60 protein-coding genes and 1 tRNA gene (1 of these 61 cut by a window edge) are annotated in these 54,592 nt (G+C 62.5%); 25 read left to right on the top strand and 36 right to left on the bottom strand.

Features of this window, described 5'->3' with window-relative positions; translation table 11 throughout:
• Positions 1-1,167, top strand: partial view of a PQQ-binding-like beta-propeller repeat protein gene (locus OPC11_RS00305; protein ID WP_264780665.1) — the 3' portion only. The gene continues 183 nt to the left of window position 1, outside the view; 1,167 of the gene's 1,350 nt are visible here — the last part of the coding sequence; its start codon lies off the left edge, out of view; the stop codon is at positions 1,165-1,167.
• 149 nt (positions 1,168-1,316) lie between these two features.
• On the top strand, positions 1,317-2,591 hold the full coding sequence (gene gdhB / locus OPC11_RS00300; RefSeq protein WP_007982726.1) for a glutamate dehydrogenase GdhB: 1,275 nt from the start codon (positions 1,317-1,319) through the stop codon (positions 2,589-2,591).
• Between the two features lie 124 nt (positions 2,592-2,715).
• On the opposite strand, the gene OPC11_RS00295 is transcribed toward gdhB, so the two are convergent.
• Entirely contained in the window at positions 2,716-2,901 is a 186-nt protein-coding gene (locus OPC11_RS00295) for a hypothetical protein (protein WP_264780664.1), read from the bottom strand.
• 101 nt (positions 2,902-3,002) lie between these two features.
• Between OPC11_RS00295 and OPC11_RS00290 the strand changes: the two genes are divergently transcribed.
• The 5 genes from OPC11_RS00290 to OPC11_RS00270 all read left to right on the top strand — a co-directional run bounded on the left by OPC11_RS00290 (position 3,003) and on the right by OPC11_RS00270 (position 7,477).
• Positions 3,003-3,848: a CoA ester lyase gene (locus tag OPC11_RS00290; RefSeq protein ID WP_264780663.1), complete on the top strand. Its 846-nt coding sequence runs from the start codon at positions 3,003-3,005 to the stop codon at positions 3,846-3,848.
• Between the two features lie 84 nt (positions 3,849-3,932).
• Positions 3,933-5,189: a Glu/Leu/Phe/Val dehydrogenase gene (locus OPC11_RS00285; RefSeq protein ID WP_007982732.1), complete on the top strand. Its 1,257-nt coding sequence runs from the start codon at positions 3,933-3,935 to the stop codon at positions 5,187-5,189.
• A gap of 205 nt (positions 5,190-5,394) precedes the next feature.
• Positions 5,395-6,066 (top strand): metal-dependent transcriptional regulator, encoded by a 672-nt coding sequence (locus OPC11_RS00280; RefSeq protein WP_007982735.1) that lies wholly within the window; start codon positions 5,395-5,397, stop codon positions 6,064-6,066.
• Between the two features lies 1 nt (position 6,067).
• Positions 6,068-6,781, top strand: coding sequence for a TMEM165/GDT1 family protein (locus tag OPC11_RS00275; protein ID WP_264780662.1), 714 nt, complete (start codon positions 6,068-6,070; stop codon positions 6,779-6,781).
• A 39-nt stretch (positions 6,782-6,820) separates the two neighbouring features.
• Positions 6,821-7,477: a LysE family translocator gene (locus OPC11_RS00270; protein ID WP_007982739.1), complete on the top strand. Its 657-nt coding sequence runs from the start codon at positions 6,821-6,823 to the stop codon at positions 7,475-7,477.
• Positions 7,478-7,507: 30 nt separating this feature from the next.
• Here the strand turns inward: OPC11_RS00270 and OPC11_RS00265 are convergent, their stop codons facing one another.
• Entirely contained in the window at positions 7,508-8,215 is a 708-nt protein-coding gene (locus OPC11_RS00265; RefSeq protein ID WP_018128702.1) for an HD domain-containing protein, read from the bottom strand.
• A gap of 92 nt (positions 8,216-8,307) precedes the next feature.
• Here OPC11_RS00265 and OPC11_RS00260 point away from each other — a divergent pair, with 92 nt between their 5' ends.
• Positions 8,308-9,030, top strand: a complete 723-nt coding sequence (locus tag OPC11_RS00260) for an alanyl-tRNA editing protein (RefSeq protein ID WP_264780661.1) — start codon at positions 8,308-8,310, stop codon at positions 9,028-9,030.
• A gap of 21 nt (positions 9,031-9,051) precedes the next feature.
• Here the strand turns inward: OPC11_RS00260 and OPC11_RS00255 are convergent, their stop codons facing one another.
• The gene (locus OPC11_RS00255) at positions 9,052-10,077 is read right to left on the bottom strand and encodes a metallophosphoesterase (RefSeq protein WP_264780660.1); all 1,026 of its coding nucleotides are present in this window, start codon (positions 10,075-10,077) and stop codon (positions 9,052-9,054) included.
• A 255-nt stretch (positions 10,078-10,332) separates the two neighbouring features.
• On the opposite strand from OPC11_RS00255, the gene OPC11_RS00250 reads away from it, so the two are divergent.
• Positions 10,333-10,674: a hypothetical protein gene (locus OPC11_RS00250; RefSeq protein WP_007982747.1), complete on the top strand. Its 342-nt coding sequence runs from the start codon at positions 10,333-10,335 to the stop codon at positions 10,672-10,674.
• A 32-nt stretch (positions 10,675-10,706) separates the two neighbouring features.
• Here OPC11_RS00250 and OPC11_RS00245 read toward each other — a convergent pair whose 3' ends face one another.
• Positions 10,707-10,922, bottom strand: coding sequence for a hypothetical protein (locus tag OPC11_RS00245; RefSeq protein ID WP_007982748.1), 216 nt, complete (start codon positions 10,920-10,922; stop codon positions 10,707-10,709).
• A gap of 209 nt (positions 10,923-11,131) precedes the next feature.
• Here OPC11_RS00245 and OPC11_RS00240 point away from each other — a divergent pair, with 209 nt between their 5' ends.
• Positions 11,132-11,392: a DUF202 domain-containing protein gene (locus OPC11_RS00240; RefSeq protein WP_264780659.1), complete on the top strand. Its 261-nt coding sequence runs from the start codon at positions 11,132-11,134 to the stop codon at positions 11,390-11,392.
• A gap of 142 nt (positions 11,393-11,534) precedes the next feature.
• On the top strand, positions 11,535-12,173 hold the full coding sequence (locus OPC11_RS00235) for a PEGA domain-containing protein (RefSeq protein WP_264780658.1): 639 nt from the start codon (positions 11,535-11,537) through the stop codon (positions 12,171-12,173).
• Positions 12,174-12,677: 504 nt separating this feature from the next.
• Here OPC11_RS00235 and OPC11_RS00230 read toward each other — a convergent pair.
• The 8 genes from OPC11_RS00230 to OPC11_RS00195 all read right to left on the bottom strand — a co-directional run bounded on the left by OPC11_RS00230 (position 12,678) and on the right by OPC11_RS00195 (position 22,219).
• A complete protein-coding gene (locus OPC11_RS00230) occupies positions 12,678-14,105 on the bottom strand; it encodes an FAD-binding oxidoreductase (RefSeq protein ID WP_264780657.1) in 1,428 nt (475 codons plus the stop codon).
• A gap of 343 nt (positions 14,106-14,448) precedes the next feature.
• A tRNA-Gln gene (locus OPC11_RS00225) sits at positions 14,449-14,550 on the bottom strand.
• 277 nt (positions 14,551-14,827) lie between these two features.
• The gene (locus OPC11_RS00220; RefSeq protein ID WP_007982756.1) at positions 14,828-15,256 is read right to left on the bottom strand and encodes a metal-dependent transcriptional regulator; all 429 of its coding nucleotides are present in this window, start codon (positions 15,254-15,256) and stop codon (positions 14,828-14,830) included.
• Positions 15,253-15,753 (bottom strand): ferritin-like domain-containing protein, encoded by a 501-nt coding sequence (locus OPC11_RS00215; protein WP_264780656.1) that lies wholly within the window; start codon positions 15,751-15,753, stop codon positions 15,253-15,255. Before OPC11_RS00215 ends, OPC11_RS00220 begins: the two co-directional genes overlap by 4 nt.
• A 72-nt stretch (positions 15,754-15,825) precedes the next feature.
• Positions 15,826-17,034, bottom strand: a complete 1,209-nt coding sequence (gene sufD, locus OPC11_RS00210; protein ID WP_264780655.1) for a Fe-S cluster assembly protein SufD — start codon at positions 17,032-17,034, stop codon at positions 15,826-15,828.
• Positions 17,031-18,461 carry a Fe-S cluster assembly protein SufB gene (gene sufB, locus OPC11_RS00205; RefSeq protein WP_007982761.1) on the bottom strand — a complete coding sequence of 477 codons (1,431 nt, stop codon included), beginning with the start codon at positions 18,459-18,461 and terminating at the stop codon, positions 17,031-17,033. Before sufB ends, sufD begins: the two co-directional genes overlap by 4 nt.
• 9 nt (positions 18,462-18,470) lie before the next feature.
• Complete coding sequence (locus tag OPC11_RS00200) at positions 18,471-19,376, bottom strand: ABC transporter ATP-binding protein (protein WP_069452600.1); 906 nt, start codon at positions 19,374-19,376, stop codon at positions 18,471-18,473.
• A 161-nt stretch (positions 19,377-19,537) separates the two neighbouring features.
• Positions 19,538-22,219, bottom strand: a complete 2,682-nt coding sequence (locus OPC11_RS00195; RefSeq protein WP_264780654.1) for a DNA-directed DNA polymerase — start codon at positions 22,217-22,219, stop codon at positions 19,538-19,540.
• Positions 22,220-22,327: 108 nt separating this feature from the next.
• Here OPC11_RS00195 and OPC11_RS00190 point away from each other — a divergent pair, with 108 nt between their 5' ends.
• The 3 genes from OPC11_RS00190 (at position 22,328) to OPC11_RS00180 (ending at position 23,405) form a co-directional block, all read left to right on the top strand.
• Positions 22,328-22,513, top strand: coding sequence for a hypothetical protein (locus OPC11_RS00190; RefSeq protein WP_007982767.1), 186 nt, complete (start codon positions 22,328-22,330; stop codon positions 22,511-22,513).
• 96 nt (positions 22,514-22,609) lie between these two features.
• Entirely contained in the window at positions 22,610-22,945 is a 336-nt protein-coding gene (locus tag OPC11_RS00185; protein WP_264780653.1) for a hypothetical protein, read from the top strand.
• A 25-nt stretch (positions 22,946-22,970) separates the two neighbouring features.
• Positions 22,971-23,405, top strand: coding sequence for a hypothetical protein (locus OPC11_RS00180; protein WP_007982771.1), 435 nt, complete (start codon positions 22,971-22,973; stop codon positions 23,403-23,405).
• Here the strand turns inward: OPC11_RS00180 and rad50 are convergent.
• Both rad50 and mre11 read right to left on the bottom strand, forming a co-directional pair.
• Positions 23,382-26,048, bottom strand: a complete 2,667-nt coding sequence (gene rad50 / locus OPC11_RS00175) for a DNA double-strand break repair ATPase Rad50 (protein WP_264780652.1) — start codon at positions 26,046-26,048, stop codon at positions 23,382-23,384. The two genes, OPC11_RS00180 and rad50, sit on opposite strands and share 24 nt — an antisense overlap.
• Positions 26,045-27,466, bottom strand: a complete 1,422-nt coding sequence (mre11, locus tag OPC11_RS00170; RefSeq protein ID WP_264780651.1) for a DNA double-strand break repair protein Mre11 — start codon at positions 27,464-27,466, stop codon at positions 26,045-26,047. Before mre11 ends, rad50 begins: the two co-directional genes overlap by 4 nt.
• Positions 27,467-27,527: 61 nt before the next feature.
• Between mre11 and OPC11_RS00165 the strand changes: the two genes are divergently transcribed.
• The gene (locus tag OPC11_RS00165; protein ID WP_264780650.1) at positions 27,528-29,090 is read left to right on the top strand and encodes a succinic semialdehyde dehydrogenase; all 1,563 of its coding nucleotides are present in this window, start codon (positions 27,528-27,530) and stop codon (positions 29,088-29,090) included.
• The gene (locus OPC11_RS00160; RefSeq protein WP_264780649.1) at positions 29,091-30,167 is read left to right on the top strand and encodes an SDR family oxidoreductase; all 1,077 of its coding nucleotides are present in this window, start codon (positions 29,091-29,093) and stop codon (positions 30,165-30,167) included. It abuts the gene before it with no gap.
• A 155-nt stretch (positions 30,168-30,322) separates the two neighbouring features.
• Here the strand turns inward: OPC11_RS00160 and OPC11_RS00155 are convergent, their stop codons facing one another.
• Positions 30,323-30,547, bottom strand: coding sequence for a helix-turn-helix domain-containing protein (locus OPC11_RS00155; protein WP_007982782.1), 225 nt, complete (start codon positions 30,545-30,547; stop codon positions 30,323-30,325).
• A gap of 191 nt (positions 30,548-30,738) precedes the next feature.
• On the opposite strand from OPC11_RS00155, the gene OPC11_RS00150 reads away from it, so the two are divergent.
• Positions 30,739-31,956, top strand: a complete 1,218-nt coding sequence (locus OPC11_RS00150; protein ID WP_069452146.1) for a proteasome-activating nucleotidase — start codon at positions 30,739-30,741, stop codon at positions 31,954-31,956.
• A gap of 128 nt (positions 31,957-32,084) precedes the next feature.
• Here the strand turns inward: OPC11_RS00150 and OPC11_RS00145 are convergent, their stop codons facing one another.
• From OPC11_RS00145 to OPC11_RS00120, 6 genes are all read right to left on the bottom strand, one after another.
• On the bottom strand, positions 32,085-32,222 hold the full coding sequence (locus tag OPC11_RS00145) for a hypothetical protein (RefSeq protein ID WP_007982786.1): 138 nt from the start codon (positions 32,220-32,222) through the stop codon (positions 32,085-32,087).
• Between the two features lie 42 nt (positions 32,223-32,264).
• A complete protein-coding gene (locus OPC11_RS00140; RefSeq protein ID WP_007982788.1) occupies positions 32,265-32,462 on the bottom strand; it encodes a DUF5800 family protein in 198 nt (65 codons plus the stop codon).
• 119 nt (positions 32,463-32,581) lie between these two features.
• Entirely contained in the window at positions 32,582-33,097 is a 516-nt protein-coding gene (locus OPC11_RS00135; RefSeq protein WP_007982790.1) for an acyltransferase, read from the bottom strand.
• Positions 33,098-33,178: 81 nt separating this feature from the next.
• A complete protein-coding gene (locus OPC11_RS00130) occupies positions 33,179-33,475 on the bottom strand; it encodes a helix-turn-helix transcriptional regulator (RefSeq protein WP_007982792.1) in 297 nt (98 codons plus the stop codon).
• Between the two features lie 69 nt (positions 33,476-33,544).
• Complete coding sequence (gene purD / locus OPC11_RS00125; RefSeq protein ID WP_264780648.1) at positions 33,545-34,834, bottom strand: phosphoribosylamine--glycine ligase; 1,290 nt, start codon at positions 34,832-34,834, stop codon at positions 33,545-33,547.
• A gap of 69 nt (positions 34,835-34,903) precedes the next feature.
• Positions 34,904-35,332 (bottom strand): hypothetical protein, encoded by a 429-nt coding sequence (locus tag OPC11_RS00120; protein ID WP_264780647.1) that lies wholly within the window; start codon positions 35,330-35,332, stop codon positions 34,904-34,906.
• 366 nt (positions 35,333-35,698) lie between these two features.
• Here OPC11_RS00120 and OPC11_RS00115 point away from each other — a divergent pair, with 366 nt between their 5' ends.
• Positions 35,699-37,840, top strand: a complete 2,142-nt coding sequence (locus OPC11_RS00115) for a thioredoxin domain-containing protein (RefSeq protein WP_264780646.1) — start codon at positions 35,699-35,701, stop codon at positions 37,838-37,840.
• Positions 37,841-37,883: 43 nt separating this feature from the next.
• Here the strand turns inward: OPC11_RS00115 and OPC11_RS00110 are convergent, their stop codons facing one another.
• Complete coding sequence (locus tag OPC11_RS00110) at positions 37,884-38,255, bottom strand: thioredoxin family protein (protein WP_007982802.1); 372 nt, start codon at positions 38,253-38,255, stop codon at positions 37,884-37,886.
• Positions 38,256-38,353: 98 nt separating this feature from the next.
• Here OPC11_RS00110 and OPC11_RS00105 point away from each other — a divergent pair, with 98 nt between their 5' ends.
• The gene (locus OPC11_RS00105) at positions 38,354-39,355 is read left to right on the top strand and encodes a PLP-dependent cysteine synthase family protein (protein WP_264780645.1); all 1,002 of its coding nucleotides are present in this window, start codon (positions 38,354-38,356) and stop codon (positions 39,353-39,355) included.
• 165 nt (positions 39,356-39,520) lie between these two features.
• On the opposite strand, the gene OPC11_RS00100 is transcribed toward OPC11_RS00105, so the two are convergent.
• The 3 genes from OPC11_RS00100 to OPC11_RS00090 all read right to left on the bottom strand — a co-directional run bounded on the left by OPC11_RS00100 (position 39,521) and on the right by OPC11_RS00090 (position 41,054).
• Positions 39,521-39,994, bottom strand: coding sequence for a hypothetical protein (locus tag OPC11_RS00100; RefSeq protein WP_264780644.1), 474 nt, complete (start codon positions 39,992-39,994; stop codon positions 39,521-39,523).
• A gap of 108 nt (positions 39,995-40,102) precedes the next feature.
• Positions 40,103-40,567 (bottom strand): DUF5804 family protein, encoded by a 465-nt coding sequence (locus tag OPC11_RS00095; RefSeq protein ID WP_007982807.1) that lies wholly within the window; start codon positions 40,565-40,567, stop codon positions 40,103-40,105.
• A gap of 112 nt (positions 40,568-40,679) precedes the next feature.
• Complete coding sequence (locus OPC11_RS00090) at positions 40,680-41,054, bottom strand: CBS domain-containing protein (protein WP_264780643.1); 375 nt, start codon at positions 41,052-41,054, stop codon at positions 40,680-40,682.
• A 156-nt stretch (positions 41,055-41,210) separates the two neighbouring features.
• On the opposite strand from OPC11_RS00090, the gene OPC11_RS00085 reads away from it, so the two are divergent.
• The gene (locus tag OPC11_RS00085; protein ID WP_264780642.1) at positions 41,211-41,699 is read left to right on the top strand and encodes a dual specificity protein phosphatase; all 489 of its coding nucleotides are present in this window, start codon (positions 41,211-41,213) and stop codon (positions 41,697-41,699) included.
• Positions 41,700-41,725: 26 nt separating this feature from the next.
• Here OPC11_RS00085 and OPC11_RS00080 read toward each other — a convergent pair whose 3' ends face one another.
• Positions 41,726-42,607: an alpha/beta fold hydrolase gene (locus OPC11_RS00080; protein WP_264780641.1), complete on the bottom strand. Its 882-nt coding sequence runs from the start codon at positions 42,605-42,607 to the stop codon at positions 41,726-41,728.
• 48 nt (positions 42,608-42,655) lie between these two features.
• On the opposite strand from OPC11_RS00080, the gene OPC11_RS00075 reads away from it, so the two are divergent.
• Positions 42,656-43,048, top strand: coding sequence for a hypothetical protein (locus OPC11_RS00075; protein ID WP_264780640.1), 393 nt, complete (start codon positions 42,656-42,658; stop codon positions 43,046-43,048).
• Here the strand turns inward: OPC11_RS00075 and OPC11_RS00070 are convergent.
• The 6 genes from OPC11_RS00070 to OPC11_RS00045 all read right to left on the bottom strand — a co-directional run bounded on the left by OPC11_RS00070 (position 43,045) and on the right by OPC11_RS00045 (position 47,580).
• Complete coding sequence (locus OPC11_RS00070; protein ID WP_264780639.1) at positions 43,045-43,476, bottom strand: NUDIX domain-containing protein; 432 nt, start codon at positions 43,474-43,476, stop codon at positions 43,045-43,047. The two genes, OPC11_RS00075 and OPC11_RS00070, sit on opposite strands and share 4 nt — an antisense overlap.
• 243 nt (positions 43,477-43,719) lie before the next feature.
• Positions 43,720-44,106, bottom strand: coding sequence for a nuclear transport factor 2 family protein (locus OPC11_RS00065; protein WP_264780638.1), 387 nt, complete (start codon positions 44,104-44,106; stop codon positions 43,720-43,722).
• Between the two features lie 160 nt (positions 44,107-44,266).
• Entirely contained in the window at positions 44,267-45,118 is an 852-nt protein-coding gene (locus OPC11_RS00060; protein ID WP_264780637.1) for a UbiA family prenyltransferase, read from the bottom strand.
• A 59-nt stretch (positions 45,119-45,177) separates the two neighbouring features.
• Positions 45,178-46,299: a pyridoxal phosphate-dependent aminotransferase gene (locus OPC11_RS00055; protein WP_264780636.1), complete on the bottom strand. Its 1,122-nt coding sequence runs from the start codon at positions 46,297-46,299 to the stop codon at positions 45,178-45,180.
• A gap of 44 nt (positions 46,300-46,343) precedes the next feature.
• Positions 46,344-46,493: a hypothetical protein gene (locus tag OPC11_RS00050; protein WP_175424152.1), complete on the bottom strand. Its 150-nt coding sequence runs from the start codon at positions 46,491-46,493 to the stop codon at positions 46,344-46,346.
• Positions 46,494-46,833: 340 nt separating this feature from the next.
• A complete protein-coding gene (locus tag OPC11_RS00045; RefSeq protein ID WP_007982830.1) occupies positions 46,834-47,580 on the bottom strand; it encodes a proteasome assembly chaperone family protein in 747 nt (248 codons plus the stop codon).
• A 94-nt stretch (positions 47,581-47,674) separates the two neighbouring features.
• On the opposite strand from OPC11_RS00045, the gene OPC11_RS00040 reads away from it, so the two are divergent.
• Both OPC11_RS00040 and OPC11_RS00035 read left to right on the top strand, forming a co-directional pair.
• Positions 47,675-48,580 carry an RsmB/NOP family class I SAM-dependent RNA methyltransferase gene (locus OPC11_RS00040; RefSeq protein WP_007982832.1) on the top strand — a complete coding sequence of 302 codons (906 nt, stop codon included), beginning with the start codon at positions 47,675-47,677 and terminating at the stop codon, positions 48,578-48,580.
• Positions 48,577-49,110 carry a hypothetical protein gene (locus OPC11_RS00035; RefSeq protein ID WP_264780635.1) on the top strand — a complete coding sequence of 178 codons (534 nt, stop codon included), beginning with the start codon at positions 48,577-48,579 and terminating at the stop codon, positions 49,108-49,110. The genes OPC11_RS00040 and OPC11_RS00035 overlap by 4 nt, the downstream gene beginning before the upstream one ends.
• Before the next feature lie 30 nt (positions 49,111-49,140).
• Here OPC11_RS00035 and OPC11_RS00030 read toward each other — a convergent pair whose 3' ends face one another.
• The gene (locus OPC11_RS00030) at positions 49,141-50,673 is read right to left on the bottom strand and encodes a DUF790 family protein (RefSeq protein WP_264780634.1); all 1,533 of its coding nucleotides are present in this window, start codon (positions 50,671-50,673) and stop codon (positions 49,141-49,143) included.
• A 78-nt stretch (positions 50,674-50,751) separates the two neighbouring features.
• Between OPC11_RS00030 and OPC11_RS00025 the strand changes: the two genes are divergently transcribed.
• Positions 50,752-51,138, top strand: coding sequence for a hypothetical protein (locus OPC11_RS00025; protein WP_264780633.1), 387 nt, complete (start codon positions 50,752-50,754; stop codon positions 51,136-51,138).
• Here the strand turns inward: OPC11_RS00025 and OPC11_RS00020 are convergent, their stop codons facing one another.
• From OPC11_RS00020 to OPC11_RS00010, 3 genes are all read right to left on the bottom strand, one after another.
• The gene (locus tag OPC11_RS00020; protein WP_264780632.1) at positions 51,139-51,660 is read right to left on the bottom strand and encodes a hypothetical protein; all 522 of its coding nucleotides are present in this window, start codon (positions 51,658-51,660) and stop codon (positions 51,139-51,141) included.
• A gap of 255 nt (positions 51,661-51,915) precedes the next feature.
• Positions 51,916-53,253 (bottom strand): DEAD/DEAH box helicase family protein, encoded by a 1,338-nt coding sequence (locus tag OPC11_RS00015; RefSeq protein WP_007982842.1) that lies wholly within the window; start codon positions 53,251-53,253, stop codon positions 51,916-51,918.
• A 23-nt stretch (positions 53,254-53,276) separates the two neighbouring features.
• Positions 53,277-54,035 (bottom strand): DUF2797 domain-containing protein, encoded by a 759-nt coding sequence (locus OPC11_RS00010; RefSeq protein ID WP_018128698.1) that lies wholly within the window; start codon positions 54,033-54,035, stop codon positions 53,277-53,279.
• 162 nt (positions 54,036-54,197) lie between these two features.
• On the opposite strand from OPC11_RS00010, the gene OPC11_RS00005 reads away from it, so the two are divergent.
• On the top strand, positions 54,198-54,425 hold the full coding sequence (locus OPC11_RS00005; RefSeq protein WP_254663150.1) for a hypothetical protein: 228 nt from the start codon (positions 54,198-54,200) through the stop codon (positions 54,423-54,425).
• The last annotated feature ends 167 nt before the right edge of the window (positions 54,426-54,592 follow it).

The raw sequence follows: 54,592 nt of genomic DNA, 5'->3' as shown, positions 1-54,592 counted from the left end.
TCGTCCGAACGGTCTACGACGACCGACGAAGCGTCCTCGGAGGGGCGAACCACGTTCATATCCGACGGCGGTGTCGATGCTCCGGATTCGTCACAAGCGTCCGCCGACGCCGGTATCGACGCCGAGCCGGAGACCCAAAGCGGGACGTCCTCCTCCGACGTCGAGACGGAGCGGACGGCACCGATAGCTCCGACGGACGACAGCAGGCGCGCCCACGCGCGCTGGTACTCCCAAGTCGGCGGTCCGGTCGAAACCTCGCCCGTCGTCAGGGACGGGTCCGTGTACGTCGGAACCGAGAACGGGTTCGTCTGTCGTATCGACCGACGGGACGGCGTGAGCGACTGGCTGTTTCAGGCGGCCAACGCGGTGGGGTCGCCGGTGCCGGGCCCGGAGTTGACCTACGTCGGCGACCGAAACGGGAACCTGTTCGCCCTCGACGGAGCGAGCGGGGCGCGGGAATGGACCTTCGAGGCCGACGCGGGCGTGGAGGTGTCGCCGATACTGCTCGGCGATACGCTCTACGTCGCGGCGCGGGACGGGCAGGTGTCCGCGCTCGACGCCGCGACCGGCGAGCAAACCGCGTCGTTCCGGAGTCCGGCGCGGGCGCTCACGTCGATGCGAATCGCGGGCGGAAGCCTCTACGCGACCGGACTCGACGGCGGCCTGTTCGCCCACGACCTGGACGGCGGGGACGAACGCTTTCGCTTCGCGCCGTCTCTCGCCATCGCTGGCGCACCCGCGGTCATCGGCGACACGGCGTACGTCGGGACCGTTGACGGTGACCGCATCTACGCGCTCGACGCCGAGACGGGCGAGACGGAGTGGCGGTACGAAGCCGACGACGGCATCTGGTCGTCGCCCGCCGTCGGGGACGGCATCGTCTACGTCGGCTGTGCGGACGGGAGCGTCTTGGCGCTCGACGCGCGGGACGGGGGCGTTCGGTGGCGCGTCCAAACCGGCGCACGCGTGTGGGGGTCGCCCGTCGTCACGGACGAACTGGTGTACGTCTGCAACGACGACGGACTACTGCTCGCCCTCGACCGGGCCGACGGTCGTCTCCGGTGGCATTTCCGGGCCCACGATTCGTTGGTCGGCGCGCCAGCGGTGGGGAGCGATGCCATCTACGTCGGGGACGTCGCCGGGACGGTCTACGCCCTTCCCCCGTAACCCGTCTCACCTCGCGCGTGTCCCCTCTCCTTCATGTTCTTTCCCGAACATCGTGCCGTGGTATTGCATAGCGACGCGGTGTCGGATGGTAAGGTCTTTCTCCGGTCGCTTCCGACTAAACGGGCAAGCCTGTCGGAGGCGTCCACACTATGGCATCTACTGGGAAGCAGACCACGGACGAACCGGAAACGGCGGTTGAAACGGCCCGACGACAACTCGAACGCGCTGCGGCGCACCTCGACGTCGACCCCGGCGTCATCGCGCGCCTGAAGCACCCGGACCAAGTGCACCGCGTCTCGGTTCCGCTGAAGCGGGACGACGGCGACACGGAAATCTTCACCGGCTATCGCGCACAGCACGACAGCGTGCGGGGACCGTTCAAGGGCGGCATGCGCTACCACCCCGGCGTGACCGAGGAGGAGTGTATCGGCCTCTCGATGTGGATGACGTGGAAGTGCGCCGTCATGGACCTCCCGTTCGGGGGTGCCAAAGGCGGCATCGTCGTCAATCCGAAGGAGCTCAGCAACGAGGAGAAAGAGCGACTCACGCGCCGGTTCGCCGAGGAACTGCGGGACTTCATCGGCCCGATGCGCGACATCCCGGCCCCCGACATGGGAACCGACGCGCAGGCGATGGCGTGGTTCATGGACGCCTACTCGATGCAGGAAGGCGAAACCCAACCCGGCGTCGTCACCGGCAAGCCGCCGGTTATCGGCGGGTCCTACGGCCGCGAGGAGTCGCCCGGCCGCTCGGTCGCCATCATCGCCCGCGAGGCGTGTGAGTACTACGACTACCCGCTCGAAGACACGACGGTCGCAATCCAAGGGTTCGGGAGCGTCGGCGCGAACGCGGCGCTCTCGCTTCACGAATGGGGCGCGAACGTCGTCGCCGTCTCCGACGTGAACGGCGCGATTTACGACGAGGACGGCCTCGACATCGACCGGATTCCGACCCACGAGGAGGAACCGGAAGCCGTCACGACGTTCGACGGCCACGAGCCGATTCCCAACGAGGAACTCCTCGAACTCGACGTGGACGTGCTCATCCCGGCGGCAATCGGCAACGTCCTGACCGAAGCGAACGCCCGCGACGTGCAGGCGGACATCATCGTCGAGGGTGCGAACGGCCCGACGACGACCACCGCGGACGAAATCTTCGAGAAGCGCGACATCCACGTCATCCCCGACATTCTCGCCAACGCGGGCGGCGTCACCGTCTCGTACTTCGAATGGTTGCAGGACATCAACCGCCGTCAGTGGTCGCTCGAACGCGTCAACGAGGAACTCGAATCCGAGATGCTGAACGCGTGGGACAGCGTGCGCGCCGAAGTCGAAGAGCGCGGCGTGACGTGGCGTGACGCCGCGTACATCGTCGGCCTCTCGCGTATCGCGGACGCCCACAAGGCCCGCGGACTCTGGCCCTAACGCGGTTTCAGTTCGGGCATCGAATCGAGTCGAATACGAACGGAGAAGACGGTCACTTTTTATCGTCGGGAGTACGGTTCCACGGACGCGCCGACGGACACGGCGAGCGCGCTCCACCTAGCGACTACTGGTTGGACAGTCCGGCCCCGATTGCGACGCCGATCGCAATTCCGATTCCGACGCCGAGCGCGATGTTGTCCAGTGCGACGCCGAGTCCAGCACCGAGAGCGACGCCGAGTGCGATACCCATTCCCATGTTGCCGTCCGAATCCGCCTCCGAATGTTCATCCGATTCGTCCGTTCGTGACATACCGGTTCACCGCTGGGAGGAGGAATAAAGATATCTGGGAGAACGAGCGGTCCGCCCGCACCTTCGGTGGCTTAAAATCGACGCCACGCGTCGCCTCGTGTATGCCACGACGAAGCGTCATGTTCACGCCGGGCGACCGGCCCGAGATGATGCGGAAAGCGCCCGGAGCGGGGGCCGACGTGATAGTGTTCGACTTGGAAGATGCCGTCGCCCCCGAACGGAAGGCGGAGGCTCGAACCGGGGTTCGTGACGTGCTCACCGACCCGGAATTCGACCCGGACTGTGAGGTGTGCGTCCGCGTCAACCCGACGGGAATTGCGGCGGACGACGACCTCCGCGGAATCGCGGACGGCGCGGAAACGGTCGATTCCGTCATGCTCCCGAAAACGGGGTCGGCGGACGACGCCGAGACGCTGGCCCGACTGCTCGACGAACACGACTATCGGGTCCCCATCCTCGCGCTGGTCGAAACCGCCAGCGGAGTCCTCAACGCGGCGGAAATCGCGGCCGTGGACGAGACGGACGCGCTCGTCTTCGGCGCTGAAGACCTCTCCGCGGACATCGGAGCGACCCGAACCGAGGAGGGGACCGAAGTGCTCTACGCTCGGGAACACGTGGTCCTCGCGGCGAGCGCGGAAGACGTGGACGCAATCGACACGGTCTACACGGATATCGACGACACCGACGGATTGGGCGAGGAGACGGAGTTCGCAATCCGACTCGGCTACGACGGGAAGATGGCGATTCATCCCGCGCAGGTGACGCCCATCAACGAGGCGTTCACCCCCGACCCGGAACGGGTCGAGTGGGCCGAGGCGGTCCTGGAAGCGAAAGCGACGGCCGACGAGGAGGGACGGGGAGTGTTCAGAGTTGACGGAGAGATGATAGACGCGCCGCTCATCGCGCAAGCCGAGCGGATTATGGAGTACGCGCAGGCTGACAGCTGACCCGTGCCCTTATATCTCATTTAGGGGTAATAGCCCATTCTTATTTCGTCATGCTTAACAGTGGGTGGGTGGGATTGGCAAACGATGTCCGAACAAGCCAATCCGTTCGAGAGCTTGCAGGAACAGATCGACGACGCGGCGGAGTACCTCGACGCGTCACCCGACGTTCTCGAACGGCTCAAGCACCCCCAGCGGATACTCGAAACGAACCTCTCCGTCGAAATGGACGACGGTTCCATCGAGACCTTCAAAGCGTTCCGTTCGCAGTTCAACGGCGACCGCGGCCCGTACAAGGGTGGCATTCGCTACCACCCCAACGTCAGTCGCGACGAAGTGAAAGCCCTCTCCGGGTGGATGGTGTACAAGACGGCCGTCGTCGACATCCCCTACGGCGGCGGGAAGGGCGGCATCATCATCGACCCCGACGAGTACAGCGAGGCGGAGTTGGAGCGCGTCACGCGCTCGTTCGCCAAGGAACTCCGACCCTTCATCGGCGTGGACCAAGACATCCCCGCACCCGACGTGAACACGGGCCAGCGCGAGATGAACTGGATAAAGGACACGTACGAGAAGCTCGAAAACACCACGGAACCGGGCGTCATCACGGGCAAGGCGCTCGAAAGCGGTGGCAGCGAGGGTCGCGTCGAGGCGACGGGGCGCTCGACCATGCTCACCGCCCGCGAGGCGTTCGACTACCTCGGCAAGGAGATGGACGGCGCGACCGTCGCCGTGCAGGGCTACGGGAACGCGGGATGGATTTCCGCGAAGCTTCTCGAAGACCTCGGCGCGAACATCGTCGCCGTCTCGGACTCCAGCGGTGCTATCCACAACCCCGACGGACTCCACGCCCGCGACGTGAAAGACCACAAGAACGAGACGGGAAGCGTCGTCGGCTACGCGGGTGCCGAAACGGAACTCAGCAACGAGGAACTCCTCACCCTCGACGTGGACCTGCTCGTCCCCGCCGCGCTCGAAAACGCCATCGACGGCGACCTCGCACGGGACGTACAGGCCGACGTCATCGTCGAGGCCGCGAACGGGCCGCTTACGCCGGACGCGGACGACGTGCTCACTGAGCGCGACGTGTACGTCTTCCCCGACATCCTCGCCAACGCGGGCGGCGTCACGGTGTCCTACTTCGAGTGGGTACAGAACCGTCAGCGCTTCTACTGGTCCGAAGAGCGCGTCAACGAGGAACTCGAAGACATCATCGTCTCCGCGTTCGACGACCTGACGAGCGCCTACGAGGAGAACGACCTGCCGAACTTCCGCACCGCGGCTTACGTCGTCTCCCTCCAGCGCGTCATCGACGCGTACAGCGAGAGCGGCAACTGGCCCTAAACGCGAGCACCCACTCTCACGAATTGGCTTTCCGACCGGCACGAATTTTCCAGGAGTTCGATTCCGGCGAGCGCTCCGTTCACGCAGCGTCGTCGCCGAACGATTGAAACGAGAACGCGACGCATCCAGAGAGACACATTCCGCGAGGACGACCGCCGAACACACGACAAATTGAAGGTTTAGAACTGTCTAATTCGGACCAGTGATGCTAAGCGACGTGATGGAAGACTACTTGAAAGCCATCTATACGCTTCAGAAGGAGGATGGGGGGCCGGTCGCCACCTCCGAGATAGCGGAGTATCTCGGCGTGACACCGCCCACGGTCACCAGCATGATAGAGAAACTGACCGACCGCGGACTTCTCGACCGCGAGAAGTACAAGGGAGTGGAACTCACCCCCGAAGGCGAGACGGTCGCCCTCGAAGTGCTCCGCCACCACCGCCTGCTCGAATCCTATCTGACCGAACATCTGGACTACTCGTGGAGCGAAGTCCACGAGGAGGCCGACCGCTTGGAACACCACATCAGCGAGGAGTTCGAACGACGGGTGGCCGACGCGCTCGGGAACCCGACGGTTGACCCCCACGGCGACCCCATCCCGGACGCGAACCTCTCGCCCATCGACGAAGACGACACCACGCGCCTCACCGAGCACGAGGAAGGTTCCCACGTCGTCGTTGCGCGCGTGAGCGACCGCGACGACGAGGAGTTGCGGTATCTGGCCGACGCCGGTATCACGCCGGATACCGAACTCGAAATCGTGGACATCGCCCCCTTCGGAATGGTGACGGTCGCCGTCGACGGTGGTGAGCAAAGCCTTCCGGAAACCATCGCCCGGTCGATTCGCGTCCGGGCCGTCGTCGAAGAACTCGCGTGAGATGGTGGGAACAGCGACGCCGTTAGCGACCGGTCTCCAGCAGGTCATTCAGCGCTACGACGGCTACGGTCCGCTGGCGGCCGCGTTCCTCGCCAACTTGCTCGCCACGTTCGGGGACAAGGGACAACTCGTCGTCGTCACGCTCGCCTCGCGTTACGACGCGAAAAAGGTGTTCGTGGGCGCGATGGCGGCCTTCACCCTCTGGAGCACCATCGAAATCGTCTTCGGTCACGTCATCGTCACGGTTCTTCCGGGGGCCGCCATCACCGTCCTGACCGGCGGCTTATTCGTCCTCTTCGGCCTCTGGACGCTCAGGAGCGCGATTGTGACGTTCGGGAAGGAATCCGACGACCGTCCGTTGCTCACCGGCGGCGGAATGGACGTGGGTATGAGCGGCACCCTCCTTCCAGACGGCCTGTTGACTCGAATGGGTGCGTACGGCGGGGTTCTGACGACGTTCGTCTTCATCCTGTTCGCGGAGTTCGGCGACAAGACCCAACTGCTGACCATCAATCTCTCGACGACGTTTCCGAACTCGCCGCTCTCGGTATTCGTCGGCGTCGTCGCGGCGCTCGGCCTCAGAACTGGTCTCGACGCGTTTATCGGCGAACGGTTCGAGAGAGTCCTCCCGACGAAGTGGCTCGAACTCCTCGCCGCGGTCGTCTTCCTCGCCTTCGGCGCGCTCGTGTTCGCCGAATGGACGGGTTACCTCTAACCGCGCGCTTTTACTCGTCCCACGCAAAGTGGTGGACAGATGATAGAGATGCTCGTCTCGGGGCTTGCGGGCGTCGTTTTGGGCCTCTCGCTCGCCGCACCCCCCGGCCCGATGAACGCGGTCATCGCCGAGGAGAGCGTGCTCCGCGGATGGCGGTCGGGATTCCTCGCCGGACTCGGCGCGATGACCGCCGACGCCTGTTTTTTCGTCCTCGCGCTCGCGGGCGTCATCGCGGTCGTCAGGGAAGCGCCGATCGTTCGCGGACTCATGGTCGGCGTCGGCGGGCTGTTGATGCTGTACTTCGCCTACGGCGCGGCACAGGACGCGACCTCGACGTTCACCACCGACGAGGTGGACGAGGACGCGAAGGGATTCAGAAAAGCGTTCGCGCTGGCCATCACGAACCCGTATCAGATAATCTGGTGGCTGACGGCGGGGGTCGGACTGCTCGACCCCGGTCGGTTCGACGTGCTCTCCGGACTGCCGGGGAGCCTCACGGTTTCGACCGGCGGGCCGATAATCATCGTCGGTTTCTTCGCGGGAATCGCCTGCTGGATTACGGGATTTCCGGCGGCGTTATCGGCGGCCGGAAAGCGGGTCGATTCGTTCGCACCCGCCGTCGCGTACGTGAGCGCCGGTATCCTCGCGCTCGCTGGCGTGTCCTTCGTCTACGACTCCGTAACGACGCTCGTATGACCGAAAACTGCTGGTTGCGTTTCCGCCGCCTCAGTGTCGTCCACCGCGCGGCGACCCGGACGGTTCGGCGTCCATTTCTGGAACCTCCTCTTCGAGCCACTCGCGGAACCACTTCACGCGCTTGAGCCGACGGTGGGCGATGTCCTGTGCCGTCTCGCTCTGGACGCGGGAGGAGGCGTCCTTGCCGCGTTCGAGCACGCGGTCCACCATCTCGGCGGCCGCCATGTGCGTCCGCGCCTCGTATCCCATCCGCAACAGCATCAGCGCGGTTCCGTTCGCCCCGACCTTATCCAGCATGTCCGCCTCGATGAGGCTCTGTGCCTCCTTCGAGAGGCGCGAGAGGTCGCCCTGATAGGAGTGGTCTTCGACCGCCTTGCACACCTGGTCGACGAACGATTCGGGGAATTCGCCGTGCGATTCCAGATACTCGCGGGCGACGCGCGCGCCCTCCTCCGCGTGGACTTCTTGGTCGGCGTCGAGTTTGGCGATGTCGTGAAACAGCGCGGCGACGCGGGCGACGTCGATGTCGGCCCCTTCCCGTTCCGCGATGGTCTCGGCGAGGTTCACGACGTTGAGGATGTGGTTGTACCGGTAGTCGGCGGAGTGCCACGGATACCACCGCATACGACCCCCGCTCTCCTCGTTTTTCACGCTTGCAGCGAGATACTCGTAAACAAACGTCTTCATGTCCTCGAATTCCGATTGGGAGACGGGAGAACCTTTAATTTCGACACCCACAAAACTCCCTCCATTGTTCAGCGTTCGTACTCATTACTGATACAAACGCACGATTCGCTCTTTAGCGTTACGACGAGGTGATTAAGTGACGGGTGTTCTATTCGACGTGTATGACCGAAGCGTTGTATCTCGACGCGACGAGCGAGCGGGAATTCGAGGCCACGGTCGAACGCGTTACGGGTAACCGCGTCGTGCTCGACCGAACCCTGTTCTACCCCGAAGGCGGCGGCCAACCCTTCGATACCGGCGTGCTCGAATCCGAGGACGAGACGTGGGCGGTCACCGACGTACAGAAGAAAGACACCATCTACCACACGCTCGACGGGACGCCACCCGAGGAAGGGACGATCGTCACCGGACGGATCGACTGGGAGCGACGCTACGCCCACATGCGGTATCACACCGCCCAGCACCTGCTCTCCGCGGTGTTGCTGGAGGAGTACGACGCGCAAACGACGGGTAATCAGTTGTACGAAGACCGTGCCCGCATCGACTGTGGTTACGAGCGATTCACCGACGAGGAGTTCGCCCGCATCGAATCGGTGATGAACGACCGCATCGACGCGGGATTGGCCGTCAACTGGTACGAGATGGACCGCGACGAGGCCGAGGCGTCCCTCAACCCGGAACGGACGCGAATTCACCTCCTTCCAGAAAGCATCCGACGAATTCGCATCGTGGAAATCGAAGGCACCGACCGAACCGCCTGTGCGGGGACGCACGTCGAACGAACCGACGAACTCGGCGCGTTCCGGATTACGGGTCGAGAGACGAAGGGAAGCGACGAGGAACGACTGAAATTCGTCCTCGAATAGGGTCGTCCGAAAAGCCGCCACCTAAGCGGACCGATTCGTAACCAACAACGGCTCGTCTTCGAGCGGAAGGGACGCGAGTCGGTCGAGCGTCATCTCCGCGAGCGCGTCGCTTCGAGCGGAGTCCTTTTTGGCGTGCATGTAGGCCTCCCTCGTTCCCGCCGGGTCGGCGGTCGGGACGAAGCGAACCGCCGTTCCGAGCGGGCCGATTTCGAACAGGAGGTACGCCTGGGGGAACGAACACAACGACGGCGCGACGAGTTCCCGTACGCCCCTCGTCTCGGCGATTGCGGGGACGTGTAAGTGTCCGGAGACGTGCAGGGGAACGTCGTGTTCGGAGAGGACGTCGGCCACGTCCGTCGCGTTTCGAATCGGGAACGACGAGCGCCACGAGTGCGCGTCCGTCTCGCCACACAGTCCCGGAAGGTTGTGGTGGGAGACGACGATGGGCGCGTCCGTCTTCGGAAGCGTGTCGTCCAGCCACGCGAGTTGGTCGGCGGAGATACGGCCGTCGTGGCAGTCAGAAAGCGTCCCGTCGGGCGTCGAAGCGCTGTTCAGCCCGATGACGTCCACGCCGCCGACCCGTTCGTGGAAGGGGAACCCGTCGGGCGTGAACGCCGATTCGAACGACGAGAGCGGCGGCGTCTCGTGGCTGTCGAAGGACTTCGGAACGTCGTGGTTGCCCGGCACGGCGACGTGAGGTGCGTCGAGGTCGGACAGGAGCGACCTGACGGTTTCGAAGTCGGCGACGGACCCGTCCTCGGTGAGGTCTCCCGCGAACACGACCGCATCCACCTCGCGGGCGTTCGCGTCCGCGATGACGGTTTCGAAACGGTCTCGAGTACGGTGGAACACTTTCCACGTGCCGCGCTTTTCGGTCGAAACGTGGGCGTCGGAGACGACGGCGACCGTCGTCCGGGTCGCGCTCCGTGGATGGGAAAATCGGGCGAAAAGGGGACCCGCATCCGCGTTCTCGGAAGGTGATTCGCTGACGGCCTCGGTCGAATGGGACTCGTTCCGAAGTCCCGCCGCTGTCCCGTCTTCGATCATCAAGCGTACGGTCTTCTGGAGGAGATATAAATCTAGCGCACACAATATATATCTGGGCCCATAAAATATATAGACATCGGAGGGAATGGTACGCGTTCGGTCACATCACGTTCGACACACGTGTCTGACTGACTTTCATTACGTCGCACGTCGAAAGGATGAGCGAGGATGAGTACGAGAAGCCTCCAAGGAATCGGAACATCAACGACGACGACGAGTTCGTCGTCCTCCTATCTCAATAGGGGTTTGCAACTAGTGGGACTGTTTTTCTTCATCAACGGCATCTACGTGGCGTTCTTTTCGGCGAACATACTGACCACGTTCGGCTACTATTTCGTAGTCATCGCCGCCATCTGTGCGGTGCTCTCGCGGCTCATTTCACCGGAAGAACCGCTCATTTCGCCTGAAATCCAACGGAAGGCCAAACGACTCGCGAACCGCTCGGATTCGTCCCGAACGACCCGTTCTCGGGGGCGAGAAGCGGACCAACGGACCGGGTTCGACATTCGTCGGTATCTCCGACCTGTCGCGCGAGTAATTCGGCAGATGGACATTCGTCGGTTCACCTCGGGCGGTAACGGTCGAGACCGACTCTGAATTTCAGGCTTCATTTTTCGCGTCCTCGACTCTCACCGCTGTGAGCGACCGTACAACGTCAGCGTCCCGTCCTCCGTGAACTCACCCTCGTCGTACACGCTGAGTTTGACGTATCCCGTCGTGAGCAGTCTATCGACCGGCGGCCGTACGTGTGGTCCGAACTGCAGCGAGAGGCACAACGATCCGTCCTCCTCGAAGCTCGCGTCCGTGACCGACATTTCGTATCGCCCCTTTTGTTCGTACTGCATAATATTATTCATTTGATGGTAGATATTGCAGAAGTAGCGCGAGGATATATGTCTTGTTTCTATTTGTCGCCGACTGAGAACGTACAGCGGACGCTTCTCGATAATCGGCGACGCCTCAGAACGTCCCACCAGCCAATCGACGTATTATCGTTCGACTCCAAGGAAAGCGATATGACAGCAGACGACTCGAAGCTCCAATCGCGGCGGTGATGCGGCTCGCGCGAGAACAGACACATCTCGCCCGCGAACGGACGATACTGGCACATATCAGAACGGGCATCTCCATGTTCACCTTCGGAACCGTCATCGTCGGCTTTTGCAGCGACAAGGATTTTGCGACCGAACTCGGTACCATCGCCATCGTCGTCGGTATGCTCTTCTTTCTCGGAGGTTGGATTTCGTACGCGCGGAGTAATCGGCGCATTCGTACCGTCCTCGCGGAAATCGAAGAACCGCTAGAGCGCGATTGAACACGTCCGTGCTGCCCTTACCCCTCTCGGAAGTATTCCCACGTTACCCTCAATGGGGGACGGCTTGATACGAGGAAATAGGGTCTTGAAACCGGTAAAAGGATTTTTGGGCTCTCACGAAAATAGTCACACACACACAACTATGAATCGTCATCGATCTACAGCGGTTGTCCTCGTGCTCGCCGTCCTCCTCGCCGGTTGCGCCGGACTCGGCGGGTCCGATACGACGACCACCACCACCACGACGGACGCACCGACTTCGACGAGTGCGTCCACGGCGACGACAGCGAGCGGCGCGACGACGACGGACGCGACGACGACGGACGCGACGACCACCACAACCACGACCACCACCACGGTGGAGTCGTGGTCACCGCCCAAAGAACCGCACACCCCGCTCGACGACAAGCGGGACACCAATCAGGAGAATCGCATGAAGAGCGTCACGCTCGTCGACAAGGTGAAAGCCAAGAGCGGCAACGGCTACTCCAACTTCAACGTCGAAGTCACCGCGAACACCAGCCTCCCCAACGTCGACCCCGAACCGCTCGTGGACGGCGACCCGTACTTCCTCGTCCAAATCAACGGTAAAAACGTCGGCCGGACCAACGTCCGCTTCCAGCACGACCCGGGAACCTACACCGTCGAAATCGAACAGGGTGCCTTCGACCAGTTCGACGACGGCACGCTTAACATCACGGTCTACCTCCTCGACGCGGACAAGCAGTCCGACGACATCTACGGCAAGTGGACCGGAACGATACAGTACAGTTCAAAGTAAGGGCGGTTGCGGATTGTTGCGGTTTTTGTGAATTGGTTACATGAGTCCTCGCTGGCGGTCGAGGGAATCTCCGATTCTTGGACGGTTACCAGATTCGTTCACGACACCTCGAACATCTCGAAATAGACACGCTTGTCGGTGGGTCGTCCACCGTGGACCATCGTGTCTCAACCACCACACCAGAATAGTCTCGGAGGATTTCGAACCCAGAAGCGGTTTGCAATACTGGGTCTACGAGGAAGCCCAAAGGGAGACTCATCGGAGGACGTCAGCCACGTCGTCAAACGAAACGTGACGACAACACAGCGGGGCGTCAAAGGCCATTTGTCCCGCGAACGTCCTCTATTGGACCCGTCAGATAGGGCGGAGTTACTCGATGCTCTCTCGTACGACGCTCCTCGTCGTACCAATTCTCCTCGCCCAATCCAGAGATAGGGGGAACTGTTTCGGTCCTCCTGCCTCGCGTAGCGGCCAGTAGATCATCCCCTGATTACCGGACGTTGGTCACGTTCGGATGATATTTCGATTCGACCGGAACAGGTTGTCCGGATCGTACGTGTCTTTGACCTCGACAAGTCGGTCGTAGTTGTCGCCGTAGGTCGTCCGGATACGCTCGTCGCCCTCCTCGGCGGTCTGGAAATTGATGTAGGTGCCGCCGGTCGAGAAGGCCCGAATCCTCGTCCAGGCGTCGCGGACCCACTGGCGGAACCGCTCGGCGTTAGGGTCGTCCGGTTCCCACATCCCTGCTACACCGTACACGAAGCGGACATCGCGATTACCGACGGCCCCATCGTCGCTATCGCGCTCGTTGAGGGCTCCGCCAAGATGGATGACGACCAGTTGTCCCCCCGGAATGGGACAATCCGCGGCCAGGTCGCGCACGGTCAACAGGAGGTCGTCGGTCAGTTCGGAGGCGAACTCCGTCTTCCAGTAGTAGTGCATTCCCTTCGGCTCGGTAGCGTCGAGAGAGGACTGTAGTTGCGTGTAAGGTCGTTCCTGTAGTAGGTCAACGATGGGGTCACCCAGCGACCGGATGGGCGCGAGGACCTCGTCGACATCGGCCGGGTCGCCGCTGTAGCAGACGGTCATGGCGATGACACGTCTGCCCTGCTCCTCCTCGGGCACGAACGGTGCTGGCGGAGCTCGCATGAGGATCATGAACGCTGTCAACTCTCGCGGTGCCGTCGTCGTCAGTTGCCGATAGGTCTCGAGAATTTCGTCGCTCCGCTCCGCAGGCCAAGCGATGAGTCCGCCGTAAACCGTCGGTCCGACCTTGTGGAGCTGATAGGTAAAAGACGTGACGACGCCGAAGTTATGTCCTGCGCCGCGAACCGCCCAAAAGAGTTCTTCATGCTCCTCATGACTGGCACGGCGAACCTGCCCGTCAGCAGTGACTATCTCGACTTCGAGTAGGTTGTCGACCGCCCACCCGAACCGGCGGGTCAGGTAGCCGAAGCCGCCCCCGAGTGTCAGACCGGCTAGTCCGGTCTCTGAGATGAATCCTAATGGCGTCGCAAGTCCGTGAAGCTGGGTCTCACGGTCGACGTCACCGAGCAGACAGCCAGCCTGGGCGGTCACGGTCCGCGCCTCTGGATCGACGAGTACGCCACGAAGACGTGACATATCGATAGTCAACCCGCCGTCAGCCAACGCGGTACCACCGATGTTGTGGCCGCCGCCCTTCACCGATAGCAGGAGGTCGTGGTCGCGGGCGAAGTTCACCGCAGCCGCGACGTCGGCCGTGCCCGTCGGCTGGACGACGAGTGCCGGTTGTTTCTCGATAATACCGTTCCACAGGCGTGTCGCCTCCTCGAATCCTGCATCCGCCGGCGAGAGTACCGGTCCACGAAGGTGTCGCCGGAACGCTTCGACGGTCTCCTCGGGGAGCTCGGTCGTTGCCCCTTCTCGAGTCGCGATGGTGGTTCGAGTCATAGTACCCCCATTATAGCAGAGCTTTTCCAATTGGCCATGCTTCCCCCTCAACTGTACTCGTACGATCTGTAACTCAATAAACTAGTATTGGGTACGCACTGCTAATACGCCCCTCCCGATAAGTAGAATATTCTATCAATTTTGGGATGGTGTTAGCTCACTATTCATCCGAAGTCGAGGATACGCTATGGTCACTCTCGAAGGTGTAGCCGCTGCGTCCAACGATCTGTCGTTCGCGACTAGAAACCAAGTAATCACAGTCGTCTGCGGGAAGAGAACGTGCCAGTATCGAGTGACGGACCGATAAGAACCACGCAGAAGAGAGAATTCGTATGGTTTTATATAGTCCCGGGCGGATTCGAACCGCCGTCAATGGCTGTCTTCCGTAACTGGAACACCAGTCACGTCCAAAGGCCATTATGATTGGCCGCTACACCACGGGACTGCTCGTTTCGCTCGTCGTCCCGCGTACCTCGCAAATCCGATGGATTTGCTCACCACCACGGGACTGCTCATCCCGTGTGATTCGCAGTTTCGAAGAAACTGCTCACCACCGGAAGCCGACATGTCGGCTTCCGAGCCTCGTCTCACTTCGTTCGACGAGACACCACGGGACGTCGGAGCACAATCGCCCTCTGATACGAAGGCTACGTCGTCACGTAATTCGGGTGGCTACTTGAACGTAACGCATGCGCTTCGTCGTGAAATTCGATAGCCTGCGCTCAGTCCGCGAATCCGTCTTCGACCAGATGCTCACACATGTCCTCGTCGGCGTAGAAGCAGTCCGGACACTGTGGCTCGCGGTCGATGATGGTGTCGAGTCGGTCCGCGACCGTCTCGTCGATGACGCTTTCGAGCTGTTTCGCCTCGGTTCGGAAGTCGTCCACTTCGAGGACGTTGGCGAGGAAGCGTTCCAGGATACAGTAAGTCTGAAGGGCGTCGCTGGCGCGCGTTTCACCTTCCTCGGTGAGGGTCGCGCCGCGATATTTCTCGTGTTCGACCAGCCCGCGCTCTTGGAGCTTGCCGACCATCTCGTTGACGCTAGCGGGACTCACGCCGAGCCGGTCCGCGAGGGCACCGGTCGCCGCCGGGCCGTCATTGATTCGCTGGACGAGGTAGATCGCTTTCAGGTATTGATCTGCTGTGTTCATTTGCTGGCCTCCATCAGGTCCGCGACTTCTTCGACGCCCGCCGCTTCCTCCGCTCGAATCGCGGATAGCGTTTCGAGCAACCGCTCGCGTTCGACGCCGAACTCGGTGTCGCTCGCCTCGATGGCGACGATGAGGTCGTCGTAAAACTTGTACGCCGTCTCCTCGCCGTGCAGTTGGTCGTAGAGCACGCCGTCGAAGTCGTCCGGGGCCGTTTGGGCGTACTGCTCGCCCACCAGTAGCTCGATTTCTTCGAACGGAATCGTCTCGGCATCGAGTTCGTCGATGAGCGATTCGAGACGTTCCCGGTGTTCGGCGGACTCCTCGCGTGCCTCGTCGAGCAAGTCACGAACGTCCTCGTGGAGTTCGTTTTGCTCTTCGGAGGGGAGGGTTTCGAAATGGCGCGCGGCCCGTGCCTCGACGACTTCCTCCAATACGACGCCGATTTGGAGCAAGCGCGCGAGTTGGCGGTCCGACGAGACGCGCTGACTCACACTCATGGCTGTGGAAAAGGGGTGGGGAAACTTAACACTCCCTGATGTGGCCGCGCGAAAAAGAACGGACTGGAGAGGTCAGTAATCGAGGCGCTCGACGATCTTCGCGTCGAGGTCCTCGCGGAGTTCCTCGACTTCCACTTCGTCCAAGACGGGGACGAAGAACCCTTCCACGAGCATGTTCTTGGCCAGTTCGTCCGGCACGCCGCGCGAAGTCATGTAGAACAGGTCTTCCTCGTCGACCTGTCCGACCGTCGCGGAGTGGCTGGCTTCGGTGTCGTGGTTGTTGATGATGAGCTTCGGCGACGCGTCGGCCTCGCTCCGGTCGGAGAGCATCAGCGTGTTCTCACGCTGGTAGGAACTCGTGTCCCACGCTTCCTTGCCGACGTCCTGGACGCCCTCGTAGACCGAGCGCGCTTCGTCGTCGAGCACGCCGCGGGTCACGAGGTCCGCCGTCGTGTGCTCGTTCTTGTGCCAGACGCGAGCGGCGACGTCGAAGTGCTGGTCGTCGTGGCCGAAGAACGCGCCGACGGTCTTCGTCTCCGAGCCCTCGCCGTCGAGCATCGTCTCGACGGAGGACTTGGTGAGCCGCGAGCCGATGTTGCCCTCGACCCAGTTGACGGTGGCGTGGTCGGCGGCGGTGCCGCGCTTCAGCGTGTAGGTGTAGGTCTCCTCGTCGACGTCCTGCAGGGAGCCGTATTGGACGTGGCTGTTCTCGCCGGCCGCGATTTCGACGAGTCCGCTGTAGTAGCGTTCGCCGTCCAGTTCCTCGCTCTCCTGGCGCTCCAGAATCGTCACCGAACTCGATTTCTCGGTGACGACGAGCGTGTAGTTGAAGAGCGACTGGCTCTGCATCGTCGTCCGAATCGTCACGTCCTCCGCGTTGACGCCCTCGGGGACGTAGACGAGAGTGCCGGACGTGAACAGCGCCGCCGACAGCGCCGTCAGGTAGTTCTCCTGCGGGTCGATGACCGAGCCGAAGTACTCCTCGACGATTTCCTCGTGTTCGTCCAACGCGTCGGACAGCGAGAGGACGGAGACGCCCTCGGGTTCGACGCGCTCTTTCTCCTCGGCCGCCGACAGCGGGTCGACGAAGCTCTCGTAATCGAGTGCGTCGAGGTTCGTCCAATCGCGTCCCGGCGTCCGGATGACGTCGGGCATATCGAGTTCGGAAAGCGCGTCGAGCGCTTCGAGACGCGTTTCCAGCAGCCAGTCGGGTTCGTCGAGGTCGCCCGAAATCTCGCGGACGGTCTCCTCCGAGAGGGTGCTGTGAACCTGCGTGCTCATCCGAGGCTGCCCTCCATTTCGAGTTCGATGAGGCGATTGAGTTCGACCGCGTACTCGATGGGAAGTTCTTCCGTGATGGGTTCGATGAACCCGCTCACGATCATCTGTTTCGCGTCGTCGTCGTCGAGACCGCGGCTCTGGAGGTAGAAGACGTCCTCGTCGCCGATCTTCCCGACGGTCGCCTCGTGGGCGACGTTGACGCGGTTCTCGTTGATCTCCATGTACGGCATGGTGTCCGACGTGGACTCGTTGTCGAACATCAGCGCGTCACACTCGACCGACGTGGACGAGTCCACCGCGCCTTCGCTGATGTGGACGAGGCCGCGGTAGTTCGTGCGGCCGCCGTCCTTGCTGATGGACTTCGACTCGATGGTCGAGTTGGTGTTCGGCGCGTTGTGGTAGACCTTCGCGCCGGTGTCGATATCCTGCCCCTCGCCCGCGAAGGCGATGGAAATCTGGTTCGCGGACGCGCCGCGACCCTTGAGGATAGAACACGGGTAGAGCATGGTGGATTTCGATCCCATGCTTCCCGAGACCCACTCCATGCGCCCACCGGCTTCGACGATGGCGCGCTTGGTGTTGAGGTTGTACGTGTTCTTCGACCAGTTCTGCACGGTCGAGTACTGGACGTGAGCGTCCTCGCCGACGAACACCTCGACGCCGCCGGAGTGGAGGTTGAACGCGGAGTACTTGGGAGCGGAACAGCCCTCGATGTAGTGGACTTCGCTACCCTCTTCCGCGATGATGAGCGTGTGCTCGAACTGCCCCATCCCCTCGGAGTTCATGCGGAAGTACGCCTGCACCGGCATCTGGACGGTCACGCCCTCGGGGACGTAGACGAACGACCCGCCGGACCAGACCGCGCCGTGGAGCGCCGCGAACTTGTTGTCGCTCGGGGGCACGCACTTCGTCATGAAGTACTCTCGAACGAGGTCCTCGTGCTCCTGGACCGCCTCGTCCATGTTGCAGAAGATGACGCCCTTTTCCTCCCACTGCTCCTGCATGTTCTGGTAGACGACCTCGGACTCGTACTGGGCACCGACGCCGGAGAGCGCGTTGCGCTCCGCTTCCGGGATGCCGAGTTTGTCGAAGGTGTCCTTGATGTCGTCCGGGAGGTCGTCCCAGTCGTCCGCGCCGCCGCGCTTGTCGACGTCGGGGCGGATGTAGGGAACGATCTCCTCGACATCGAGTCCCGAAAGGTCGGGCTGGCCGGGCCAGTCCGTCGGCATGGGCATGTTCTGGTAGTGTTCCAGTGCGCGGAGACGCCGCTGGAGCATCCATTCGGGTTCGTCCTTGTCCTCGCTGATGAGGCGGACGACCTCTTCGGTCAGCCCCTTGTCGGACTTGACCGCGGCCCGCTGTTCTTTCTTGAACTCGAACCGTTCTTCCGTATCTGTCTCTTTCAAGTGATCCTGATCTGAACTCATACTAACACCTTATGCGGTCTCGTAGACCTGGTCGCGAACCCAGTCGTACCCCTTGTCTTCGAGTTCCTCGGCGAGTTCCGGGCCGCCTTCCTTGACGATTTCGCCGTCGAGCATGATGTGGACCGTGTCGGGTTCCACGTAGTCGAGGATACGCTGGTAGTGGGTGATCTGGAGGATGCCAGTTCCCTGTTCGTCGCGGAGTGCGTTGATTCCTTTCGATACGTCCTGCAGTCGGTCGATGTCCAGCCCCGAGTCGATTTCGTCCAGCACCGCGATGGACGGTTCGAGGATGGCGGCCTGCAGCACTTCGTTCTGCTTTTTCTCACCGCCGGAGAATCCGGCGTTGAGGTAGCGCATTGCGAACTTCTCGTCCATGTCGAGGAGTTCCATCTTCTCCTTGAGGAGTTCCTGAAACTCGGCGACGCCGACTTCGCCGTCGTCCGCCGGGCCTTCCATCGGGCTGGTGTCGTAGCCGGACTCTTCCTCTTCTTCCTCAGCTTCGTCCTCCTCGCTGAAGAGGTCTTCGCGCTCTTCGAGCTTCGCGTTGAGCGCGGTACGGAGGAAGTTGGACATCGTGACGCCTTCGATTTCCGCGGGGTACTGGAACGCGAGGAAGATACCGAGCGCCGCGCGCTCGTTCGGTTCCATTTCGAGAAGATTCCACGTCCGCTTGTCTTCCGGAATCTCGATGTCGCCGAAATCACCCTCTTCGAGGTGAAGCAGTACCTCTCCCTCGGTGACTTCGTACGCGGGATGTCCCGCGATGACTTTCGATGTCGTCGATTTTCCGCTGCCGTTCGGTCCCATCAGGGCGTGAATCTCGCCGGATTCGACTTCGAGATCGACGCCGTTGAGGATCTTTTCGCCTTCTTCCACGACCTCCGCGTGGAGATTTTTCAGTTCGAGCGTTGCCATTGTTAGGTTCACCTAAGTCGTTTGGAGCAAGGGTAGGTCGTCCCATAACCGTTTCGCATTCCTGTGCAATCGGTTTTCGGAAAGAAAAAAATTGTTTTCCACATAGAAAGGTAGGTGATTCGCTTCACAGCCGCGTGATGAGTGGAAAACGAACCGCGTGATTACATGAAGCTACTGAGGCCGGTCTGTTGCTGGCCCGTCTTCACTTCCTCCCACGAGATGTCGAGCGCCTCCAGAACCCGCTCGATGGGTCCTTTGAGCGTCTTATCGAGCATCTTGTCCCAATCGACTTCGAACTCTTCGGGAATCTGGTCGGCGTACTCGAAGCAGATGACGTCCTGTTCGTGTTTGAACTCGCCGTACAGCGTGTCCGGCCGCGCGTCCAACTCCTTTTCGCGCTCGATTGTCTCGAAGTACGCCGGGTGAACCTTCTTCAGGTAGAGGCGCTTCGGCTTGCTCCCGCGCTGGAAGTTGGTTCCGAGGAGGAGGTTCGCGTACTTCGCGCCGCGCACCTGTGCCGTGTCGGTGTCGTAGTTATCGAGCCGTTTCCCGATGCCGCCCGGGATGGCGACTTCGTTCAGATCGACGTTCCCGGCCTGAAAGTCCTCGATGATGTCGTGGACGTACTCTTTTACGTCGTCCAAGTCCTCCCCCGTAACGATCATCTCGATGACTTCCCGCTGGACCTCCTTCGTGATGGGCGCGATGTCCGAGCGCTTGTACTCGAAGCCCGTGATGTCGATGTCGTCTACGTCCTTGCCCTCCTTCCAGACGATGTAGCCCGCGTAGCGCTTTTTCTTGCCCGCCTGGAAGAACCGCCGGTACAGTTTCTCGAACTCGATCTGGAAGCGGTGTTCGTTCGCGTTCAGTTCCTCGCGCGCGAACTCGTCGTAGCGGGCGTTGATGTGGTCCTCGATTTCGAAGGACTGATCGATGGCGTCGTCCCTCTCGATGTTGCCGCCGAGTTCGAGCATGACGGAGTCAGTGTCCCCGTACGCCACTTCGTAGTCGATTTCGTTCGCCGCGGTTTCGGTGAACTCGATGACTTCCCGGCCGGTCGCGGTGATGGCCGCGCCCATCTCCTTGTCGTAGAGGCGGAACCGCTCCCATCCCAGCACGCCGTAGAGCGAATTCATGATGACCTTCACTGCTGCCTGCTGTTGGTCGTAGATTTCGTACTCGGCGCTGTTCGGGTCGTGTTCGTTCCGGAGCGCCTTCTTTTCCTCGCGCTCGCTCAACGTCTCGTTGATGATTTCCCGAACGATTCCGTCCGGTTCCTTCCGGAAGTGGCTCCCGTTCGGCGCGACGTACGTGTCACCGTCGTACTCGTCTGGATTCACCGACGTTTCGGGCGACAGATTGAGCGTCACCATACACATCGGGTACAGCGACTTCAGGTCGAGCACCGTGACGTTCTCCTTGACGCCGGTAATCGGTTCGAACACCGCGCCGCCCTCGTAATCCTCCGCCTCGAACTGTCCCTTCGACGGAAGCGCGAACTGCCCGTGTGCCTTGTGCAGGACGTACACGTCCACCGCGTCGCCCGGTGTCGTCGCGTCTTCGAGTTTACACCCGACGAACGACGCGACTTCCCGCCAGAAGGAGACGATATCCTGCTTCCTATCGAGTTCGACGCAGAGTTCCACGTCGCGGACGTTGTATTCGAGCAGGCGCGTCGGATTCTGCTCCCACAAATCGCCGATATCGCCCGCGTAGCGCTCCTTCCCGACGCCGAGTTCGGTCTCGCCGACCGCGTCCAGTCGATAGGAGTCGAGCTCGCTGAACTGAGTCCGCTTGTACGCGTACAACAGGTCGAAGACGACGCGACCTTTGACCGTCGGGCCGCCCCAGTCGCTCCGCCAGACTTCGTTCACGCGCGAGAGTCGGTTGTAGTCGAGGTCGTAGTCGTGGTGCGGCCCCGCCAACCGTTCGAGTCGGTCGAGGAAGTACGGCGCGTCGAAGTCCTCGAAGTTCCACCCTGTCAGTACGTCGGGGTCGGTGTCGTCGATGTAGTCGAGGAACTCCGCCAGCATCTCCTCTTCCGTCTCGAACGTTCGAACGTCGATGTCCGAGCCGTCCCGAAGCGGTTCGTAGTCCGGGAGTGCGGCAGGGAGGTCCGCATCCCCATTCGGCGCGTCGAACAGCCACGCGATGTACTCGTCGCGGTAGGAGTCGTGGCTCGTGAGACAGATGATCGGCTCCTCGCCGTCCTCTGGAAAGCCGGAGCGGTCGTCGACTTCGATGTCGAAGGTGTGAACGCGAAGGTTCGCTTGTACCTCTGCCGCCTCGACTTCGTTCTCCTGCACGACGATAGTTCCGTCCTCTCGGCGGCGCTCGGGGAGCCGAATCCCGCTTTTGATGTCCTTGTCGATGAGAAAGCGGTTAGGAAAGAGGATGTCGGCCTCGAAGTGTTCGAACTCGTCGCGGATGTTACCGACGTCCCGCGGCGTCCGTCCGAATATCTTGGTCAACTGCTCGCCGCGGATGCTCTCGTAGCCTTCCTCGGACCCCGTAATCCGCCCGTCGTTCAGTTTACCATCGTTCAACGTCTCCGTCGGTGCGTAGAAGTACGGCCGAAAGCCGACGACTTGGACGTGCTCCTGTTCGTCATCCGGCGTCCGTCCGAAGACGTGGATGATGGGTTCCTCCTCGTCACCACTGCCGTCGATAGTGTAATCGACTTGCGTCACCGCCAGCTCGATGGTTCCTTGCGATTCGGGGAGCCAGTCGGTATCGGCGTCCACGACGTTCGCCGTCGTCGATTCGTTCCCCGCAACGGCGTGGGCTTCTGCCGCGGGACGCGCTTCCCCGCCCGCGAAGTCACCAAGCCCAGATTGAGTCATGTCGATTGTTTTTGGCGCTTCCGGGTAAAAACCCTCCCGTTTGTGCCAGTCGGGAAAGGGGAAAGAGATTTAATGTGTTAACTCATAGCACAGGGTGAGGTCAAGCCAATGTCTGACCGTGCAACAGAGGACGGAACGCTGGACCGCGCAGAAACCGAACTCCCGGTTCCCGACGAACCGATGAGTTCGATCGAAGCCTATGAGACGGAGGATGGTGTCGTATTCTACGACGCCAACAATCCCCTTGGTTGGCTTAAGGCGTCCAGCACGGTCACGCTAGAGAAACATATCTGAATCGAGCGTCTCAATCATATTTGGATCGTGCGTCTCAATCGAACGCCTGCATCGACTCCGAACGCTTTTGCCGTTTACACACGAACTACGACCACGGTGTTCGACAAATTCGGTCACGACGATGAGGGTTCCGAGAACCGGGGAGACGCTCCGGAAGCCGACATGGTTCCGACCGTAGACGACCCGTCGGAGCGTCTCCGCGTCGATACCCCGTCGGTACGTGACTACAGCACAGTGGACGCCAACCCGGAGATACAAAAGGAGTTCTGGTCGCAAGTCCTTCTCTTCAACATCGCCCTATTCTGTCTCAGCCTCGGTCTCATGCTCGTCGCGTTCCAAAGCCGATGGACGTTCGGCGGCGGACTCGTTGTCATCGGTCTCTTCGCGTTCAGCCGCGGCTATCGTCGCTACCGTAACGTCCAGAAGGACTAACCGTTCGCCGCCGCTATCCCGAGCCATGCGAACCGTCCGCGACGAATCGGGACGACGATATCTGCTGGTCAAGCGGTCGAGCGATTCGAGCCTCGTCCGCGACCCGCGAACGGGAGAGGAGCGCTACGTCGAAAACGACCGTCTCGATGCCGCGGACGGCGAGTCACCGCTCGAAACGTCAGCACGACGAATCTCGTCGCCAGTCAGACGGATTCTCACCGCCGTGCCGAACGAGCGCGCGCTCGGCCTGTTGGTCGAATTCTACGACCGTGGTCCCCTTCCCGCCCGCTCGCTCGTCTCGGCGTACGACCTCTGTGAAAGCGACCTGCACGGATTGCTCGCGGAGTTTCGCGCGGCGGGTCTCATCGAGGAGCGAACCGTCGCGGGCGAACGCGGCTACGGCTTGACCGGCACCGCCCAAGACGGACTGGCGTCGTTAGTCGGCGACGCCGAGCAGTGATTCTCGCTGTTCGACGTGCGACCGGTTCGTCGTCGAATCCTTCTCCACGCGAACGAGGTTGTCCGCGCCGCCGACCAGTTCGTCGTCGTGGCTGACGACGATTATCTGTTCGACGCCCAACTCCCGCATCGACTCGACGAGTTCGACCAACTGCGAGACGTGGCCCGAATCGAGGAACACCGTCGGTTCGTCCAGAATGAGCGGTGGCATCGGCGCGCTCCCCTCGATTCCCTCCGCTAGCAGGCGATAAATCGCACACCGCAAACTCAAGTTGAACAGCGCCCGTTCCCCGCCCGACAGCTGTTCGGGGTCGAGGGGTTCGCCGTCCTTCTGGTAAATCGTGAGTCGGTACTCCCCGTCGAGCGCGATACGGGCGTACGAGTCGTTCTGGTAGATGAGGTCGAACACCTCGTTCAACATCCGCTCCAGACTCACGACGTTTCGCTGACGGAGTTCCGCCCTGAGGTCGCCGTACATCGACTGGAGGTCAGCGGCCTCGTCGTACAGCGATTCCAGCGCGGACACCCGTTCCTCGATGTCGTCGCGGCGGTCACGGAGTTCCTCCAGTTCCTCTATTTCCCCGCGAACCGCGCCGATCCGGTCGATGAGGTCGTCCCGCTGTTCGCGTAGCGACGATAGTTTGTCCGCAACCTGTTCGAGGTAGTTCTCCGCCCGCTGTTTATTGTCACGGGCTCGCTCGACCGCCGACTCGTCGTATGCGTCACGGAGTTCCGACTGACGCGCGCGTTTATCCGAGAGATTCTCGCGGCGCTGGTCGTTCAACTCGTCGAGGTGACTCCGTTTTTCGGCGAGGCGGTCGAGTTCCGACTCCGCGTCCGCCTTCTTCTCCTGTACCGTCTGTATCCGTTCGATTCGGGTTCGACGGTCGGCCACCGCCTCCCGCTCCCGTTCCAGCCGTTCTATCTCCTCCCGCTGCGTTTCGGCTTTTTCCTCCAGTTCCTCCGCCGACTCCTTGCGCTCCGCCGCGTCCGATTGGAGCGTCTCCGCTTCTTCCCGAAGCGTTTCGGCCTCCTCGCGTTTCTCCCGAATCGCACTCTCCCGGTCCTCGACCAGTTGCTCGACGTTCGTCCGGTTGTTCCGGCGCTCTCGAACGCGGTTTTCCGCGGTGAGGAGGTCCTCAGCGTCATCGATTCGCGCTTCGAGGCGCGTCCGTTTCTCACGAAGCGTTTCGACGTTCTCCCGCAGTTCGGACACTCGCTCCCGGTCTTCGTCTATCGTATCGACGTGCGGCGATTCTTCGACCGGTTGGCCACATTCCGGGCACTTCCCGGCGTCGAGGAGGCGTTCCGCCTCCGCCACCTGCTCTTTCGCGGTGCGAAGGTTCGCACGGACGTTCGTCTCCTCCTCGCGGCAGTCTTCGAGGTCCGAACGGAGCGATTCGAGATGGTCTTCGGCCTCCCCGAACTCGACCGGCGCGTCCGCGAAGCGTTCGCGGTACGACTCGATTTCGTCGTCGATTTCGGTCAATTTCTCGCGGCGGTTTTCGAGTTCCGCCGTCGCCTCCTCGACTTCGGTATCGAGTCGGTCCGCCCGTTCTCGTTTCTCCGCCGCCCGGGATTCGAGGTCGGCCACGCGCTCGCCGAGGTTCGACGCCTGATTGTCGAACATTCGGGCCTTCATGCGATGGTCTTCGAGCGTTTCCGCGAGCGACTCGTCCTCGGCATCGAGCGCTTCGAGTCGGGAGTCGAGAGCCTCCTCGTCGGCGCTTTCGAGGTCCGTTTCGTCGAGCAGCGTTTCGACCTTCGAGGTTAGTTCCGCGATGGTCTCCCGAACGTCGCTCGCCCGCTTTCGGCACTCCTCGCGTTCGCGTTCCGTCTCGGTTATCTCGTCTTGAAGCGCCTCGATATCCGTTTCGAGGGAGTCCAGTTCCTCCCGCTTCTCCTCCGACGTTTCGAGGACGGCTTCCGCGTCTTCGAGCGTCTGCCGTGCCTCGTCGCGGTTCCCCTCGAACCGCTCTATCTCCGATTCCGTCTCGTTCCGTTCCGATTCGAGGTCGTTCAACAACCCGTGGAGGTTCTTTTCCTCTTTCGCTTCGATTTGGGATTCGAGTTCGGAGTAGCTTCCGCGGCGGTCGTCGAGGACGCTTTTGACGCCGAGGCGGGCGTCGCTCGCTCGTTCCCGGTACTCCTCCAATTTCCCGAGTTGGAGGAGGTCGTCTATCATGTCTTGGCGCTGTGCCGGGGTGGCGTTGATGAGTTTGTTCACCTCGCCCTGCCGGACGTAGGCGCAGTTGACGAACGCCTCCGCGTCCATGCGAAACAGGTTGACGATGTGAGCGCGCACGTCGCGGGCACCGTCGATGTTCCCGTCGGGCGTTTCGAGGACGCATTTGGCGGTCTGGGCCGACTCACCCGTCGCACGAATCCGACGGTGGATGTGGTAGCTTCCGCCCGCATGGGTGAACCAGAGTTCGACCTCCGCGTCCTCCGCACCGATGGTGACGACATCTTCGAGCGTCCTGTCGAGCGCCCGTGCACCGTACAGCGCGAAGAAGCACGCTTCGAGCAGGGAGGATTTGCCGCTCCCGTTGAGTCCGTGAATGACGGTGATACCCGACTCGAGTGCGAGATCCGCGTCCTCGTAGCACTTGAAGTTCGAGAGACGAACGCGCTCGAATTTCACAGGTAATCCTCCATCGATATCTGTCCGTCAGCACCGTCGTCGGTGGCGGTGCTAGACTCGTCGCTAGCTGTGTTCGCATCGTCGGTGGCGCTGTCGGAATCCGCCACGGCCTCGGCGGGCGGTGACTCCGGTCGCGACTCGTCCGCGGAGGAATCCTCCGACGGCGACTCCGCCGCCGAATCGTCTTCGGCGTCCGTGTCGTCGGCCGGTTCCGAACGCACCGATACCGAGACCGTTTCGGCGTCCGATTCCTCGGCCGCAGTGTCGCTCGTCTCCGGCCCGTCTTCGTCGGGCGCGTCGGCCTCCGCCGGGTCGAACGCGGCGGTATCTTCCGAAATCCTCGTTGCGACGTGCTCTTCGACCGCATCCCGAACGTTCGAATCTGCGACCTTGCTGGCGCGAACGAGTTCGTCCAGTTCGTTCGCCGCCTCGCTGAGTCCCATCTCCCGGACGCGTTTTCGTACGGCGTCGTCGGGGTCGGCGAACGAAACCGAGTGGTTCTCGGATTCGGTTTCGATTTCGCGCCGGTCGGTCACGCGGGCGACGAGCGCACCCTCGTCCAGCGCGAACTCCTCGACTCGTGCGGGTGTCACGTCGGTTCCCTCGCCCTCGATGGAGACGAGGACGACCGACTCGTCCACGTCGTGTTCTCGAATCGCCTCCCGAACGAAGTCGATGCCGTCCCCCTCGGCGAGCGTGACCGAGACGAACTCGAAATCGCGGGTTTCGATTCCGCGTCGCGTAATGGTCACATCGTCCTCGAAGTGGACGATGTTGTATCCCCGGTCGTCGCGCTCGGTCGCGCTCGCGCGCTCGGTCGAACCGCAGTACGTCACCCACGCGTCGGCGACGCGCTCTTTGCCCGGTTTGTGGTTGTCGCCGAGCAACATCGCGTCGAAATCGACCGACGCCTCGGTCAGCACGTGTTCGGCGTCCCAATCGCCGAAGTCGAACGGCTGAAACAGGCCGTGTGCGACGAGCGCGGCGGATTCGGCGTCGTGCGCCTCGAACTCGTATTCGAGGTCGTCGCGCTTCGAGACCGGTACGTGGTCCAAGCCGTAGAAGGCAGTATCACCGACGAGAACGGGAGACGGTCCGAGCCGCGTCGCAAGTCCCAGCGTCTCGAAGAGGTCGAGCCACTGCTGACCGTGCGTACTCTCGTGGTTCCCGACGATAGCGAGAAACGGGATGTCCGCCCGACGAAGCTTCCGGAGGACCGAAATCGTCCCGTGGAGGTCCACGAGTCCGGGTCGGCGGTCGTGGAACAGGTCTCCGGCGTGGACGACCGCATCCACCTCGTCCTCGATGGCGTCCTCGACAACTCGGTCGAAGGCGGCAAGAAAATCGTCCCGTCGCTCGGGCGAATGATACTGACGATACCCGATGTGAGTGTCGCCCGTGTGAATCACCCGTGTCATTGGTTCAGCGATAAGTTCCCGCCTCATAAATTGTTTCCGTGACTGCCGCGTTTACATCGACATGACGTTTCAGGCGTCTCACATACCTCCCGACACGCTCGGTGACCTCGGCCGTTCCGTTTCCGCCGAGGAAAGCGACGACTCGATGTCCGTCGAGGCACCGTTCACCAGGGAGAGAATCGGCGACGTACCGGCGTGTTCCCCGCGGGACGTGACGGCGGCGGTTTCGCGCGCTCGAACGGCCCGGACGGAGTGGTCGTCGTGGTCGATAGAGCGGCGGGCGGACGTCCTGTCTCGGTTCCACGACCTCGTGTTGGACCGGCAGGCCGAACTGCTCGACGTGATGGTACTCGAGAGCGGAAAGGCCAGACGAGACGGCTACGAGGAGATTCTCGACGTTGCGACCAACGCGCGATACTACGCCGCTCGCGCCGAGGAATTCCTCCGGCCGCGGCGACGGGACGGGGCGATTCCGCTCGCCACGAAGACGATGGAGTACCGAACGCCAGTCGGCGTCGTCGGCGTCATCACGCCGTGGAACTATCCCCTCACGCTCGCCGTCTCGGACGCGATTCCCGCGCTCCTCGCCGGAAACACGGTCGTGTTGAAACCCGCCGAGGAGACGCCGTTTACCGCGCTCCTCGCCGCGAAACTGCTCCGGGAAGCGGGACTGCCGGAGGACGCCTTTCGAGTCGTCACCGGATGGGGTGACGAGGCGGGTCTGGCGCTCATCGACGCCGTGGATTTCGTGAATTTCACCGGTAGCACCGAGACGGGACGAACCGTCGCGGAACGCGCTGGCAAGAATCTCGTGAAATGTTCGCTCGAACTCGGCGGAAAGAATCCCATGCTCGTGCTCGACGACGCGGACGTGAGCGCCGCGGTCGAGGGTGCGATTCGGGGCTGTTTCACCAACGCCGGACAGCTCTGTCTCTCCTTCGAGCGGTTGTACGTGCAGGACGGCGTGTACGACCGGTTTCTCCCTCGATTCGTGGAGCGGACGCGCGAACTCTCGATGGAACCCTCGTTCGACTACGACGTCGAAGTCGGGTCGCTCGTCTCCGAGCGGCAGTTCGAGAAGGTACGGAACCACGTTGACGACGCCGTGAGCAAGGGCGCGACGGCCGTGGTCGGTGGGAACGCCCGTCCCGACGTGGGACCGTACTTCTTCGAGCCGACGATTCTGACGGGAGTAACCGAAGAGATGACCGTGGCGCGCGAGGAGACGTTCGGACCGGTGGTCGCCGTCACCCGGTTCTCGGACGACGAGGACGGAATCGCGCTGGCGAACGACTCCGACCGCGGTCTGAACGCGAGCGTCTGGACGACGGACTCGGACCGCGGATGGGAAATCGCCCGCCAAATCGACTGCGGGACGGTCGGAATCAACGACCCGTACCACGCGATTTGGGCGTCCGTCGATTCGCCGATGGGAGGGATGAAAGACTCGGGAATCGGCCGCCGTCACGGCCGGGAGGGGATTCGAAAGTACACCGAGTCGCAAACGGTCGCTGAACAGCGATTCGCCTCGGTCGCCCCGCCCCGCCGGGTCCCGACGAAGTGGTACGCCCGTGCGATGACGGGCGTGATGCGCCTGTTCAAACGAATCGAGGAGGGGTGGTAGATGAGCGTCTTCCTCACCGGTTTCCCCGGATTTCTCGGGTCCGCCTTGACGGAGCGGCTGGTCGCCCGTGGCAGCGACGTCACCTGCCTCGTCCAGCCCAAATATCGGCGAACCGCCGAGCGGCGAGCGCGGGAAATCGAACGCGCACACGCGGCCGACGGAGAGGTCGAACTCGTCGGCGGGGACATCACGGAGGCCGACCTCGAATTGGGCGAGGCGGTCGAATCGTTGCAGACCGACACCGAAGCGGTGTATCATCTCGCGGCGGTCTACGACCTTGCGGTGAGTCGGGAGGTCGGGATGGCCGTCAACGTGGAGGGAACGAAAAACGTCCTCGACTTCGCGGACGGCTGTGAGAACCTCCGGCGGTTCCAGTACGTGAGCACGTGCTACGTGAGCGGGCGCTACGACGGGACGTTCACCGAGGACCATCTCGTCGAGGGGCAGCGGTTCAACAACTACTACGAGACGACGAAGTATCTCGCGGAAGTTGCGGTACAGGAGCGGATGGAGTCGGGATTGCCCGGGACGATTTATCGACCCGCAATCGTCGTCGGGGACAGCGAAACCGGCGAGACACAGAAGTACGACGGACCGTACTATTTGCTTCGATGGCTCATGCGCCAACCCGGCGTGGCGGTCGCGCCCGTTCTCGGCGACCCGACGGCGTACGAGGTCAACGTCGTCCCGCGGGATTTCGTGGTCGATGCCATCGCCGAACTGAGCCGACTCGACGAATCGGTCGGGGAGGTCTACCAACTCTGTGACCCGAACCCGTTGACCGTGGACGAGATGCTTCGCGCCTTCGGCCGGGCGACCGGAAAACGGGTCGTTCGGGTGCCGACTCCGAAAGGTGCGCTGAAGCGCGTGCTCTCCCGGTTCCCGGAACTGGAGATCGAACCCGCGACGCTCGATTACTTCGACCACCCGACGAGCTATGCGTGTGAGAACACGGTCGCCGCGCTCGAAACCGCGACCGATGGCGAGATTCAGTGTCCGGCGTTCGGTTCCTACGTCGGGAATCTGGTCTCCTTCGTCCGCGAACACCCGGAACTCACGCCCGACGCGATGGTCTGAGCGCGGCGGCGTGAGACAGTGGGGAGAAACGGCACGCCTCGGCGAGGCGGAAGTCGAACGCGAGGGAATTGCGGAAAGCGAAATGGCCACGGATGGCCGTCGTTGGCCGCGGCATGAGATATAAACGCTCGGGAGTCGGAGACGGACGCTCTACGTTAGAGGTCGAGCGTGTACAGGCGTTTTCGGGCGTCGGAGAAGGAAAACCGCGAGTCCACGAGGTTTTCGTCTTCGAGACGGGTCAGCGCGTAGCGGACGGTTCGCGGCGGGAGCAGCGTCTCGTCCGCGAGTTCGCTCTGGGTCATCGTCTCGTTGTACTCCAATACCTTTGCGACTAGCTTCGCGCTCGGCGGCAGGTCGCGGATGGCCGCGGTCGAATCCACATCTTGCAGCCGGTTTTCGGTCGTTCGTGAAAGCTCTGGGGCGCTCATCACATGTCCGTTTTGAATACAGGGTAATAATATTTCCTGTTCGTTCTTATTACTGTAAGGAATTAAAATCCACGTGTGGTTGCGGTGTAGCAACAGGTCGGTCACCCGAAGCCTCTTAAGATACAGGCCCTTATCCCGAGTTGATGACCGACACTGTGGATGACGTAGAACTCCCCTACGACGAGGAGAGTACGTCCCAACAGGAACAAATAGAGGCTCTCCAAGAACGTCTCGACGTCCTCGAATCACAGAACGAGGAAATGCGGGACAAGCTTCTCGATGCGAACGCAGAGAACAACAAGTATCAGCAGAAACTCGAACGGCTCACCCACGAGAACAAGAAGCTGAAGCAGTCGCCGTTGTTCGTCGCCACGGTACAGGAGATTACCGACGAAGGCGTCATCATCAAACAGCACGGCAACAACCAAGAGGCAGTCACGGAAGTGACCGAGGAGATGCGCGAGGAACTCGACCCCGACGCGCGGGTCGCCGTGAACAACTCCCTCTCTATCGTGAAGACGCTGGACGACGAAACCGACGTTCGCGCTCGCGTGATGCAAGTCACGAAGAGCCCCGAAGTGACCTACGAGGACATCGGCGGACTTGAAGAGCAGATGAACGAGGTCCGCGAGACGGTCGAACTGCCGCTCGAAAATCCCGACATGTTCCAAAAGGTCGGTATCGAGCCGCCGAGCGGCGTCCTCCTCTACGGCCCGCCGGGAACCGGGAAGACGATGCTGGCGAAGGCAGTCGCCAACCAGACCGACGCCACGTTCATCAAGATGGCCGGGTCCGAACTCGTCCACAAGTTCATCGGCGAGGGCGCGAAACTCGTTCGCGACCTCTTCGAAGTCGCCCGACAGCACGAACCCGCCGTGCTGTTCATCGACGAAATTGACGCCATCGCGTCGAAGCGTACCGACTCGAAGACATCCGGTGACGCGGAGGTCCAGCGCACGATGATGCAGCTGCTCTCGGAGATGGACGGCTTCGAGGACCGCGGCGAAATCCGCATCATCGCGGCGACCAACCGCTTCGATATGCTCGACCGCGCCATCCTTCGCCCGGGCCGCTTCGACCGCCTCATCGAAGTCCCGAACCCCGGCGAGGAAGGCCGCGAGCAGATTTTCCGCATCCACACCCGCGACATGAACATCGCGGACGACGTGGACTACGAACAGCTCGCCGTCGAGACGGGCGACGCAAGCGGTGCCGATATCAAGGCCATCTGTACCGAGGCCGGGATGTTCGCCATCCGCGACGACCGCACCGAAATCAGGATGCAGGACTTCGTTGACGCCCGAGAGAAGATAGAGCAGGAAGAAGAAGAGAACGACGAAGTGTCCAAGACGTTCGCCTGAGCCGGTCGGCCTCCTCCGGTCTCCGGACTCAAAGCTTCCTGTAACACAGTTGCGGTTCGGTTTTTCTCATTTCGTTTTCGTCGCGCTCGTCAGCTCCGGAGTCTCAACACTCGTCGAGGAACCCCGATTTACACCAGCGCCGTAAAAAGTGCGTAGGGAACGCCGAACAGCAGTATCGTCATCGACACGAGAATGAGCAGGTACGAGCCGACCGTGCTCGCCGCGGTCATCCATGCGGGGTGTTCGAAATCGGCGGGAAGGTTCATACCGAACGTTTCGTCTCCCCCGTCTAAACGCTACCGGAGTGGTCAGCGGAGGATGTCGCCGATTCGGCGGGCCTGCCCGCCTATCGCGGGGTCCTTCTCCACGATACGGAGGACTTGGTGGTCGGTCACGTCGTAGTAGGATTTCCCCGTCGCCTCCTCGATGAGGTCCTTGGAGAGGCGGAATTCGGTTCCTTCGTAGACGACATCGACACCTTCGTCATCGAACGAGAGCGTGGTCATACCACGGCGTTCGCCACGGTCAGGTAAAAAAGCTACAGAACGCGGCCAGGAAGACGAAGCGCGGAGAGCGAGAGCGGAAATCGATGGAGCGGAGTCGTCAACACTCGTTCGTCGGACGATTACTCCACGGTTTCGCTCGACATCTCCGTCGCGGGAACGCCCGCGACGGTCGCGCCCGGCGGTACGTCCCGAGTTACCAGCGAATTGGCCGCGACCTGTGCGTTCGCACCGATTTCGACGCCGGGGAGGATAATCGCGCCAGCACCGATCATGGCGCGCTCGCCGATGACGACCTCTCCGGTTCGGTACTCGTCCTGCAGAAACTCGTGACAGAGGATGGTCGCGTCGTAGCCGATGATGGCGTGGTCCTCGACGGTGATGAGGTCGGGCCAGAACACGTCGGGCGTCGATTCCAGTCCCCACGACACCCCGCGGCCGACCGTGACGCCGATTTTTCGGAGGAGCCAGCTCTTCAACCGAAGGCTCGGATTGATCCGAACGAGCCAGATGACGAGGTAGTGTATCGCAACCCGAAGCGGACTCCGGGCGTTCGTCCAGTACTGCAAGGAGTTCAGGCCACCGGGCGTCGTGTGGTGCGCGATTCGCTCGTGGCGCCGGGTCGTGTCGTCGCTCACGACATCGACTTGCTTTCGAATTAGCTTGAACCTACCTTTCTCTCGGTCTACGGAGCACCGAATACGGTTCCACGCCAGCCGCTAGCAGTCTATCAGTTCGAAGAACGGTTCGAGGTCGGTGACGGCCGCGGTCGGTGTTACCGTACCGTCGTCGCGGTCGAATTCGACGATTCCCATCCCTTCCAGACGGGGGAGGTGGGAGTGAAGAAGACCGGTTTTGATACGGTCGACCTGACGGTCGGTTTTCGAACTCGTCTTGTTGGCGAGTTCGGAGACGGTCGTCGCACCGTCGCAGTTCAAGAGGACGTCGAGGACATGCCGACGCTGACGATGCCCCAGTGCCTCGAAGATTTCGTCCGTGTTCAGCTCTCGTTTCATACCATATCTGTCCGTATGTAACGGCTTGAGTATGGGCCGATTGACGGTCCCGTAGTGTGGTCGTTACGATCAGTTACGCAGTGCCTGTACGTGGTCGATTCGTCGCTGTACGAGTTCCTCGGTCCCGATGTCGTGGCGCATGTGCAGTCCCTCTTCGCCAGCGACCGACAGGGCATCCTCTGCGATTGTTTCGGCGTCCGCGATGGACTCGCCGCGGCCGACGACGGCGAACGAGCGCGACGTGGTGGTGTAAATTCCGTCGTCCCGTTCGTCGACGCTGGCGTAAAACAGGATGGCCTCGCCCGCGTTCTCCTCAGTTATCTTCACCTTCGCCCCCGCTTCAGGGTCGGTCGGATACCCGTCAGGCACCGCGTACTTACAGACGGTCGCCTCCGGCGCGAAGGAGAGTTTCGGCAAGTCGTCGCCCTCGCGTGCCGCGACGAGCACGTCGAGGAAGTCCGTCGTCAGAACCGGCAGGGTGTTCATCGCCTCGGGGTCGCCGAACCGGGCGTTGAACTCGATGACGTTCACCCCATCGGCCGTGAGCATGAACTGCCCGTAGAGGACACCGCGGTAGTCGTCCAACGCCGCGACGGTCTCCTTCAGCACTTCGACGGCCTCGTGGTAGTCCTCTTCCGTCATGAACGGGAGTTCGAGCCCCGCGTCGCTGTAGCTCCCCATACCGCCCGTGTTGGGACCCTCGTCGCCCTCGTAGGCGCGCTTGTGATCCTGAATCGCGGGCGTGACGCGCAACTGACCGTTCGCCACGAGCGCCTGCACGGTGAACTCCTCGCCGACGAGTCGCTCTTCGAGCACCACGCGGTTGTAGTCGCTGTCGCGGAGGTACGCCTTCGCCTCCTCGTCTGTCACTTGGTCGCCGATGACTTTGACGCCCTTGCCGCCCGTCAGCCCGGCGGGTTTGACCGCGAGGTCGCCGTCGTACTCGTCGATGAATTCGCAGGCCGCCTCCATGTCGTCGAACGTCTCGAAGTCGGGGCAGCCAGGAATGTCGTGTTCCTGCATAAACCGACGCTGGAACGCCTTGTCCGTCTCGATGCGCGCCTCGTCGGCGTGGGGACCGAACGCGTAGATTCCGGCCTCGTCCAACGCGTCCGCGACACCCGCGGCGAGCGGTCCCTCGGGACCGACGACGGCGAGCGTCGCGCCGACCTCCTCGGCGTAGGCGACGACGGCCGTCGTGTTCGTCGTCTCCAGCGTCTCGAAGCCGTCCGCGAGACGGGCGATTCCGGGATTCCGGTTGCCTGCACAGGCGTAGAGGTCGGTGTCGCTGTCGGCCAACGCTCGGGCGATGGCGTGTTCGCGGCCGCCGCCACCCACCAGCAGTACGGTCTCACTCATGTGGGCACGATGTGCGCACAGCGGTGTAAACGTTGTCGTTTGGCAGTGGTAAAGTATACATGTTCGTGTTCATTCCGAGCCGAATCGGTGGGTCAGCATCGTGCGGAGCGACACCGCGACGTCCTCGAAGTCCGCGATGTGCAGGCTGTCGCTCGTCAGTAGCACGCCGTGGTCGCCCACGATGACGCGACTGACGAAGCCGTCCGAGAACGCGCGGATGGTGAGTTCGTACTCACCGATGGCCGGTTCGAACCCCTCGTCCGCGAGCCGTCTGTACGTCTCGTGGGTGTCGAAGCCGAGTCGTTCGTTCTCCACGAAGACGCTCTTTCGTTCCTTCGCCAGCTCGCGGTCCCCCCCGTGCAAGTCGCTTCGGAGGTACAGCAGGTCGAATCCGTCCTGCGTGAAGTGGATGACGCTCCGAAGGGTGTCCCCGATTCCCGTCCGACAGGTCGTTGCTATCTCCTCCGCGAACTCCTCGTCGATGCCTGTTTCGGACATGTCATCACAGTACGCCAGCGACGCACATGAGTTGTTGGATTTCCTAAAAAAGTGACCACTCCGAGACGCCGATACGCCGTCGATTCGGTGAGCGAAGCGTGAAGCCACAGCACCGCGGCGGTGAATCGACGACGACCGTCGGTACTCCTGACAGAGAAACGGTTTCATCGAAAATCGACATCAGTGGATACACTGAATCGTACCGATGAATACTGTTCTCTCACGGAGAGCACTGTATCCTCATTGAAGATACTGGAAACTACTGAAAAATCCCAGAATGTACCATTTTTTACTATCCCATCGGAAAACCGGCTCGTATCGAATGAATCCCCATCTTTACCTCTCCCAAACCACTGCTAGACAGGTATGACCGCGCCCACCGAGCGAAATCGACTCGACGAGGAGGAGAGTCCGTATCTCCGCCAGCACGCCGACAATCCGGTACATTGGCAACCGTGGGACGACGCCGCGCTCGAAGCCGCGAAGGAGCGGAACGTGCCCATCTTCCTCTCCATCGGCTACTCGGCCTGCCACTGGTGTCACGTGATGGAGGAAGAGAGTTTCGAGGACGAGGACGTCGCGGAGCTACTGAACGAGCACTTCGTCCCGATAAAGGTGGACCGGGAGGAACGCCCGGACATCGACGCCATCTACATGAGCATCTGCCAGCAGGTCACCGGCGGCGGCGGGTGGCCGCTGTCGGCGTGGCTGACGCCGGACGGGAAACCGTTCTACGTCGGGACGTACTTCCCGAAGCGCTCCCAGCAGGGGCGGCCGGGGTTCATCGACCTCCTCGAAAACGTCAAAAACACGTGGCAGGAGAACCCGGAGGAGATGAAAAACCGGGGCGAACAGTGGACGGACGCCATCGAGGGCGAACTGGAATCCACGCCCGAGGCGGACGACGCCCCCGGCCCGGAACTGCTCGGAAGCGCGGCCGAACAGACCGTCCGCACCGCCGACCGCGAGTACGGCGGCTTCGGGCGCGGCGGACCGAAGTTCCCACAACCGGCGCGACTCCACCTGCTCCTCCGAGCGTACGACAGGACCGGCGCGACCCAGTACCGCGATGTGGCGGTCGAGGCGCTCGACGCGATGGCCGACGGCGGCATGTACGACCACATCGGCGGGGGATTCCACCGCTACGCGACCGACCGGAAGTGGACGGTGCCGCACTTCGAGAAGATGCTGTACGACAACGCGGAACTGCCGCGCGCGTACCTCGCGGGGTACCAACTCACGGGTGACGAGCGATACGCCGAACTCGTCCGCGAGACGTTCGCGTTCCTCGAACGCGAGATGCGCCACCCGGAGGGCGGCTTTTACAGCACGCTCGACGCCCGGAGCGAGGACGAGGCGGGCAACTACGGGGAAGGACCGTTCTACGTCTGGACGCCGAGCGACGTGTACGAAGCGGTGGAAGACGAACGCGACGACGACATCGACACCGAAACGAGGGCGGATATCGTCTGTGAACGCTACGGCGTCACGCAATCGGGCAACTTCGAGGGAAAAACCGTGTTGACCCTGACCACGGACGTTCCGGACCTCGCGGAGAAGTACGACGTGTCCGAGGACGAGGTTCGAGACGTGCTCGCTGACGCCCGCCACTCGATGTTCGAAGCGCGCGAGGAGCGCGAACGACCCCCCCGCGACGAGAAGATACTGGCCGGGTGGAACGGGCTACTGATTGCCGCGCTCGCGGAGGGCGGCTTCGTGCTCGACGAGCACTACACCGACCTCGCGGCGGACGCGCTCGATTTCGTCCGCGAGAAGCTCTGGGACGAGGCGGACGCGAAACTCTCGCGGCGGTTCAAGGATGAGGACGTCGCAATCGACGGCTACCTCGAAGATTACGCCTTCCTCGCCCGCGGCGCGTTCGCGCTCTACGAATCGACGGGGAACCCGGACCACCTCGAATTCGCCCTCGACCTCGCGCGCGCCATCGAACGCGAGTTCTGGGACGCGGAGCGCGAGACGCTGTATTTCACCCCGGAAAGCGGCGAGCGACTGGTCGCACGCCCGCAGGAGCTCGCGGACCAGTCCACGCCGTCGAGCCTCGGGGTCGCAACCGACGTGCTGGCCGTTCTCTCGGAGTTCGCACCGGACGAGGCATTCGCCGAGATTCCGGAGGCGGTGCTCGAAACCCACGCCCGGACCGTCGAGTCGAACCCGTTCCAGTACGCGACGCTGGCGCTCGTCGCCGACCGCAACGCGACCGGCTCGCTCGAACTGACCGTCGCGGGCGACGAACTCCCCGAAGCGTGGCACGACCGACTCGCGGAGACGTACCTCCCGATGCGGGTGTTGACCCGGCGGCCGCCGACCGAGGACGGCGTGGCGGCGTGGTGTGAAAAACTCGGGGTGGAGAACGTGCCACCGATTTGGGCCGACCGAGAGTCGGCGGGCGAACCGACGCTCTACGTCTGTCGCTCCTTTACCTGCTCGCCGCCCGTGACGGACATCGACGCCGGACTGGAGTGGGCTGACGACCTCGCGCCGGACTGAGCGCTCACATCGCGCGGAGAGCTCATAAGAGAGGTGGTCGAACTCAGGCCAACGCGTCGCTTTCGAGCAGTTCGCGGGCGACGTACTCGGCGGCCGGTCGGTCCTCCTGTTCCTCGAAGCGGGCGATTTCCTCGCCCGCCCGCTCGACCACGATTGTCGGGATGAGCGTCACGTCGTACTCCTCGGTCAGTTCTCCGACCTTCTCGTCGTCCACCTCGTAGACGTGGATTTGCTCCCCTTCGACGCCCGCGGCGTCCAGCGCGGCGAAGAAGTCGGGCAAGCGTGACCGGCAGTCGCCGCACCAGTCCGCACCCCAAACGCGATAGGTGAGTTCGCCGAGACCCGATTCGAAGGCGTCTATCGTCTCACTGTGTTCGCTCGCGTCCCACTCGGGATTCGGTTCTGTCGATTCCATAGTCGGGACTGGTGGCGAACGCGGATAAGAATTCCCGCTTCCGGCACCGACTGCCGGAGTCCAGTAGGGGTTTAGGCGTGGGATTCGTACCGCAAACCATGAAATCCTCCATCCTCGACGCCGTGGGGTCGCCACTCGTTCACGTCCGGTCGCCCGAGGGCGCGACCGTCGCGGCGAAAGTCGAATCGTTCAACCCCGGCGGGTCGGCGAAGGACCGCCCGGCACTGACGATGGTCGAGGCCGCGGAGCGCGCGGGGGAGCTCCAGCCCGGCGACCGAATCGTGGAACCGACGAGCGGCAACACGGGCATCGGCTTGGCGGTCGTCTGTGCCGCCCGCGGGTACGACCTCACCATCGTCATGCCCGCGTCGAAGTCGCCCGAGCGCAGACAGCTTCTCAAAGCCTACGGCGCTGATCTCGAACTCGTGGACGGCAACATGGAGTCCGCCAAGGCGCGCGCGGACGAGCTCACCGAATCGGCCGACGCGGTGCAACTCGGCCAGTTCGAAAACGCGGCCAACGCCGAGGCTCACTACCGCACGACGGCCGAGGAAATCATCGAACAGGTCGATGGCCGCGAGATAGACGCCTTCGTCGCGGGCGTCGGCACCGGCGGGACGATAACCGGAACCGCCTCGCGCCTGCTGGAGGAGTACCCGGACATGGAAGTCGTCGCCGTCGAACCCGAGCGAAACGCCGTCCTCTCGACCGGCGAACCCGGCGAGGACGAGTATCAGGGGATGGGCCCGGGATTCGTCAGCGACCTGCTCGACACCGACCTGCTCGATTCCGTCGAACGCGTCGCGTTGGAGGACGCGGAGGACGAATGTCGGCGTCTCACCCGCGAAGAAGGCATCTTGGTGGGCCAGTCGAGCGGCGCGGCGAGCATCGCGGCCTACCGTGTCGCCGAACGACTCGCTCGGCCGGAACTCAACTGCCCGGAGGTCCCGGAGGAGTGGCAGGACGGCGGGAAACACGACGAGAACGAACAGGTGGCATCCGATGGCGGAGTCGGCGAAGAGTACGACGACTGTCCGCTCGTCGTCACCGTCTTCCCCGACAGCGGCGAGCGCTACCTCTCGACGGGCATGTTCGACTGAAGGGGTGCCGACAGGGATAACTCGACATCGGGGCGATTTTCAGAAACTGGGAACGATGAGCCGACGTTTTGTACCCCGATGCGCTGTTTCCGGCGTGGGTTAGCCATGGCCCATCCGTATCGCCTGCTCCGCTGACGTAGCGATCTCCCGGTCTCCCGAAGCCCCCTACCCATCTCGCCCCGCGTCGAGGAGCACGGCGACGGTATTCTGCAGGTATTGCGCGGCGGACGCGAGAGCCATCAGACCCTCCATCACGGCCTGTCGATTTGCGCCGTCGGGATAGATTCGATGTTCGAGTCGAATCGACCGCGCATCCGCGAATTCACACGACGCCCCCTCCGCGTCGAGCAGGGTGTAAAAGCCCGGCGTCGCCGCCAACGCCGGTCCGATTCGCGTCAGTAGTTCGGTCCGGTCCTCCTCGCTTTCGAGGAGCGTTTGCGTCCCCTCGGTGTCGAACGCTGTGTCACTGACCAGTCGAATCGGACCCAGCGTCTCCTCTTTCACGATGCGTATCGGCTGGTGTGCGAGTCGAAGCCGAATCGTGAACTCGGTTCCCTCGTCGCTCACGTGTCGAAGGTCGTCCACGACCGTCCCGTCGAGCCACGCCGCTACCTGCTCCTCGCTGATTGGCCCCACCATACAGCCCTCTCGCCGAGAACGTGGAAAAGGATTGTGCCGGAACCGTCGGGAGCGATTTCGTCCGAGTTCGTGTCGTTTCTCCCTGCCAGAACCCTTCTCCGTTTCCGTCTACGCTCGGAACTCGTCTTCCGTCACGCGGACGACCAGCGTGTCGTCTACGTCGCGCAGGTCGTACTCCGGGACGCCATCGACGGTCCGGGCGACGTACATCGGTTCCACGAGTTCCGCGCCGAACTCCCCGTCCACCACGCCGTACACCTTGAGCAGCGGGTCCGTCTCGGCGGCTTCCACCTCGCGGTCGCGCACCCGTGCCGCGAGCTTTCGGGAGAGCCACTCCTCGTCGCTCACGCTCGGGTCGAGGACGAGCGCTTCGTCCACGAACCGAACCAGATACCAGTTCAGGTCGTTCAAGAGCGACGTCGCGGAGCCGACGCTGATGGTTTCGAGTTCGAGGCAGTTACCGTACGGTTCGCGGAGTTGGTAGGTGGCGAGCGCGTCGCGCGCCGTCTCACGGGAGAACAGTTCGGCGCGCAACTCGACTTCATCCGAACCGACGAGCAGGACGCGGGTCACAGTTTCCGGTGGGAGCGGCGAAGTAAAGCGATTTCGTCTTGCAGCAGCGACCGACCCGTCGCCACCGTTCGTGCGACACCGTCCGACTCACGGGCCGGACAGACCGTCGCCATCAGGAGAGGAGGGCGGCAACGTCCGTCGACGAGACCATTCCCACGTACTCTTCGTCCACGACGGGGAGGTGTTTGATGCCGAAGGTGGTCATCATCGCGGCGACCTCCTCCATGTAGAGGTCGGGGGTGACGGTTTCGACGTCCTCCGTCATCACGTCGGCGACCAGCACCTCCGTCGGGTCCAACCCGTCGGCGGCGACGTCCAACACGTCGGAACTGCTGATTATCGCCCTCGGCGAAGTCGTCACCACGAGGGCGCTGATTTCGTTGTCACGCATCACCCTCGCGGCTTCGGAAACCGTCGCGTCCGACGGGATGGTTTTCAACGGGGTGGACATCATGTCCTTCACACGAGTTCTGTCGTTGGTACTCATACCACGTAGACGAACCGGAGGGATATTGTTCTTTTCCCGGTTCGAGTCGATTCAAAACGAAATTTACTGACAATTCGTCGCTACCCATTTCGATTTTCAACCATAGCAGTCGAAAAATCGAAAGGTTGAACTATCGTATTCGACGACCCTGTGAAAATGCCGGACGAACTCGATGCGGACGGTCAGTCGGACGTTTTCGTCCGACCGCTGGGATACGTGGCCGACGAGCCAGTGGTTCGGCGTATCGGCGCGCGGGACCTGTTCATCGGGAACGAATCGGCGGCACGTCCCGACTGCCACGACCGCTACGACCGGACGTTCGAGTACGTCCTCTCGGCCTCGACGGAGAAACAACCCCTCACCACGCACCACCATCCCCTCATCGACGGGACGGGAAACGAGTGGGGCGCGTTCGAAGCGGCCGTGGACACCGTACGGCGACTCTTTCGCAGGGACGGGTCTCTCCTCGTCCATTGCACGGCGGGGATTTCGCGGAGTAGTACGCTCATCGCGGCCACGCTCGCCGCCGAGGAAGACAGAGAATTTCACGACGCGCTCGCCATCGTGCAGGACGCTCGGCCGCACGCGATGCCGAATCCGGCCCTCCACGAGTTGGCGGTAACGTACCTCGCGGCGAAAACGTAGGTCGTCGGATTTCGACGGCTCTCGCGCTACTCCGCGAAGAACTCGACCAGCAGGTCGCTCACTCGCTCCGGCCTGTCGTTTTGTACCCAGTGGCTGGCACCCGGCAGTCGCTCGATTCGGAGGTCTGGAATCCACCGGTCCAGCCCCTCGGTCAGTTCGTTTCCGAGGGCGAAATCCTCCGTCCCCCAAATCAGCATGGTCGGCACTCGCACGTCGAGCGAGTCATTCGACCCGCCGACGAGGGACCGAAGCTGGGTCGGAACGCTCTGCCGGAACAGCGCCCGGTAGTAGTTGATGGAGCCGGTCAACGCCCCCGGTTTCGCGGCGGCCTCGACGTAGCGCCGAACGTCGTCATCGGTGAACGCATCCGGATTCGTCGGGGTATCCGTGAAGATGTTCTCGATGGACTCGTACCCGCGGGCGGACAGGAACAGTTCGGGAAGCCACGGCAGTTGGAAGAAGAACATGTACCACGACCGTCGGAGTTGCGACGGCGTTCGAAGCACCTCTCGGAATCGACCCGGATGTGGAGCGTTCAGGACGGCGAGTTTGTCCACGCGCTCGGGGCGGTCGATACCGACCTGCCACGCCACGGCACCGCCCCAGTCGTGTCCGACGACGTGGGCCGTCTCCTCCCCGAAGTGGTCGATGAGGCCGGTCACGTCGGCGACCAACTCGTCCGTCCGATACGCATCGACGCCGTGCGGTTTCTCCGAATCGTTGTAGCCGCGCATGTCGGGCGCGACGACGTGATATCCCGCCGCCGCGAGCGCCGGAATCTGCTCGCGCCACGAGTACCAGAACTCGGGAAAGCCGTGGAGGAGGAGGACGAGCGGTCCGTCTCCGGCCTCGACGTAGTGGAGACGGACGCCGTTGACGATAGCGTCGTCGTGGGTCAGTTCGGGCATGCGTTCATCCACGGTATTTTCGTGGATAAGCGTTGACATACGGTCGTGATGGGCTCCCCAGTAGCCGATTCGTTTACCCTTCCGCTCACGGCGGTTCAACCGAGTCAACTGTACCTGAACGGCCTGAAACTCTCGCTCGTGACGCGGTGGTTCGACTTCGACGCGCCGAACTACGACCCGCCCCCGGTTCGGAAATTCGACGGCAGGTGGACGCTCACGGACGGACACACGCGCACCTTCGCCGCCCATCTCTCCGGTGCGGACGAACTCCGCGTCGTCCGGGACACGGACGATATTTCGATGGAGACGTACGAACGATGCGTCTCGTGGTGCAAAAGCGAAGATGTCACCGAGATTTCCGACCTCGCTGGGCGGGTCGTCACGAACGCGACCTTCGAACGACTGTGGGTTGACCGGTGCCAGTCTCTGGACCGCGATTAATCCAAAATCCGCCCGATGTAGTCGTCCATGTCACGAGCGAGCGAGCACGCGCCGGGGCGAACCCAAAAGTAGCTGTAGACGACGCCGTTGTCCTCGCCGTTGCCGGTGACCGTGTGACGCCACTCGTCGCGCTCCACGTTCGCGACGAGGTGGAAGAAGTGGCGACGATACGCTTTCGGCTTCTCGTGGTGATTCCACACGTCGGTCGAGAGCGGTCGGATCGAGTCGAATTCGGTCAACCCGCTCTCCTCTCGCACCTCTCGGACGACGGCTTCGCGGGGGTCCTCCCCGTCCTCGATGGTTCCTTTCGGTACCTGCACGCCCGCGTCCTCGTTGGCGTGTTCGAACACGAGCAGTTGGCGGAACTGAGCACCGCTGCGGGTGATATAGGCGTAGGCTTTGTCTTCAGTTACTGGTCGGTCGGTCACGGGTACGGTTACAAAACGGGGAGCGGGGGCGTAAGCGTTACTTCAGTCAGGTGTCCGATTCGGTTGCGCGGTGTCGATGCGGACGTTCGAGAAGCGAGCGGTCCGTAGTGGCCTCCGTCGATACGATTGGCTCGGCAGGTCGAAGTGGTAACGAAACGCGGGTGGGTTGCGGTATCGGGCTCATCGCGCGCAACCCTCGTCCGCCCGGTAGTGTGCCGATTCGTGGAGCCACACGTCGACCGCCTACCGCCACAGGGCGGTGTCCGTATAGTTCACAAACCGGGAGATGTGGCCGTCGTGTAGCTCGTTGACGTGTGCGAACGGACTCTCTATTCGCTCGCCGTCTTCAGTCGTCGCATGGAACGTCCCCACGGCGACGACCGTATCACCGCCGTCGATGAACCGGTCCGGTTCGACCCGAAACGACTCGAATCGTTCCATGGCCGGAACGAAGACGTTCTCCCGCACTGCATCGGGGCCGTGGTAGGTCCCGGCGAAGACGAACCCCACTGGTTCGACCCATTCGACGTTCTCGGCCATCGTGGCCAGAACCGATTCGAGGTCGCCCTCGTTGAATCCCTCGTACACCGTCCGTACCGTCTCAACGTTGCTCTGGTGTGTCGATGCCATTCTATCCCACCCATCTAGACGGAGGAGTCGAACGGGGATATAGAGCACTGCTATCGGACTGTCCAATTCGAAACGATCGAACGCGGTCGTGGGACGATTCGTCGAGCACGGCACTCATCGACGAGGAAAGCGAACCCAGTCTCGCGGTTCGACCGTTGGCTCACGAGAGGGGTCGAAACCACACCGCCGTTAGCAACAGCGCGAGGAAGACGTAGGACCCTCGAATGAGCAACATCGTGGCGAGTTCCGGTCCGCTCCGGTACGCGATTCCGGCCACGACGCCGAAGGCCAGCACCGCGAGGGCGGAACTCGGCGGGAACACCCGCGCCACCGAAAATCCGAGTACGCAGAGGAGCGCGAACAGGATGAGTCCGTAGGCCGCGGTCCGGGCGCGATTTCTGCCGAGGACGACCGCGACGGTTCGCTTCGAGATGGAGCGGTCGTACTCGTAATCCTGCGCGTCGTCGATGACCTTCACGCCCGAGAGGAGGACGAGGAAGACGAACGCGAACGCCAGCGCGACGGGCGAGAGCGTCCCCGTCTGAACGTAGTAGCCGCCGAGGATGGAGAGCGCGATACCGAGCGGATAGCCCGTCGTCGTCGTGACGGGGTTCGTGTCGAGTTGCGGCGCGTGGAGGTAGCCGATGAACCACGTCGGGAGCGTGATGAGGACCGCGCCGATGCCGACGGTGAGCCAGAGTCCCGCGAGACACGCCGCGAACAGTGCACCCGCCGCGGCGAGCAGGAGTTTACAGCCGCGCTCGGTGATCGGATGGTCGTCGTCCTCGCCCCGAAAGTAGAAATCCACGTAGCCGTCCTTGACGTGGGCCGTGTAGACGGCGGCGAAGATGGCAGTCATGTGGAGGAGTCCCGTCACCAGCGAGAAGTGTCCGGCCAGCATGCTCCCGAACCACGATGCGGCGACGGGAGGGAGCATGAACACCGGATGCACCTGCGATGCGACTGCACGTGCTGCGGGGACCACGCCGGAACCGTGGCGCGAGATGGGCATCGAATCGATTCACAACGCCCGCGATGATAAAGTCTCAGGCCGGGAGAAATCGGAAAAATTCAGCGAATAGCGTCCGCCGCCTCGCCCATGATTTCGAGCGCGGCTTCGAGTTCCTCGACGTTCGTCGCGTAGGAGATTCGAGCGTAGCCCTCGCCGTGCTCGCCGAAGGCTTCGCCGGGGACGATGACCGCGCCGCGGTCGAGCACCTCGTCCACGAATCCCTCGGGAACTTTCGGCATGGCGTAGAACGCACCTTGCGGCGTCGGCGTTTCGAGGCCGATGTCGGACAACCCGTCGAGAAGTACGTCGCGGCGCTCCTCGAAGGCGGCGACCATCTCGTCCACGGGGTCCTGTGGCCCGGTGAGCGCGCCCAACGCCGCGAACTGCGCCGGGGCGCTCGCACAGGCCTGCACGTACTGGTGGACGCGAAGCATGCGCTCGATTCGGCGCTCGCTTCCGGCGACCCAGCCGAGTCGCCACCCGGTCATCGAGTAGGTCTTCGAGCAGGCGTTGACCACGACCACGTTGTCCGTCTCGGCGAACTGCATCGGCGAGTAGTGCTCGCCCTCGAAGACTATGTGTTCGTACACCTCGTCCGAGATGCAGAGCACGTCGTGTTCGTCCGCGATGCGGGCGAACTCACGCATGTCCTCCTCGCTCGACACCGCGCCGGTCGGGTTGCCGGGGCTGTTGACGACGAAGGCCGCGGTGTCGTCGGTGATGTTCTCCTCGACCGTCGCGGGGTCGAGGGTCAAATCCTCGCGGAGCGGGACCGGTTTCGGCGTTCCGCCAGCGATGTGCGTCAGGGCGTCGTAGGCGACGAAACCGGGGTCGGGGAAGATGACCTCCTCGCCCGCGCCGACGTGCGCTTCGAGGGCGATGTGGAGCGCCTCGCTCCCGCCCGCCGTGGCGATGATGTTCTCCGGCGGGACCACGAGGTCGTTGTCCCGTTCGTGTTTCGCGCTGATGGCCTCACGAAGTTGGGAAATTCCCTTGTTCGACGTGTAGGCGTCCGTCGCCCCCGATTCGATGGCTTCGAGCGCCGCCTCCCGAGCGTGGTCCGGTGTCGGGAAGTCCGGTTGCCCGAGTCCGAGATTGATAGCGTCCTCGCCCGCCGCCTCGAACACCTTCCGAATGCCGCTTATCGATACGTGCTCAACCCTGTCCGAAAAGCCGGTCATACGCCGGAGACCACGTAACGGGGGAGGATAATTCTTCGCTTCGGTTACTTGACCTGTGCGCGGAGCGCGTCGAGATGGTCGTCGATGACCGACAGCGCGGCATCCGCGTCCATGTAGCCGTTGTCGTACTCGCTGTACACCTTGTCCACGTCGCGGAAGAACTGGTCCAAATCTACGTCGTCCGTATCGCTCATGAGTGGGGAAAAGCGGTTGGAATGGAAAAAGGCGATGGCTTCGATGTGGACTGTTGCAGTTGACACAATCACCAGAAGTCAGCAATCGACACAACCACTGGTTGCTAGCACTCTCTCCGGAAAATCTCCGATTTTCCGGGCCGACGAGCGAGCGGAGCAACGCGAAGCGAGAGAGGAGTGTCTTCGTGAGCGGAGCGAACGAAGGCCAGGAAGTCGCAGCCCGCGGAGTGAAGCGAGCAGGAACGTCTTCTGCTGCTTTTGATGAACGTTTTACAGGGAGACCGGGAGCGGTCGCGCGCTACGGCACGCGACCGCTCCCTTTCGACCGTCGTAAAACGTTCTATTGGAACATCCTGAGCGGCTTTGCCTGCGAACTCTCGGCTTCTTCGGTTTCCTGCATCCGCTGGGCGAACTGCTCTTTCTGTTCGCGGATTTCCTCGGCGCTCTCGACCAACTCGTCCGTGTTCACGTCGATTCCGGCGATGGGGTCGATGGCGTCCTTGAGGAGGATGCGGGCCGCCTCGGGGTCGGGGAACCGGGGGTCGGACTCGACGATGAGGCCGATAGCGCCGACGCCGCTCCTACTGGCGCGGTGGAGGAGCGCACCGGTCGGGCCGCTGATAGCGCCGGTTTCGGACGGGGAGCCGATGTCGTGCTCGTCGAGCAACTGTCCGAAGTCGCCGGTCGCGGTGCCGTAGAGTTCGGGGACCTCACCGGCCTGTTTCTGGTGTGGAAGGCCGCTCAGGTAGAGCGGGGTCGCGTCGTGCGAATCGACCCACGAGGTGACACACCGCGCGAACTGGGGCGCGGCCTCGGACGAAATCGGGACGTCACTTCGCAACGCGAGCAGGTCCCGTTCCTCGTCGGCGTAGAACCGAACCGGCGGGAGCAGGTCCCGGTCGCCGCCCTCGTATACGGCGATTTGAGGGATTCCCTCGCAGTCCACCGCCGCGTAGTAGGTCATGTCGAACTGCTCGATGAGGTGGTCGGTGGCGATTTTACCGACCAACCCCAGTCCGGGGAGCCCTTCGACCAGCGTCGGTGCGTCGAGTTCGATGTCGTCCGCGACCACGGCGATGTTCGTCATACCGGTCCATTCGGGTGGATTCACCTTAAAAACGAGGACGGGAGCGACGGCGGCTTCGAAACCCACAAACACCTCTCGCCCGCATAGGCGAGCAATGGACCCACTGGAGCGCTACGAACCGATACTCGACGATTTCGAGGCGTTTCGCGCGGCGTGTGAGCGTCCGCTACCCTCGGTCGTACGAGTAAACCGCATCAAAGCGACCCGAGAGCAGGCGACACGGGCGTTCGACGAGGAAAACGTGGAGTGGACGCCGCGCGAGTGGAACGAGAACGTACTGGAAATCGAGGGGAAACCCGGCAACACGTGGCCCTCGTTTCACGGCTGGACGCACGGACAGGAGGAGGTATCTTCGATTCCGGCGTTCGTCCTCGACCCGGAACCGGGCGAGCGCGTGCTCGATTCCTGTGCCGCGCCGGGAAGCAAGACGACGCAACTCGCCGCGCTGATGGACGATACGGGACTCGTCGTGGCGAACGACAGCAACCTCGGTCGCCTGTCGGCGCTCCGGTTCAACACCGAACGGCTCGGCGTCACCTGCGCCGCGGTGACGAATCAGGACGCCCGGAACTTCTCGCTCAAGCCGTTCGGCCTCTCCGCGTTCGACGCGGCACTGGTGGACGTACCGTGTTCCTGTGAGGGGACGGTTCGAAAGAATCCGACCGCGCTGGACGATTGGGGATTGGACCACATCGAGGGCGTCGCGGGCGTCCAGAAGGGCATCCTTCGCCGCGCGGTGCAGGCCACGCGGGAAGGCGGAACCGTGGTGTACTCCACCTGCACGTTCGCGCCCGAAGAGAACGAGGCGGTTCTGGATTACGTTCTCGCGCGCGAGGACTGCCGACTGGTCGAGTACGACATCGGCCTGCGGTCCGAACCCGGCCTCACGGAGTGGCACGGCGACGAGTTCGACGAGAGCATCCGGAAGGCGAAACGGTTCTATCCGCACCACAACGACACGGGCGGGTTCTTCTGCGCGAAACTGGAGGTGGGCCAATGAGCGAAAACGGAGACGACGGGACGGAACTGGCGACGAACGACGGCCAGCGGTTCGACCGCCTCCCGGCCACCGAGGACGACCGCGAGGTGTCGGGACGCGCGAGCAGGGGGGAAGTCATCGACTGGTGGGAAGACCGATTCGGGATTTCGCCGGAGACGTTCGAGGGGGCCACCTTCTGGGAGAAGGGGAAAGGTAAAATCTGGATTCTCGACGGCGATTTGGAGTCGCCCGTCCACATCGAAGCGCTCGGGATGACGTTCCTGCGCACGCGACAGCGACACTGGAAGCCGACGACGAACGCGGCACAGCGGTTCGGTCGGCGCGCGACGAAGAACGTCATCGAACTCGACGGCGAGCAGGCCCGTCGATTCGCCCGCGGCGAGGACCAAGAAATCGAGTGGGAGGGCGACTGGGGATACCTCATCGCCGCGCACGAAATCGCGGGCGAAATCGAACCGCTCGGCGTCGGACTGTTCCTCCACGGCGAACTGCAGTCGCTCGTTCCCGGCGGACGACAGCGCGACCTCTGAAACGGACGAACGTTTCGACCCGCCGTCGCGTCAGTTGGATTTTCCGTCGCCGTCGCGGGCCGAACGCTCGCGTACCACGCCGCCGCTCAATCCCTCCCACTCGACGGCGTAGCCGAGTTCGGAGAGGAGCGCGCTGTCGTCTTCGATCCCTCGGTCTTCGAGGACGGATTTCGCCGTCGAGTAGGCCATCCCGTCCTCGATTTCCGCGTCGAGGTCGGCGAGCACGACGGGACGAACCAGTGTTCTTCCGACGCGTCGATGGTCCGGAAACGTCGCGTCCTCCAACGCGTCCTCGCTCACCCCGTGCGCCGTGGCGAGGTCGGCCAGCGAAATCGCGTCCGCGTCCGGGACGAGTTCGTCGGGGAGCGCGGCCGCGCTTTCCGCGACCAGTTCGTCCTCGTACCGGCGGAGCGCGTCGCGGACGTCCTTGAGACGAATCGATCCGGAGTACGGAATCGCGCGGTGGTCGCGGGCGGTTATCTCCTCGCCGACGCCGAGGCTCTCGTCCACCGCGACGAGCAGTTGCACGTCGTCCACGGCGTCCAGTTGTGAGAGCTTCTTTTCGACGTACTCGGGCGTCCAGAAGCCCATGATTTCGAAGAACACACGGAAGTCGGCGTGCCGGTAGTCGAAGGCGAAGTCGGGAATCATCACTCGCGCACCGGCCGCCAGCGGTTCGGGTTCGCGCACGAGGTCCCAGTCCAAATCGAGCGCCTCGAACCGGGTGGCGAACTCCCGTTCCACCTCGCTGTCGAACGATACGTCCGCGATGGGTTCCGTCCCCGGCGGTCGAACCGGGTCGTCGTCGGTGAGCACCAGTTGGCGTTCGGTTCCGCGGTCGTCGATGGTCGCCGCGAGTCGCCAGTCCTCGGCTTTGACGACGGTTCGGAGTAGTCGGGCGAACCGCGTCCCGTAGCGCCGCGTCGAGCGAAAGAGAGCGTCCGGGCCGGTGACGACGACTTCACGTCCGGCGTCCGTCTCGTGGATTTCGTACATCAATCGAAGCCGTTTGACGGCCGAAACGAGCGCCCGGGGGTCCGAACTTCGTACCCGGAGTTCCGTCGCGTCGAACAGCGCGGTTTGGGCGAGCGACAGGTTGTACTGGGAGACGAGTTCGTCCGGGTCCCAGCGGGAGTCGAACGCGACCAGCAGTTGGCGCTCTTCGAGGTCGGCGTACAACGAATCGGCCACGTCGTCCGGCGTCGAACCGAGGCGCTCTGCCGCACGCCGGAGTGCGGTTTCCCGCTCCTCCTCGGTGACCACGCTCACGGCTTCGGCCGCTTCGAATGCGACGCTTCGGGCGCGTTCGGGGGGCACGGCCGCCGACGTCTCGAACGTCGCTTCCCGGCCCAGGAGTTTGGCGAACCCGCGAACGAGTTTGAAGTCGGGCGCGTCGGTTTCGAGGTCCGAAAGCGCGGACCGAAGTTGACCGTACGGTTCGCCGACGTGCCCCTGATACGTGCCGAGGATGCGTGCGGCGAGCGGTCGCTGTTCACGACCGGCGAACCGCGGATGATAGCCTCCCCCGGCGCGGGACACCCGGAGCAGGTCTTTGGTAAGCACGGCCGAAAATACACGTCCGGTGTACAAAAGGCGTCTGAATGAGAAGATTCATTCTAACCGCTCCAATCTGTATGGAGTATGCGAAGACGAGACGCCCTCCAACAGTTCGGCCTCGTTGCTGCTCTCGCCTCTACCGGTGGCTGTGCGGCCATTCTCGGCGGTCGCGGCGGTAACCAAGACGACGGTGATAGGAGTCGAGCGGGGAACTTGGAAAGCCTCAAGATTCGACCGAAGAAAGGCGACGACGGCAACCTCGTGGTCGTCGTCACGATTCAAAATCACGGGGACAGTGAGGAGTCCGCGGAACTCGAGGTGACGGCCGACCTCAACGACGTGGTACACGAAATGAACCCGACGGTGACGGTTCCCGGAAAGGAAACGAAAGACGTAGAGGTCCCGTTCGAGGTGACGTACGAGAAATACAGCGAGGCGAGCAGCACCTCGATCAGCATCAATCTAAAATAATTACAGCACCAGTCCGACGAGGACAGCGACCACCAGCAGTTTTTTGATGATGATGACGCCGATGATGACCTGTTTCGTGGAGAGCGAGTTGGTCCACGTGACGAATCGGCGAAGGAAACCGGGCGTTCGCGCGAGTTCCCGTCCGAACAGTTCGAGTTCCGTCCGGAACGTCTCGGCGATGGAGCCTTCGCTCTCCGTGTAGGGGAGGTGAGTGGTCGGAACCCAGCCCTGACTCGTGTACCGGACGGACACCGTGAGGCCGTCGAGGTGGCCGACCTGTGCGAACTCGAAGCCGCGTTCGTCGGTCAGCGCTTCGAGTTTGCGCACGTCGCGGGCGTCGTCCAAATCGTAGACGAGTCGGGTCTCGTCGGCCGTCCAGTCGAAGGCGAGCGCGAGACTGACTTGTGCTCGGCTCACGCGGACGTCTTGCACCGTCGCGGTCTCGGTGTTGCCGTGTCGCTCCTTCTGTTTCGCGGTCAGTAGCTCGTACTCCTCGGTCGAGGTGGTGGATACGTCGGTCATCATCGGCCTCCATAGCGGAATCGTCGAACGGGGACGACCCCTGAGAGCCATGTCAGAGGAAGTGGGGTCGTCCCCGTTTGAGTGAAAGTGCATCGGAATATTGAATACTACCAAAATACTATCAAAACCATAGATATAATGTATAGTATAGAAACAGAGCATACTATCTGGAGCGGACGAAAGACAGTCCTCGACGGTTAGGGTCAGCGCTCGACTGTTGGCCGAGTGAGTCGCTATCGGTGGACGACAGGAAAATTATCGGCGGCGGTTTGCGACGCGGACTTCCGCCGTCTCCTCGGTGACGACTTCGTACAGGAGTGCGCGTCCGCCGTCCTCCTTCGCTCGGAGGATTCGGCCGAGGCGTTGGGTGAACTCGCGTTCGCTCCCGCTCCCGGAGAGGACGACGGCGACGTTGGCGTCGGGAACGTCGACCCCCTCGTCCAGCACGTTCGAGGTGATGACGCGCGAGTACTCCCCGCGTCGGAATCTATCGAGAACGTCCCGGCGTTCGGGCGTCGAGGTTCGGTGCGTGATAGCCGGGAGGAGAAAGCGCTCCGAAAGACGGTACACGAGGTCGTTGTGCGCGGTGAATACGATGATTCTGTCGTCCCGGTGGGCGTCGAGGATGTCCGCGAGGGCCGTCACCTTTCCCTCGCTGTTCATCATGATGTCGCGTGCGCGCTGTTTTGCGAGGAGGGCTTCGCGTGCCTTCGGGTCGCTCCCCGAGCGCTTGACGAGTTCCTGATAGTCGCTGCCGCTCCGCATCCGAATCGAGGAACTGGCGAGGTAGTCCGTGAACACGCCTTGGGCGTCCTCGTATCGTTCGCGCTCCTCGGGCGTGAGTTCGACGGTCAACCGTTTCACGTCGTAGGGTGCGAGGTGGGTTCCGGCGAGTTCGTCCACGTGGACGTCGAAGACTTTCTCCCCGACGAGTTCGCTGACGACTTCGTGGGCACCGTCGGGTCGCTCGAACGTCGCCGTCAGCCCCATTCTAGCGGGGGCGGCGAGGAGGCGCGCGATTTCGCGGTAGCCCTCGCCGCCGAGGTGGTGAACCTCGTCGAAGAGCACGAGACCGAACCGGTCGCCGATGTCGTCGGCCCGGAGGTAGGCGGAATCGTACGTCGAGACGGTGAGGGCTTCGACGTTCTGTTCGCCGCCGCCGAGTTGGCCGATGGGAACGTCGAACTCGGTGTCGAGGATGCGCCGCCACTGTTCGAGCAGGTCGATAGTCGGGACGACGACGAGGGTCGCGGCCTGACAGCGTTCGATGGCTTTGACGCCGATGACGGTCTTTCCGCTTCCGGTCGGCAGTTCGAGGACGCCGCGTCGGTCCGCGTCTTCCCACGAATCGAGCGCCTTCTGCTGGTAGTCCCGGAGTTCGTAGGCGGAGTAACACGGCGGTAAATCGGGCGCGTCGAGGACGGAATCGTCCACCGAAATCCCGCGTTCCTCGCAGTAGTCGCGGATAGCGGCGTAGCGGAAAGCGGGCGCTCGGAGCGTCTTCGAGCGGGGGTCGGAGTCGGCGAACGGAACGTCGCGCTCGGTTTCGACGCGGAGCGTACCGTTCTCGAACGTGAGGGTCACGTCGGCCACACCGAAACTGGGGAATCCGCGGCCTAAAAGGTGCCGAGGCTGGCCTGCAGGCTTCGATCGGTCGCGCCGCGTTCGAGTTCGTAGCCCACGAGGTCGCGCATGTCCGTCGCGTAGGTCGTTCCGCCGCGTTCGAGGACGAGGACGCGGCCTTGCGTCCCGAGGACGGTACCGCTGGCGAGGGTTTCGTGGACGGGTGCCGATTCGAGTTCGAAACCGTAGTCGAACGAGAAGGTGTCGAGCGGATCGAACCGGGAGAGGGCGTCCCGCCAGACCGCCTCGTCCACCGGTTGGTCGAGGGTGCGAATCTTCGCCGGAACGCGAACGCGGTCGGTGAACGTCTCCGCGATTTCGGCCTCCAGTTCGCGGGCGATTCGCCCGTCTTTCACCGTTTGGAGGTGTGCGGCGCGGTCCGCACCCTGCTCGCGGAGTCGTGTTTGCAGTCGCCATTCGCGCGTAACGCCGACTTTGACCGTCGTGGGACCGAATGCCGCGAGGTAGATGGCGTGGTCCTCGTAGCAGTCCATCTCGGCCTTGAGGCACGTTCCGGTACACCGGGCACACACCCACGTACTGGTGTGTGCGTCACAGTAGGGGGCGTTGGGGCGAGAACACGCGATGTGCGTCGAACCGTCGAACGTACCCGCACAGTGTCTGTCGCCGAGCGTGTATTCCAGTTCGACTCCGCGTTCGAGCGGTTCGCGCGAAAGGGTCCCGTCGTCGTCCACCAGCAACGCTGGCGGGTCGTCTCCCGCCGCACCAGTCTCGTACCCAACGATTTGCACGGGTGTAGTTGGGTCTTTCCGGGTAAAAGACGTGTCGTTCGAAGGGACGACGAACGTGTTCGAGTTTTGATTTGTTCGATGGAAGTATTAAAATAGATTTATTTTGGAATATTTGAACGGAAGAAGAATATTTTAATAACTATTGTGTAGTAGTAACGTGGTGTGGCGAACCATGGCAAGGGAGATTCCGGCCGGGATACCGTCGAGGTGAACGTCGGCTACGACGGGACCGACGGCAAGAACACGGCGATGGACGCCGCCGTGGAGGTCGTTCGGGAGTTCGAATCGCTCGACGTGGTGACGATTCGAATCTCACGAGAGGACTGGGCGGAACTCGACGATCATCCCGAGATACGGTACGTCGAGGAGAACGGGCAAACCGGGGCCTGACAGGGGTCGGAACGGTGTTCAACCCCGACCGAGAGACGCTTCTGAATATTAATTTCCCAATTTATAGCAGGAAATTATATTACGATGTAGTTTATTGATACAGCCGCATGGCAAGGAAAGCCAATGGCGTATCACGGCGGAATATTCTCAAAGTAACAGGTGGCTCG

Source organism: Haladaptatus sp. T7 (genome assembly GCF_026008575.1).
Classification (GTDB): domain Archaea; phylum Halobacteriota; class Halobacteria; order Halobacteriales; family Haladaptataceae; genus Haladaptatus; species Haladaptatus paucihalophilus.
The sequence above is the reverse complement of the archived record's forward strand: the minus strand, read 5'-3'. Positions and strand labels throughout refer to the sequence as shown.

Excerpts from the sequence above, each read along its gene's own strand:
- gdhB (WP_007982726.1), top strand. The coding sequence starts at position 1,317 with ATGGCATCTACTGGGAAGCAGACCACGGACGAACCGGAAACGGCGGTT.
- OPC11_RS00295 (WP_264780664.1), bottom strand. The coding sequence starts at position 2,901 with ATGTCACGAACGGACGAATCGGATGAACATTCGGAGGCGGATTCGGAC.
- OPC11_RS00290 (WP_264780663.1), top strand. The coding sequence starts at position 3,003 with ATGCCACGACGAAGCGTCATGTTCACGCCGGGCGACCGGCCCGAGATG.
- OPC11_RS00285 (WP_007982732.1), top strand. The coding sequence starts at position 3,933 with ATGTCCGAACAAGCCAATCCGTTCGAGAGCTTGCAGGAACAGATCGAC.
- OPC11_RS00280 (WP_007982735.1), top strand. The coding sequence starts at position 5,395 with ATGCTAAGCGACGTGATGGAAGACTACTTGAAAGCCATCTATACGCTT.
- OPC11_RS00275 (WP_264780662.1), top strand. The coding sequence starts at position 6,068 with ATGGTGGGAACAGCGACGCCGTTAGCGACCGGTCTCCAGCAGGTCATT.
- OPC11_RS00270 (WP_007982739.1), top strand. The coding sequence starts at position 6,821 with ATGATAGAGATGCTCGTCTCGGGGCTTGCGGGCGTCGTTTTGGGCCTC.
- OPC11_RS00255 (WP_264780660.1), bottom strand. The coding sequence starts at position 10,077 with ATGATCGAAGACGGGACAGCGGCGGGACTTCGGAACGAGTCCCATTCG.
- OPC11_RS00245 (WP_007982748.1), bottom strand. The coding sequence starts at position 10,922 with ATGCAGTACGAACAAAAGGGGCGATACGAAATGTCGGTCACGGACGCG.
- OPC11_RS00240 (WP_264780659.1), top strand. The coding sequence starts at position 11,132 with ATGCGGCTCGCGCGAGAACAGACACATCTCGCCCGCGAACGGACGATA.
- OPC11_RS00235 (WP_264780658.1), top strand. The coding sequence starts at position 11,535 with ATGAATCGTCATCGATCTACAGCGGTTGTCCTCGTGCTCGCCGTCCTC.
- OPC11_RS00230 (WP_264780657.1), bottom strand. The coding sequence starts at position 14,105 with ATGACTCGAACCACCATCGCGACTCGAGAAGGGGCAACGACCGAGCTC.
- OPC11_RS00220 (WP_007982756.1), bottom strand. The coding sequence starts at position 15,256 with ATGAACACAGCAGATCAATACCTGAAAGCGATCTACCTCGTCCAGCGA.
- OPC11_RS00215 (WP_264780656.1), bottom strand. The coding sequence starts at position 15,753 with ATGAGTGTGAGTCAGCGCGTCTCGTCGGACCGCCAACTCGCGCGCTTG.
- sufD (WP_264780655.1), bottom strand. The coding sequence starts at position 17,034 with ATGAGCACGCAGGTTCACAGCACCCTCTCGGAGGAGACCGTCCGCGAG.
- sufB (WP_007982761.1), bottom strand. The coding sequence starts at position 18,461 with ATGAGTTCAGATCAGGATCACTTGAAAGAGACAGATACGGAAGAACGG.
- OPC11_RS00200 (WP_069452600.1), bottom strand. The coding sequence starts at position 19,376 with ATGGCAACGCTCGAACTGAAAAATCTCCACGCGGAGGTCGTGGAAGAA.
- OPC11_RS00195 (WP_264780654.1), bottom strand. The coding sequence starts at position 22,219 with ATGACTCAATCTGGGCTTGGTGACTTCGCGGGCGGGGAAGCGCGTCCC.
- OPC11_RS00190 (WP_007982767.1), top strand. The coding sequence starts at position 22,328 with ATGTCTGACCGTGCAACAGAGGACGGAACGCTGGACCGCGCAGAAACC.
- OPC11_RS00180 (WP_007982771.1), top strand. The coding sequence starts at position 22,971 with ATGCGAACCGTCCGCGACGAATCGGGACGACGATATCTGCTGGTCAAG.
- mre11 (WP_264780651.1), bottom strand. The coding sequence starts at position 27,466 with ATGACACGGGTGATTCACACGGGCGACACTCACATCGGGTATCGTCAG.
- OPC11_RS00165 (WP_264780650.1), top strand. The coding sequence starts at position 27,528 with ATGACGTTTCAGGCGTCTCACATACCTCCCGACACGCTCGGTGACCTC.
- OPC11_RS00160 (WP_264780649.1), top strand. The coding sequence starts at position 29,091 with ATGAGCGTCTTCCTCACCGGTTTCCCCGGATTTCTCGGGTCCGCCTTG.
- OPC11_RS00150 (WP_069452146.1), top strand. The coding sequence starts at position 30,739 with ATGACCGACACTGTGGATGACGTAGAACTCCCCTACGACGAGGAGAGT.
- OPC11_RS00145 (WP_007982786.1), bottom strand. The coding sequence starts at position 32,222 with ATGAACCTTCCCGCCGATTTCGAACACCCCGCATGGATGACCGCGGCG.
- OPC11_RS00140 (WP_007982788.1), bottom strand. The coding sequence starts at position 32,462 with ATGACCACGCTCTCGTTCGATGACGAAGGTGTCGATGTCGTCTACGAA.
- OPC11_RS00130 (WP_007982792.1), bottom strand. The coding sequence starts at position 33,475 with ATGAAACGAGAGCTGAACACGGACGAAATCTTCGAGGCACTGGGGCAT.
- purD (WP_264780648.1), bottom strand. The coding sequence starts at position 34,834 with ATGAGTGAGACCGTACTGCTGGTGGGTGGCGGCGGCCGCGAACACGCC.
- OPC11_RS00120 (WP_264780647.1), bottom strand. The coding sequence starts at position 35,332 with ATGTCCGAAACAGGCATCGACGAGGAGTTCGCGGAGGAGATAGCAACG.
- OPC11_RS00115 (WP_264780646.1), top strand. The coding sequence starts at position 35,699 with ATGACCGCGCCCACCGAGCGAAATCGACTCGACGAGGAGGAGAGTCCG.
- OPC11_RS00110 (WP_007982802.1), bottom strand. The coding sequence starts at position 38,255 with ATGGAATCGACAGAACCGAATCCCGAGTGGGACGCGAGCGAACACAGT.
- OPC11_RS00105 (WP_264780645.1), top strand. The coding sequence starts at position 38,354 with ATGAAATCCTCCATCCTCGACGCCGTGGGGTCGCCACTCGTTCACGTC.
- OPC11_RS00100 (WP_264780644.1), bottom strand. The coding sequence starts at position 39,994 with ATGGTGGGGCCAATCAGCGAGGAGCAGGTAGCGGCGTGGCTCGACGGG.
- OPC11_RS00090 (WP_264780643.1), bottom strand. The coding sequence starts at position 41,054 with ATGAGTACCAACGACAGAACTCGTGTGAAGGACATGATGTCCACCCCG.
- OPC11_RS00085 (WP_264780642.1), top strand. The coding sequence starts at position 41,211 with ATGCCGGACGAACTCGATGCGGACGGTCAGTCGGACGTTTTCGTCCGA.
- OPC11_RS00080 (WP_264780641.1), bottom strand. The coding sequence starts at position 42,607 with ATGCCCGAACTGACCCACGACGACGCTATCGTCAACGGCGTCCGTCTC.
- OPC11_RS00075 (WP_264780640.1), top strand. The coding sequence starts at position 42,656 with ATGGGCTCCCCAGTAGCCGATTCGTTTACCCTTCCGCTCACGGCGGTT.
- OPC11_RS00065 (WP_264780638.1), bottom strand. The coding sequence starts at position 44,106 with ATGGCATCGACACACCAGAGCAACGTTGAGACGGTACGGACGGTGTAC.
- OPC11_RS00060 (WP_264780637.1), bottom strand. The coding sequence starts at position 45,118 with ATGCCCATCTCGCGCCACGGTTCCGGCGTGGTCCCCGCAGCACGTGCA.
- OPC11_RS00055 (WP_264780636.1), bottom strand. The coding sequence starts at position 46,299 with ATGACCGGCTTTTCGGACAGGGTTGAGCACGTATCGATAAGCGGCATT.
- OPC11_RS00050 (WP_175424152.1), bottom strand. The coding sequence starts at position 46,493 with ATGAGCGATACGGACGACGTAGATTTGGACCAGTTCTTCCGCGACGTG.
- OPC11_RS00045 (WP_007982830.1), bottom strand. The coding sequence starts at position 47,580 with ATGACGAACATCGCCGTGGTCGCGGACGACATCGAACTCGACGCACCG.
- OPC11_RS00040 (WP_007982832.1), top strand. The coding sequence starts at position 47,675 with ATGGACCCACTGGAGCGCTACGAACCGATACTCGACGATTTCGAGGCG.
- OPC11_RS00035 (WP_264780635.1), top strand. The coding sequence starts at position 48,577 with ATGAGCGAAAACGGAGACGACGGGACGGAACTGGCGACGAACGACGGC.
- OPC11_RS00025 (WP_264780633.1), top strand. The coding sequence starts at position 50,752 with ATGCGAAGACGAGACGCCCTCCAACAGTTCGGCCTCGTTGCTGCTCTC.
- OPC11_RS00020 (WP_264780632.1), bottom strand. The coding sequence starts at position 51,660 with ATGACCGACGTATCCACCACCTCGACCGAGGAGTACGAGCTACTGACC.